This is a genomic window from Bernardetia aquimarina (assembly GCF_042180575.1).
Lineage (GTDB): Bacteria > Bacteroidota > Bacteroidia > Cytophagales > Bernardetiaceae > Bernardetia.
The window spans coordinates 4065158-4122828 of record NZ_CP170094.1 but is presented as its reverse complement, the minus strand read 5'-3'; the positions used below and the strand labels follow the sequence as shown (position 1 = coordinate 4122828).

General features: G+C 31.7%; 44 protein-coding genes (2 of these 44 running past the window's edge). 23 read left to right on the top strand and 21 right to left on the bottom strand.

Features of this window, described 5'->3' with window-relative positions; all coding sequences use genetic code 11:
• From thrA to cysC, 5 genes are all read right to left on the bottom strand, one after another.
• Nucleotides 1–864 carry the start of a bifunctional aspartate kinase/homoserine dehydrogenase I gene (gene thrA / locus ACE193_RS17620; RefSeq protein ID WP_375559538.1) on the bottom strand. Its footprint begins 1683 nt before the window's first position, so 864 of the gene's 2547 nt are visible here — the first part of the coding sequence; the start codon lies at nt 862–864; its stop codon lies off the left edge, out of view.
• A gap of 262 nt (nt 865–1126) precedes the next feature.
• On the bottom strand, nt 1127–1537 hold the full coding sequence (locus ACE193_RS17615; protein ID WP_375559537.1) for a response regulator: 411 nt from the start codon (nt 1535–1537) through the stop codon (nt 1127–1129).
• A 243-nt stretch (nt 1538–1780) separates the two neighbouring features.
• Nucleotides 1781–3280, bottom strand: a complete 1500-nt coding sequence (locus ACE193_RS17610; RefSeq protein WP_375559536.1) for an ATP-binding protein — start codon at nt 3278–3280, stop codon at nt 1781–1783.
• Between the two features lie 161 nt (nt 3281–3441).
• Nucleotides 3442–4101: a hypothetical protein gene (locus ACE193_RS17605; RefSeq protein WP_375559535.1), complete on the bottom strand. Its 660-nt coding sequence runs from the start codon at nt 4099–4101 to the stop codon at nt 3442–3444.
• Nucleotides 4102–4239: 138 nt separating this feature from the next.
• Complete coding sequence (gene cysC / locus ACE193_RS17600; RefSeq protein WP_375559534.1) at nt 4240–4806, bottom strand: adenylyl-sulfate kinase; 567 nt, start codon at nt 4804–4806, stop codon at nt 4240–4242.
• Between the two features lie 257 nt (nt 4807–5063).
• Between cysC and metF the strand changes: the two genes are divergently transcribed.
• From metF to ACE193_RS17580, 4 genes are all read left to right on the top strand, one after another.
• Nucleotides 5064–6020, top strand: a complete 957-nt coding sequence (gene metF, locus ACE193_RS17595) for a methylenetetrahydrofolate reductase [NAD(P)H] (protein ID WP_375559533.1) — start codon at nt 5064–5066, stop codon at nt 6018–6020.
• Between the two features lie 198 nt (nt 6021–6218).
• Entirely contained in the window at nt 6219–7952 is a 1734-nt protein-coding gene (locus tag ACE193_RS17590) for a hypothetical protein (protein ID WP_375559532.1), read from the top strand.
• Between the two features lie 230 nt (nt 7953–8182).
• The gene (locus ACE193_RS17585; protein WP_375558687.1) at nt 8183–8617 is read left to right on the top strand and encodes a hypothetical protein; all 435 of its coding nucleotides are present in this window, start codon (nt 8183–8185) and stop codon (nt 8615–8617) included.
• Nucleotides 8618–8637: 20 nt separating this feature from the next.
• The gene (locus tag ACE193_RS17580) at nt 8638–9222 is read left to right on the top strand and encodes an IS630 family transposase (RefSeq protein ID WP_375558686.1); all 585 of its coding nucleotides are present in this window, start codon (nt 8638–8640) and stop codon (nt 9220–9222) included.
• Nucleotides 9223–9328: 106 nt separating this feature from the next.
• Here ACE193_RS17580 and ACE193_RS17575 read toward each other — a convergent pair whose 3' ends face one another.
• From ACE193_RS17575 to ACE193_RS17565, 3 genes are all read right to left on the bottom strand, one after another.
• Nucleotides 9329–9745, bottom strand: a complete 417-nt coding sequence (locus tag ACE193_RS17575) for a type II toxin-antitoxin system VapC family toxin (protein WP_375559531.1) — start codon at nt 9743–9745, stop codon at nt 9329–9331.
• Complete coding sequence (locus ACE193_RS17570; RefSeq protein WP_375559530.1) at nt 9746–10489, bottom strand: hypothetical protein; 744 nt, start codon at nt 10487–10489, stop codon at nt 9746–9748.
• 279 nt (nt 10490–10768) lie between these two features.
• Complete coding sequence (locus ACE193_RS17565; RefSeq protein ID WP_375559529.1) at nt 10769–12931, bottom strand: dihydrofolate reductase; 2163 nt, start codon at nt 12929–12931, stop codon at nt 10769–10771.
• Nucleotides 12932–13161: 230 nt separating this feature from the next.
• Between ACE193_RS17565 and ACE193_RS17560 the strand changes: the two genes are divergently transcribed.
• Entirely contained in the window at nt 13162–14244 is a 1083-nt protein-coding gene (locus ACE193_RS17560) for a WD40/YVTN/BNR-like repeat-containing protein (RefSeq protein WP_375559528.1), read from the top strand.
• Between the two features lie 66 nt (nt 14245–14310).
• On the opposite strand, the gene ACE193_RS17555 is transcribed toward ACE193_RS17560, so the two are convergent.
• Nucleotides 14311–14736 carry a DUF3276 family protein gene (locus ACE193_RS17555; RefSeq protein ID WP_375559527.1) on the bottom strand — a complete coding sequence of 142 codons (426 nt, stop codon included), beginning with the start codon at nt 14734–14736 and terminating at the stop codon, nt 14311–14313.
• A 285-nt stretch (nt 14737–15021) separates the two neighbouring features.
• Between ACE193_RS17555 and ACE193_RS17550 the strand changes: the two genes are divergently transcribed.
• The 3 genes from ACE193_RS17550 to ACE193_RS17540 all read left to right on the top strand — a co-directional run bounded on the left by ACE193_RS17550 (nt 15022) and on the right by ACE193_RS17540 (nt 22395).
• Nucleotides 15022–15789: a DUF4290 domain-containing protein gene (locus tag ACE193_RS17550; RefSeq protein ID WP_375559526.1), complete on the top strand. Its 768-nt coding sequence runs from the start codon at nt 15022–15024 to the stop codon at nt 15787–15789.
• Nucleotides 15790–15985: 196 nt separating this feature from the next.
• Nucleotides 15986–18202 (top strand): peptidase domain-containing ABC transporter, encoded by a 2217-nt coding sequence (locus ACE193_RS17545; protein WP_375559525.1) that lies wholly within the window; start codon nt 15986–15988, stop codon nt 18200–18202.
• Nucleotides 18203–18522: 320 nt separating this feature from the next.
• Nucleotides 18523–22395, top strand: coding sequence for a two-component regulator propeller domain-containing protein (locus ACE193_RS17540; protein ID WP_375559524.1), 3873 nt, complete (start codon nt 18523–18525; stop codon nt 22393–22395).
• 348 nt (nt 22396–22743) lie between these two features.
• On the opposite strand, the gene ACE193_RS17535 is transcribed toward ACE193_RS17540, so the two are convergent.
• From ACE193_RS17535 to ACE193_RS17505, 7 genes are all read right to left on the bottom strand, one after another.
• Entirely contained in the window at nt 22744–25218 is a 2475-nt protein-coding gene (locus ACE193_RS17535) for a GumC family protein (RefSeq protein WP_375559523.1), read from the bottom strand.
• 264 nt (nt 25219–25482) lie between these two features.
• Nucleotides 25483–26103: an NADH:ubiquinone reductase (Na(+)-transporting) subunit E gene (nqrE, locus tag ACE193_RS17530; RefSeq protein ID WP_375559522.1), complete on the bottom strand. Its 621-nt coding sequence runs from the start codon at nt 26101–26103 to the stop codon at nt 25483–25485.
• A gap of 84 nt (nt 26104–26187) precedes the next feature.
• Entirely contained in the window at nt 26188–26877 is a 690-nt protein-coding gene (locus ACE193_RS17525) for an NADH:ubiquinone reductase (Na(+)-transporting) subunit D (protein ID WP_375559521.1), read from the bottom strand.
• 86 nt (nt 26878–26963) lie between these two features.
• Nucleotides 26964–27776 (bottom strand): NADH:ubiquinone reductase (Na(+)-transporting) subunit C, encoded by an 813-nt coding sequence (nqrC, locus tag ACE193_RS17520; protein ID WP_375559520.1) that lies wholly within the window; start codon nt 27774–27776, stop codon nt 26964–26966.
• A complete protein-coding gene (locus ACE193_RS17515; protein WP_375559519.1) occupies nt 27769–28983 on the bottom strand; it encodes an NADH:ubiquinone reductase (Na(+)-transporting) subunit B in 1215 nt (404 codons plus the stop codon). The genes nqrC and ACE193_RS17515 overlap by 8 nt, the downstream gene beginning before the upstream one ends.
• 126 nt (nt 28984–29109) lie before the next feature.
• Entirely contained in the window at nt 29110–30474 is a 1365-nt protein-coding gene (locus ACE193_RS17510) for a Na(+)-translocating NADH-quinone reductase subunit A (RefSeq protein ID WP_375559518.1), read from the bottom strand.
• Between the two features lie 310 nt (nt 30475–30784).
• A complete protein-coding gene (locus ACE193_RS17505) occupies nt 30785–31087 on the bottom strand; it encodes a hypothetical protein (RefSeq protein WP_375559517.1) in 303 nt (100 codons plus the stop codon).
• A 568-nt stretch (nt 31088–31655) separates the two neighbouring features.
• Between ACE193_RS17505 and ACE193_RS17500 the strand changes: the two genes are divergently transcribed.
• From ACE193_RS17500 to ACE193_RS17490, 3 genes are all read left to right on the top strand, one after another.
• Complete coding sequence (locus ACE193_RS17500) at nt 31656–32135, top strand: tetratricopeptide repeat protein (RefSeq protein ID WP_375559516.1); 480 nt, start codon at nt 31656–31658, stop codon at nt 32133–32135.
• Nucleotides 32136–32273: 138 nt separating this feature from the next.
• The gene (locus ACE193_RS17495; RefSeq protein WP_375559515.1) at nt 32274–32774 is read left to right on the top strand and encodes a flavodoxin family protein; all 501 of its coding nucleotides are present in this window, start codon (nt 32274–32276) and stop codon (nt 32772–32774) included.
• A gap of 309 nt (nt 32775–33083) precedes the next feature.
• Entirely contained in the window at nt 33084–33665 is a 582-nt protein-coding gene (locus ACE193_RS17490; protein ID WP_375559514.1) for an adenylate kinase, read from the top strand.
• 163 nt (nt 33666–33828) lie between these two features.
• On the opposite strand, the gene ACE193_RS17485 is transcribed toward ACE193_RS17490, so the two are convergent.
• Together ACE193_RS17485 and ACE193_RS17480 are read right to left on the bottom strand one after the other, a co-directional pair.
• Nucleotides 33829–34725: a hypothetical protein gene (locus ACE193_RS17485; protein ID WP_375559513.1), complete on the bottom strand. Its 897-nt coding sequence runs from the start codon at nt 34723–34725 to the stop codon at nt 33829–33831.
• A gap of 200 nt (nt 34726–34925) precedes the next feature.
• Nucleotides 34926–35870, bottom strand: a complete 945-nt coding sequence (locus ACE193_RS17480) for a helix-turn-helix domain-containing protein (RefSeq protein ID WP_375559512.1) — start codon at nt 35868–35870, stop codon at nt 34926–34928.
• Nucleotides 35871–36358: 488 nt separating this feature from the next.
• Between ACE193_RS17480 and ACE193_RS17475 the strand changes: the two genes are divergently transcribed.
• The 11 genes from ACE193_RS17475 to ACE193_RS17425 all read left to right on the top strand — a co-directional run bounded on the left by ACE193_RS17475 (nt 36359) and on the right by ACE193_RS17425 (nt 49834).
• The gene (locus ACE193_RS17475) at nt 36359–36685 is read left to right on the top strand and encodes a DUF3467 domain-containing protein (protein WP_375559511.1); all 327 of its coding nucleotides are present in this window, start codon (nt 36359–36361) and stop codon (nt 36683–36685) included.
• Between the two features lie 136 nt (nt 36686–36821).
• Entirely contained in the window at nt 36822–38222 is a 1401-nt protein-coding gene (locus tag ACE193_RS17470) for a hypothetical protein (protein WP_375559510.1), read from the top strand.
• A 29-nt stretch (nt 38223–38251) separates the two neighbouring features.
• Complete coding sequence (locus ACE193_RS17465; RefSeq protein ID WP_375559509.1) at nt 38252–38692, top strand: VOC family protein; 441 nt, start codon at nt 38252–38254, stop codon at nt 38690–38692.
• Nucleotides 38679–39221, top strand: a complete 543-nt coding sequence (locus ACE193_RS17460) for a dihydrofolate reductase family protein (protein WP_375559508.1) — start codon at nt 38679–38681, stop codon at nt 39219–39221. Before ACE193_RS17465 ends, ACE193_RS17460 begins: the two co-directional genes overlap by 14 nt.
• 138 nt (nt 39222–39359) lie before the next feature.
• Nucleotides 39360–39512 carry a ribosomal protein L7/L12 gene (locus ACE193_RS17455; RefSeq protein ID WP_375559507.1) on the top strand — a complete coding sequence of 51 codons (153 nt, stop codon included), beginning with the start codon at nt 39360–39362 and terminating at the stop codon, nt 39510–39512.
• Nucleotides 39513–39716: 204 nt separating this feature from the next.
• Nucleotides 39717–40301, top strand: a complete 585-nt coding sequence (ruvA, locus tag ACE193_RS17450; RefSeq protein WP_375559506.1) for a Holliday junction branch migration protein RuvA — start codon at nt 39717–39719, stop codon at nt 40299–40301.
• A gap of 153 nt (nt 40302–40454) precedes the next feature.
• Nucleotides 40455–41429, top strand: coding sequence for a LysM peptidoglycan-binding domain-containing protein (locus ACE193_RS17445; RefSeq protein ID WP_375559505.1), 975 nt, complete (start codon nt 40455–40457; stop codon nt 41427–41429).
• Between the two features lie 162 nt (nt 41430–41591).
• Nucleotides 41592–42935 (top strand): M16 family metallopeptidase, encoded by a 1344-nt coding sequence (locus ACE193_RS17440; protein WP_375559504.1) that lies wholly within the window; start codon nt 41592–41594, stop codon nt 42933–42935.
• A gap of 145 nt (nt 42936–43080) precedes the next feature.
• The gene (locus tag ACE193_RS17435; RefSeq protein WP_375559503.1) at nt 43081–45153 is read left to right on the top strand and encodes an insulinase family protein; all 2073 of its coding nucleotides are present in this window, start codon (nt 43081–43083) and stop codon (nt 45151–45153) included.
• 666 nt (nt 45154–45819) lie between these two features.
• Complete coding sequence (locus ACE193_RS17430; RefSeq protein ID WP_375559502.1) at nt 45820–48933, top strand: hypothetical protein; 3114 nt, start codon at nt 45820–45822, stop codon at nt 48931–48933.
• 187 nt (nt 48934–49120) lie between these two features.
• Complete coding sequence (locus ACE193_RS17425; protein WP_375559501.1) at nt 49121–49834, top strand: NgoBV family restriction endonuclease; 714 nt, start codon at nt 49121–49123, stop codon at nt 49832–49834.
• Here ACE193_RS17425 and dcm read toward each other — a convergent pair.
• Complete coding sequence (gene dcm, locus ACE193_RS17420) at nt 49824–51224, bottom strand: DNA (cytosine-5-)-methyltransferase (RefSeq protein ID WP_375559500.1); 1401 nt, start codon at nt 51222–51224, stop codon at nt 49824–49826. The genes ACE193_RS17425 and dcm overlap by 11 nt on opposite strands.
• Nucleotides 51225–51601: 377 nt before the next feature.
• Between dcm and ACE193_RS17415 the strand changes: the two genes are divergently transcribed.
• Nucleotides 51602–54277 (top strand): UvrD-helicase domain-containing protein, encoded by a 2676-nt coding sequence (locus ACE193_RS17415; RefSeq protein ID WP_375559499.1) that lies wholly within the window; start codon nt 51602–51604, stop codon nt 54275–54277.
• Between the two features lie 161 nt (nt 54278–54438).
• Here ACE193_RS17415 and ACE193_RS17410 read toward each other — a convergent pair whose 3' ends face one another.
• A complete protein-coding gene (locus ACE193_RS17410; RefSeq protein ID WP_375559498.1) occupies nt 54439–57453 on the bottom strand; it encodes a hypothetical protein in 3015 nt (1004 codons plus the stop codon).
• A gap of 170 nt (nt 57454–57623) precedes the next feature.
• Nucleotides 57624–57671, bottom strand: the 3' portion of a protein-coding gene (locus ACE193_RS17405; RefSeq protein ID WP_375559497.1) for a hypothetical protein. 1137 nt of this gene lie beyond the right edge of the window; the window shows 48 of its 1185 coding nt (coding positions 1138–1185); its start codon lies beyond the right edge, outside the window; the stop codon is at nt 57624–57626.

Genomic DNA, 57671 nt, shown 5'->3' with positions numbered 1-57671 from the left:
CATTACTGGCAAAATAGAAGGGGGATACAAAACTTTTGCACCAAAATACGCCATTTCAAAAGCCTCAGCATAACTCAATTTTTGTAAGGAATGCGTTGCCTGTACTTTTCTAGGGTTTGCCGTTTGCATTCCATTTACATCACTCCAAATTTCCAAACATGTAGCATCAACAGCATTTGCATAAATAGAAGCTGAAAAATCCGAACCTCCACGTCCTAAAGTAACAGTTTCGCCTTTTTGATTATGTGCTACAAAACCTGCAGCAATATAATTTTTATTTTTTATGTCATTGGTGGGGACACCAACAACGGCAGAGGATGAAGAACCAACAACAGCTAAAATATTTCTTGTCGTTTTTTCTAAATCTAAAATAGCATTTAGATAATCTTTTGATTCATAAGTATTTGTCGAAATCAACTTTTTACTGTCTAATAAATCAACTTGAATAGACTTTTTTGTATTTACAGAAAGGTATTTTTGTACAATGATAGAAGAAAGTCTTTCTCCAAAGCTCAAAATAGTTGCTCTTGTTCGGTCAGAGAGTTCTTTGAGTGTTCCTACACTTTCACAGATAGCTTCTAGCTGATTGCATTTTTGCTGAACTTCTACAAAAAGGTCTATTTGATGCGATTCTGAAACGAGCTGTTTGATAAATTCGAAATGAAAACTTCTAAACTCCTCTAACAAAATGGTATGTTTTGATTCTAAAGAAAGACTTGCAATTTGTTCTAATTTATTGGTAATTCCTGAAAAAGCAGAAACTACAACAATATAGTTTTCAGTTTTTGAAGAAAGAATAGTTGCTATTTTTTCAAGGTTGGATTTTGAGGAAACACTTGTTCCTCCAAATTTTAGGACGAGCATTTGAGATTTATTTGTGTCATTGATAAAAATACCAATAACGGCGAAAACAGTAGATTTTAAAAGAATGTCAAATTTACGATTTAATTTTTGATAGCATAATTCTATTAAAAAAATAGTCTCAAGGTTTTTGCAAAAGTCGTGAATAAGCCAAATTTTATTTTAGATTTTAAATCTACTTCAACAAAAAAAGTTTGCCAAACAGTTTTTGATATAAAAACTGGATTAACAAACTCATTCAAACTAAAAATAATACCTCAAAAAATTAGGACATCATTTCTACTGATTTATAAATTTTGTCGATAAGGTCTTTTTTATCCCAAGGTTTAGATAAGAAAAACTGCATATTTCCTTCTTTAAATGCGTGTTGGATGGCTTCATCTTCTGCCTGTCCAGAAAGCATTATTTTTCCTACTTTAGGAAATTGTTTGTGTATCTCTACCAAGAGTTCGTCGCCTTTCATTTCAGGCATCAACCAATCTGTAATAACAACTAATGTATTAATACTTCTTTCTGTCAGAAAATCAAGTATTTCTAATGCTTCATCCCCACTTTCTGCTGTTTCGATAATAAAATCATCATTAAATTCTTGCATTAATTGTATTTTGAGACTTCCTAAAATAATATGATCGTCATCTACACAGAGTATTGCTTTTGTTTTTTTTGCTTTTGCCATAAAATAAAATAATTTTGGGTGGTTTAGTATAGTTACTTATAAGATATTTTTCAAAGATAGTTAAACTGCTTATTTATCTTGCAAAAATTAAATTACATAGTGGTAAAATTATATATTTTGCAGTAATTGGTAATATCACAAAAACAATAATTGCTTGATTAGTTAGCAGTTATATAGAAATATTACTAAAATAGTTCTATTTTGCTGATATATTTTAAGATAAAAAAAACATTTTGAATTTGTTTAAATTGGTAATTCAACAAAAAAGGTAGTTCCTTTATTTAGTTCTGTTTCAAACCAAATTTTACCCTTGTGTTTTTCTACAATTTTTTTTGTAATATCTAAACCCAAACCACTTCCTTCTCCTTCTCTTTTAGTTGTAAAAAAAGCATCAAAAACTTTATCTTGTATATCTATTGGAATGCCATCCCCTGTATCTGTTACGGAAATAAAAACTTTTTGGTTGTCAAGCCTTGTCGTGATGCTCAAATCCCCTTTGTTTTTCATAACCTGTATAGCGTTATAAATAAGGTTTGTCCATACTTGTATCAGTTCATCTGGATAACCTAAAAAGTCAGGAATTTTTTCAAAATGAAGTTGTAAGTCTATTCCATTTTTAAATTGATTTTCATAAAGAGTAAGTGTATTTTCAATACTATCATTAATATTTACGATTGCTTTCTCTCCTGTTTGACTTTGACGGGAAAAGTTTTTGAGTGCAAAAATAATCTTAGATGCCTTATCAGTAGCTAATTTTATTGTTTTGTTGTTTTTAGCAATTCTAGAAAGTTGGTGAGCCACCTTAAAAGTATAACAAGGGTCTTCTGTTTCTAATAAAGGTTCATATAATTCTGGATTATTATAAATTTCTAATTCTACTATAAAACTGGCTATTGTATCTGTATTATCAACTTGTAGTTTTTCAAGTTTCTCTATCAAATTATATTTTATTACTCTTTTTTCCCTAGAAGAAAAGTTATTTTTGGCACTTACTGAATATTCTATCAATTTATTAAAGACAAGTGATTTTTCAGTAGATAATCCCTGTAAAAATGCTGCAAGACGAGGCAAAATTTCGTCCATCGTAATGACTGAATTATCAGCCAAAGAACGAATTGCTCCCAAAGGAGTATTTATTTCATGTGCTACATTGGCAGCAAGCTGTCCTAAAGTAGCCATTTTTTCTGTTTCTATAAGTTGTCTTTGAGCAGTTTGTACTTTACGCATTTCATCTTGTAAATCTCTGAACTTCAAACGAAGTTCTAACTGTGTCATTACTTGATTGCCCAAGGTTTTGAGTGCAAATTTTTGTGCTTCGGTTAGTTTTTTGGGTTTATTATCGATGACACAAAGTGTTCCTAGATTGAGTCCCTCTGGATTTTTGAGAGGCATTCCAGCATAAAAACGAATATTCAAACCATCTTTGTCTGCTACAAGAGGATTATCATGAAAACGCTCATCTTCAAGGGCATTTTCTACTTCAAAGACATCATCTTGAAGAATAGCATGAGCGCAAAAAGCCATATCTCTATGTGTTTCAAGAGCATCTAAGCCTACTTTTGCTTTAAACCATTGGCGTTCAGAATCAATTAAAGAAACCAAAGAAATTTCAGATTCACAGATTTGAGAAGCTAATTTTACCAAATCATCAAATTCTTTTTCGGATTCTGTATCCATTATTTCATAGTTCAACAAAGCTTTTAAGCGTTCGTTTTCATTAGTGGGTAAAGGTGCTGAAATCATAAGTTAAAAAAATAATTATACAGAATAATTTGGTCTCAAAACAACAAAAAGACCAACTTTTGTTTAGAAAAATTGGTTTTTATTTTATGTAGTTAATTTTTTTTGATTATACAGGTTTGTAAAAAAATATCGAATGCTTTTATTTAGTTGTTAATGCTTTTTTAAGATTCATCTGACAAACTTTCTGAGCTTTCTTCACTTTCATCTTCCTCTATTTCATTCTCATCAATTGGGTCATCCTCCAACTCACTATCTTGAAGTTCATTAGCCAAAATAGCCCCTACACCTACTGCCGTAGCTATTGCAGCAGCATCTTCTATATCACTTCCTTCATCATCATATTCTGTATCATCTTCATCATCATCGTAGTCGTCATCATAATCATCATCAAAAAAATCTTCATCATCAAACTCATCTCCACCAACAGACTTTGAGCGTTTGTACATTTTTCTTACCCTTTCAATATCTCCTTTTATCTTCAAAGAATCAGCAACACCAAGTTGAAGGTCAATTTCTATTTGTTCGATAAAATCCATCTCTTCTTCAGTAACAATATTATCTTCCATTACCCTATCAATGAGATTTTGTAATACTTGGATTTTGATGCTGTTTAGTTCTGCATCAGACATTCCTAATCTAGATTGTAATGCTCTCACATCAGACATTTCATCGGTGGTAATAATACCATCATCACAGGCTTCTAAAATAGCTACAAAAAGCTGTTGTCTTGCTTGAATAGCTCTACCTGAGTCTGGACTTGGGGCAGCCGAGCCACTAAAAAGTTGTTGAAATTTATTAATAAGATTTTTAAGCAAACTCATAATTACACTATTTTTTATACAAAAATTGAAAGTAGAAATTCAATAAAAATTATTTTTGAACCTTATCACAAAGTAACATTTTTTTTTAAATTTTCTAGTATTCCTTTGGTTTTTATTAAAGTTATAAAGTATTTATTGCTATAAAAAGTCTTTTTCTTCTAATTTATCTAAAATAAGTGCTATACATTCTTGAATTGTAATTTGGCTACTATCGATAATTAAATCTATTTCGTTAGACAATGGTTTCTCAAAAGGGCTACTAATTCCTGTAAATTCTTTTATTTCTCCTGTCCTTGCTTTTTTGTAAAGTCCTTTCACATCTCTTTTTTCGCAAGTTTCTAAAGGACAATCAATAAATACTTTGAATAAATTAGTAGTAAGGTCATTATTCTTTTGAAAAATATCGGTAAGCAGTTTTTGATTTTGATGAGTAGGTGTAATAAAAGAAGCCAACACCACAAAACCCGTTTCGTAGAAAAGTTTGGCTACCTCAGCCGAACGACGAATATTTTCATTTCTATCTTCTAATGAAAAACCTAGATTGTTATTAAGTCCGTTTCGAAGCAAATCACCATCCAATTTTTTGATTAAAGTAGAAGGGTAGTTGTGTTTTAATTTTTCAAAAAGGGCATCTGAAAGTGTTGTTTTGCCAGAGCCTGAAAGACCTATAAACCAAATTACGAAAGGACGAAGAGATTGAGACATGAGAATTGGGATATCCAAAAGTTAGAATATGAGAATAATAAAGAATATTTTTTCAAACTTTCTGTTTATACACTTTCTTAAAAAAAGAATCATGAATTCTGTTACATCAAATTTAATTAAATAAGTTGTAAATCGTATATTTGTAGTCCATTAAAAATATAGCAAACGCATTTTAATTATACCAAACATAAATTTATAAGATTTTTATATTCTTTTGATTTATATTCTCTATCGTCTTACTCTAAAATAGAACAGCATTGAAAGTCATTGAACATTTAAACACAAATAAAGGTAAAACTCTTTTTTCATTCGAACTTATACCACCACTAAAAGGCGAAAGCATTCAATCTATTTTTGATGCTATGAATCCTTTAATGGAATTTAAACCTCCTTTTGTTGATGTTACTTATCACAGAGAAGAATATGTGTATAAAATACGTGGTGGGGGATTATTAGAACGAAAAGTAACTCGCAAACGCCCTGGAACAGTAGGTATTTGTGCTGCTATCATGAATCGCTATCAAGTAGATGCAGTTCCTCATATTATTTGTGGAGGGTTTTCAAAGGAAGAAACTGAAAACGCACTGATAGATTTATCTTTTTTAGGAATTGAAAATGTGCTTGCACTTCGTGGGGATGCTGTTAAATCAGAAGGTTCTTTTATTCCAGAAAAAGATGGACATAATTATGCTGTTGATTTGATTGGTCAGATTGTAGATATGAATAAGGGAAATTATATTGATGATGATTTGCATCATCCCATTCCAACTAACTTTTGTATTGGTGTCGCAGGTTATCCAGAAAAGCATTTTGAAGCTCCTAATCTAAATAGTGATATGAATGCTTTAAAAGCAAAAGTAGATGCAGGTGCAGAATATATTGTTACACAAATGTTTTTTGATAATTCAAAGTATTTTGAGTTTGTAGAAAAATGTAAAGAGTTTGGAATCAATGTTCCTATTATTCCAGGACTCAAACCTTTTACCACTCAAAAACAACTTAGTGTTTTGCCTCGTATTTTTCATATTGATATTCCAGATGATTTGGTAATGGCTGTTTCAGCTTGTAAGGATAATAAGGCTGTTGTACAAGTAGGAATAGAATGGGCTGTCCAACAATCAAAAGAATTGATGGAAAAAGGTGTTCCATGTCTTCATTATTATACAATGGGACGTTCGGGAGCAACTGAAAAAATTGCAGCACAGTTATTTTAAAAACCTACTATTGGACAAATTCATTTTTTGTTATAATTTTTTTCAAAATAACCTTTCTAAAAAAGATAAATATTTTTTTTAGAAAGGTTATTTTGTATATTGAAGCCGTATTCTTTTTAAGAAAATATTTATATATTTATTTGCTTTTTCAAAAAGCTGTTATACCTTTTAATATACACACAATCAAGAAAATTTATTATGACAAATTTATCATCTTCACAAAGTACATGTACTGACCCTATCAGTGAATCGCAATATCCACAATTAAAACCTTTTTCAGGTTCTCAGCCTACACTTCCTTCCTATTGGAAATGTACGGCAGTACTTCATCCTTTTAGTCCAGTACAAAGCAATAGTACACCTACTGACAAGGATAGTCCTTTTTTTGAGATTTGTACTGCTTCTATATCTTATGCAGAAGGAGTGGGACTAAATGCTCTATTAGTTGGAAGTTCAGGTAGAAAATGGTGGTATAAAGTTACTCCAACTGGAACATTGGTTTCCACTGATGGGGTAAATTTCTCTCCTGTAAACCTTGGTTGGTCTATACCAACAACCAACTGGTTTGGAAATAAGAGTTCCCAAGCTGAATGTGCAGGTACAAGCTATTTGAATTGGATGGAAGCACAAGAGGTAGATTGGTGGAAAATTCCAGTTGGAGACAGTACTCCTCCTCCTGCGACTTGGATGTGGTTCAATCATGATACTACTCTACCTGTTCGTCTCATGTTTGGACAAGGTCCTATTGCTCCTACTATGGGAAGTACAGACCAGTTGGCTTTATTTCAAATGTTTTCTTTTACTTACTTTCCAAGCTTTGAAGGGCTTTCTAGTAATCCTTTGAATGAGCCTTTACAAGCTCCTGACATCACAGGTTTTAAGTTTGGTAATCCAAATAACTATCAGATTTTTGAATGGAATACAAATTTTGGAATGACTGTGTTTATGACACCAGTAAATGAATTATTCAATCCATTACCTACTAGAGTATTATATGAATGGAAATCAGATAGTGAGTATAAAGTAACATCAGACCGTAGCCAAAGTACCTTGATGAAATATACCTATAATCCTACTAATCCATTTACCTCACAAATAGCACTTCTGACAGGAAGAGCACCTAGTGGAGTAACCCCTCCTAGAAACAGTGGAACAGGATTTTTAACTGATTATGAAGGAGATATAGCTGTACATAATATAGGTTTTAGTAATTTTCCTTTTGCACAAGAAGATCCTGGATGGGCACAAATACCTGAGGTAGAGGGAACAATTCAAGCTACTGTAACCAATAACCCTGTACTTTCCCCTAATAATACAACAACCATTATATCTGTATTATTTCCACCTTCAGGTTCAAATTATCCAGATTCTACTTATTTATGGACATGGTATAGTCCTCTGAATGCTTCGGGTTCGAGTAGTCGTCCTGTTACCTTTATGCAATCACAGTCGGGAGTAGGATTAGGAACAAGTTTAGCTTTAGCAGATTACTTTGATTATGAAGAATACACTAGCCCTATTGATCCTTGTAACTTTGATGTCCCTCCTTTTATCAGTATATTAGCCAATAAAAAATGGCAAACTACAGGAGTAAAACTTGATGCAGAAACACAAGCGCATATTTCCTATGTAAATGGATTATGGACTGCCAATCCGAATGATAATGGTGGAAAATTATACAATGCTGAAGGAAATCCTTACTATATAAATGCTAAAGAAGGTTATACAATGCCTAATGAAAATGAAGGTGCGCTTATTGGAAGAGTAGGTGATACTATTTTTTTAGTAGGAATGGGAGCAACTACACCAAAAGGAGCTAGTGGAATATTAGCACTCTGTATTAATGATGATTTGCATGGTCAATATGGACCTGGTTTTACAGACAATGAAGGTTTTATTAATGTTCAAGTAACTATTGAACCTAATGAGTAAATAATTTGAATATCTAGTTCTAAAGTGTTACAGGTTTTTAGATAAATTATATATAAATCAGACAGCTTCAAAACTGTCTGATTTTTCTTTCTATGAGTGTTTGTATGAATATACTTTAAGTGAAGAATTGAATTATCCTAAATACTGGTTTGAGACAAGTTAAGTAGTTATATGCTACAATTTTGTTAGATTTGATTTTTTATTTCAAAAAACACAATTTTATATTTCTGATGCGTTTTATAGCTCCCCTAAGTATTTTTCAAGAACAGGAACTTCGTCGTTATTTATCTAGTAGTGATGTAAAACTCTTACCAAGAGAACGTAAACGATTTAGTTCAATTTGTTTGAGTTCCAAACATAAGTTTACTATTAAGGAGCTTTCAGCACAATTTGATGTGAGTGAAAATAGTATAAAAAGTTGGTTTGATAGGTACGAATCAATGGGCTGTTTGGGGCTTTTAGATAAAAACATGGCTCATTCTCAAAGTAGTTTAGCTACTGAAAATGCAGAAATTATTTTAGAAGCTGTAAAACAAACACCTCAAAATTTAAAAAGAACCGTTGTTTTATTGAAAAAAGAACATCAAATTGAAACTAATCCTTCTATTCTAAAACGTTTTCTTAAAAAAAAAAGTGGAGTTGGAGACGAATACAAAAATCGCTAAAATCTCAACGAGATGAGTGGATGCACGACTTTTTTAAGAAAGAGCTTGACTGGTGGTTAAAAGAAGAAGAAAAGGGAGAGGTAGAAGTGTGGTTTAGTGATGAGAGTAGTTTTCATCTAAATCCTAATAGTATGTATGGTTGGCAAGAAAAGACTTTGGAGACGCTTAAAAAAGTATTTTTACCTGCCAACCGTGCTAGAGGAGCAAATATCTTAGGATTTATGCGAACTAATAATGAAAGCGAATTTTATGAATTCTATCAATCTATGGATGCAGATACGTTTATTGCTTGTGTAAATAATTTTATTGAAAAACGAGCAAAAGGGCAGAAAATACTCTTGATTTTAGATAGAGCGACCTCTCACAGCAATCATAAAGTAGATAAAGCAATAAAAAAGTGGAAAGAAAAAAATGTATTTATTCAATTCCTTCCTTCTTATTGTTCAGACTTAAATTATATTGAAATGTTGTGGAAACATATTAAGCATTATTGGTTAGATATAGCAGCTTGGACAAATGTGAAAACGCTCCAAAAGGCTGTTTTAGATATATTAGCTCAGTTTGGAAAAGAAAAAGAATATACTATAAATTTTGCACCCTCTTAATTAAAATAGCATTATTAATAAGAGAAAATCAAAAATAACAAAATTGTTATGAGTAACTACTTAATTACAACTCTAATAAAATAGTAAGTTATTGCCATCATACCATTTACTTTGTCCAGTTTTCCATTTTTAGTTCTTCTATTCTATCAAAATGTTTTTCATTATTTGTAATCAAAACAAGGTTTTCTACAATAGCCGTCGCAGCAATCAAAATATCATTGTGAGCAATTAGATTTCCTTCACTTCTCAGTCTTGTATAAATCTGTGATGCCTTTTGTGCAATAGATTTGCTGATTGGTAAAATTGTGTGTTGATTCAAAAACAACTCAATTTCGGTTGTTCGTTCTTTTGTATCTCCAAAATAAAGTCCATTCAAAAGCTCATAATAAGTAATACTGCTAATCATGAACTTGTGATGTTCTTTTAAATAATCATTTACTTTTTGGCTTGCTTTTATTTCATTTTCTTTCTCGTTTCTAAGAAAAAAAGAAAGTATATCGGTATCTAATAAAATAGGTTTCATTTATTTATTCAAATAACCCTCCGTAGTATAAATTGCCTTAATAATTATATTTGTATTTTCTTTTATTACAAATTCACTCAACCCAACGTGTGATTTGTTTTTAGGATTCCAATCATACGTATATCCCAGTTGTGTCCAAGGGTACTTTTCATCTATTTGGCATTGATAATAACGACTAACTCTATTCTCGTTTATCCAACTCATATACGAAGTATCTGTATTTTCAGGGAAACACAAATCACATTTATTATCTGTAATTTCACTATCAGGACAAGGACGAAATAAATCTTGAGGCTTTACCCAAAACTCAATAAAGTAACTATAGATTGCATTTGGAGGCAATCCTAGTAGTTGTTTGAGGCGTAAATTTACATCTTTAGCTTTTTCTTTTTGCATTCTTTGAGCCAACTCTGGTGCTGTTGTTACCCATATTGGATAGCTTCCAGTATTATAATGAGCAGAATCTAAGTATTTTTCATAGTATGAAATATTTTGTTTCCAAGTAACCATTAAGATATAATCTTCCCCATTGATTCTTTTTCGTATCAAATTAGTATTCTCAGGCGTAATAGAAACCAAATTAGGATAAACTTTTTGAGGAGAAGGCGACATAGAACTTTCTATGGATTTTTGATACAATGCAAATTCTTTACTATAACTCTCTTTTGTATCAACTTTTTTTACCGACTGACAAGCTCCCAAAAATAGAAATGCAATAAAAAAGAGTAGCTTAAAATTTTTCATAGTAAAACAATTAAGTGTGAATAGATAGCAATCTAATTAGAAAAATAATAAGTTCAAAACTAAAAATATAGATTAATCGCATCTAATTTAGACCTTTTTTGATTTCAAGCTGCGTAGCTTTTGATAGAAGAGAAACTATTTTTCTACCAATATTACGCTACTCTGTGGCTAAAAGTTCATTGAACTAAATGCAAAAAGCCTATTCAGAGTAATCTAAATAGGCTTTTTGGGTTTATAAAATACAAATTGCTTCTTATTCTGAAGAATAATCTACATTTATTATGGTTTCAAAAAGCTATAGTTTTCACTAAAGTTCATCATTTGTTCAGCAAAAGAAGTTGCATAACGAATCTTTACATCTTTGATTTCTTCTCCATCCATAACAGGCTCAAGAACAGGCTGCAAAAACCCAGAATAAGGTGCAATATCAAACTGTGCATAACGCTCTTTTACTTCTTTGAGCATTTCTGCATCTACTTTCACACCATAACCTTCTACTAATTTTTCGGCTGCTGCATAATCGCCTTCTGACTTCAAACGCTGAATTTCTCTCAAAAGCTCTCCAAAAATAACACGTAATTTGTCATAATCATTGACTAAGAAATACGTCTTTCCGTCGATTACTTTTTTCTCAATTACATTTTCAGCTTGTCCTTTTTCGAATGCCCATTTTGCAACTAACTGACGATTACGCATGTGGTCTTCTTCAATGTCAGCACCTTCATCAAGACGACGAAGTTGTAACATCATTCCATTCATAATATAAGAATCATACTCTGCTTTTCCAGCTTCTACGGAAGGCAAAAGACCTAATTCTACTAATTTTGGGTCTAAAAGATAATACAAAGCCACCAAATCAGCACGAGCTTCTTCCAAAGTAGAAGAGTAGTTTTTGAGTGTTTCTTTTGGTGTTCCTACTCCTTTATTGATTTGTCCAGAAGCGTGTCCGATTACTTCGTGAAGTGCTGTGTGCATTTTTCCACCTACATCTCCATATTCTTTCTGACGATTTTGAAGTTCTTCGGTTGGATAAAATTCGGCAGTCGTTTTTCCTCCTGATGCATGATTATACGCATCTTCAATATTTCCCAAAGAAACTGACTTCGAACCATACTGTTTTCTAATCCAGTTTGCATTCGGAAGATTGATTCCGATAGGTGTAGAAGGTGCAGCATCGCCAGCTTCATTGACAACTGTAATAATTCTATATGTAACACCTTTTACTTCTTTCTTTTTGTGTTCGTCCATTATAGAAGAATTATCTTCAAAATACTGTGCATTTTCTGATAAAACAGCCATACGTTTTGAGGCTTCTTTATCATCCATAAAAATTACAGATTCGTAATTGGCACGATAACCAAGTGGGTCACCATAGACTTCTATAAATCCATTAATAAAATCAATATTTGTGTCTGTTGTTCCTACCCAAGCAATCGACATTTCATCAAAAGTCTTCAAATCGCCTGTTTTGTAATACTGAACAAGCAAATCAATGACTTTTTTCTGTCCTGCTGATTCTGCAGCTGTTGAAGCTTTTTCTAACCAATAGACCATTTTTTCTAACGCTGCTGCATATTGTCCACGCTTTTCAGCATTTCCAATACCATATTTATATTCATAAATACCGTCTTTTTGAAGTCCTACAAGTGCATCATCTGGAGCTTCTCCTTTTATGAGTTGAGAATTTAGACCATACGAAATAGGTGTTTCATCATTCGGATTAGCAAAACTTTTATAGAAATTTTCTACTTCTTTTTGAGAAAGGTTTTCATAAAAATTAGCTGTCGAAGTTTTGACTAAATCTTGTCCTTTTGTTTTGTTTACTTTCTTTCCATCAACATTTGCATCAAAGATAATAGGCTTTAGCATAGCTAAAAATGCTGTTACATCTTGTCCTTCTGCCATTGAAAAACTAGTTTGGTCAGAATTAGTAACTAAATTTTCAAAAAATTCATAAGAAAATTCAGGCATTAATTTCTTTTCTGAATAATGATGATGGATTCCATTAGAAAACCAAACTCGTTTCAAATAGGTTTCGAATTGTTGCCATTCTTCGCCAGATTTATCTCCATTGTAGGTTTTATAGATATTTTCTAGTGTCTTTCTGACTAAAATATTGTGTTTGTAGTTTTGGTCGTAGGTAATATCACGTCCACTACGCCCTGCTTCTGACAAGTAATAAAGAAGTTTCTTTTGAGAAAGAGGAAGCTCATCAAATCCTTTTACTTCGTAACGCAAGATGCGTAAATCTGCAAAACGCTCACCATCATAAGGAGGAATTTCTTCTTTTTCGGTAGTTGTAGCCACCGAATCAGTTTTTACTGCTGTTGTTGTATCTGTTGTTTTTTTGTCTCCACAAGCAGGCAAAAACACTACGCCTGTACAAAAGGCTGCCAAAAGTCCGTAATAAGTAACTTTTGATTTTAATTGAATTAAATTCATTTTCTAAAAGGGTTAGTTTAAGCTTCGCTGAGGGCTAAAGCTGTTGTGTATTCATTTATTAAGCTAAATGAGTTTTTAAATTTGAGGTAAGTTAGTATTTTTCTGTATTTTATTAAAATGATTGATGGTTGAGAATACTTCAAAATACTTTAATTCAAAATTTCTGTTTGCAACAAAAAATATTTAGATTTACTAATCTTGATAAGTTTATACATTACTTTATTTCAATTATGAACACAAAAACTACTATTTTATTACTATTAAATTTCTTGTTTTTTGGATTAATTTCTCTAACTTCTTGTGAAAAAGAAGAAGAAATAAAAAAGACAGAATTAGGAGAAGCTGTAAGTGAAATCAAACCAAATGAAGAAGAGGAACAAGACCCAACAGAGTGTGAACGTATCGATTATACCACAGAAATTATTACTTCAAATTGGGAAATACAACAAAATTTGTATAACAAAGAAGGAACTGACATAGATTTTTTTGATGAAGATTTTGGAGTAGTTGCTAGTAAAGAAAATGCTTTAGTTACTACTGATGGAGGTAAGAGTTGGGTATCTAGACCTACTTCCATGACACATACAAACAACGTTCAAACGCTAGGAAAGAATAAATTTTGTATTGCTGGTAACGGACTTTATGAAAGCAGTAATGGAGGAATGAGTTTTTCAGTATTTGGAGATGAGAGTAATGCGAACACACGCTCTTTTTTTGGTCTATATATTTTTGACACTGCTCATTTTATGGCATATCATAGAAGTGTAGAGGTTACACGTAATGGAGGAAAAGATTGGATAAGACATGATTCTCTTTTTCAAAGCAAGGTGCAGTTTTTTGGTAATGAATTGGGCTATGCTGCTGGTGGTTATGTAAGTGGAGGAACTACAGAAGGTTTTTTTTCTGAAGGATATGTTCACAAAACATTAAATGGTGGAGATACGTGGAAGCTATTAAACTTGAAGGTAGAAAGAATAACAGCTATGTATTTTACCGACGAAAATACAGGAATTGTAGCAGAAAATATAGGTATTTTACATAAAACCACTGATGGAGGAAATACTTGGAATGTTTTAAGTCAAGATTTGTGTGGTTATTATGCTTGGGATATGATCTTTACTGATGATAATAAAGGTTATATAGCCTCTTCTTATGGAATAATCTTTAAAACAGAAGACGGAGGACAAACTTGGAAAGTGGATTACTACTCTGGTCACAATTCTTCTGGCTATGAAAGAGACTTTACAGCATTAGCCAAAACACCAAATAATACAGTTTATGTTACAGGACATGCAACCATGAAACGTAAATAATTACAAACAAAATAGACAAAAAAAACGCTTTATTCTATTGCAAAATAAAGCGTTTTCAAATTTACTTTAATCCCACTTCAAATGACTTCTGACTTCTTCATCTTCTAAAGGATTTTTTTTAGGAGATTCATCTGTTTGATTGTCAAATCCATCTTCATATTCTCTGTCAAACTGCGTAAAATCATAGTTTGGCATCAAATCGCTCTTTACGTGTTCGATGACTTCGGTCAGTCCTGTCAAAATTTTATTAAAATCTTCTTTGTATAAAAAGACTTTGTGCTTTTCGAAAAAATGACTTCCATTATTACGAAATACTTTTTTGCTCTCCGTTAGTGTAATATAATAATCTTCTTCCCAACGAGTAGGTTTTACATCTATGAAATAGGTACGTTTTCCTGCACGTACTTTTTTCGAAAAAATAGTTTCGTTATGATAATTAGGTTTAGAATAATCGTTTTTTCTTTCTTGCTCGTCGTCAAAATACTCGCTCATTTTTATTTATTTTTAGAGGGTTATAAAACTCGTATTAGTTTAAATGTTAATTCAATTTTTGAAGTAAAAATTTCCTTTAGAACTCCAAATATATCAAAAACTATTTCTTTTTGAAAAATCAAAGCCTGAAAAATGATACTTTAATTGTTTAGTAATTGATTTTTCAAGTAAAGATTTATTATATTTACACCTAAATTTTACAATAAATAGAATAGCATTTTGAAGTTTTTGTAGAATTTTCCCAACTAGCAAACAGCATAAAGAACATATAAAATACGATTAAAATTGGAACAAATAGAAAATTCAGACGGTACACAAAGTTCAATCAAACTAAAAAATTTAGATTATAATACGCAACGAGACGACCTTGTTTTGAGGGAATATGGAAGAAATATGCAAAATATGGTTCGCCATCTCAAAACGATTGAAGATATTGAAGAGCGTACTCGTGCAGCCGAAACACTCATCAATTTGATGAAGCAACTCAACCCAAGTGTTAGAGAAAACAGTGATAATGTACACCGTATTTGGGATCATTTATATATCATGGCTGATGGAGAAATTGAATTTAACAATGAATTTTTGCCACAGACAGAAGAAGAACGCACCAAAAAGCCTGACCATATTGGTTATACAGAAACTCCTGTCAAATACCGTCATTATGGTAGAAATGTCGAATTAGTAATTGCAAAAGCAGCCGAATTAGAAGACGAACAAGAAATTATTGATGCTGTTGCTGATATTGGAAAACTAATGAAGTCTTTTTATCTGACTTGGAATAGAGATAGTGTAGAAGATGAAGTGATTTTGAAAGACATAAAACGCCTTTCGGGTGGAAAAATAGATATTGATATAGAAATAATTAAAGAAGAAAACCTTTTCGAACTTGGTAGCGCACCAAGACAACGTCCTCAAAGACAAAGTTCTAGCACTAATAATCGCTCTCGTTCGAATCGTTCTAATTCTCCACGTTCTTCTACCAACAATGCAAGCAATAGAAGAAGAACACAAGGCACAAAGAAAAATAGAAGAAATAAAAAGAGACGAAAATAAAACTCTTCAAAAAAATAAAAATCACTATCAAACCTTTGGTTCAAGTAGTGATTTTATTTTAAAAAAGTTAAAAGTAAAGCTATTAAAAAAGTTAGTAAACCTTTTTCAACTTTATTAGTTAGTAGTTTTGTCAAAAAGTAGCAAATATATAGTTTAGGCTTTAGCTTACGAGAAGTTCAAAAAGAAATTATCACTTATGCAATACGAAATCGCCCGCAATATTGTTTTTCAGATTATAAAGCGTTGGAAACCAGATGAAGCTCATTACAAATTTTCTCCTGTTGCGACCTCAGAAGGTATTTTTAGCAGAAGAGAAATGCGTCAATGGGTTGGGCATTTGCAAGATGTAGGGCGTGAGGCACACTTACACTTTATCGAAAAAGAAATCTCTAGGGACGAATTAGATGAAGTTCTTTCCGTTACTACACTGCCTTTGGTTCTTTTTCAGTCTATTGAAGGAAGTGCCAATCCTGTTTTGGCATGGCATGGAAAAAGAGATACCATCCATACCATGCAAGAAGAGGGCGAAAACTGGAAAGAAAACGATATTGTTGACCACAATGAACTCATCAGTACACTAGCTTGTAAAGCAGATTTATATGGTGATAGTGAACTTTGTCAGCCCAATACTATTTACTGTCTTGTTCCAATGCTCATTGACCCTATCGCTACTCCAGACGATGTAAAAGACATAGAACGCACTCCTTCACAACGTTTGTGGCATTTGCTTTTGACTGAAAAGCGTGATATTTCTTATACCTATATCTATGCAATGATTGTTGGTTTGCTTAGTCTTACCTTACCTCTAGGTGTACAAGCAATTATTGGGCTTATTTCAGGTGGACTTATCATTAATTCCATTGTTGTTTTGATTGCTTTTGTGGTAGCAGGTACACTTATCAGTGGAATTATGCAGATTATGCAAATGAGTATTGTAGAAACACTCCAACAACGACTTTTTACTCGTGCTGCTTTTGAATTTGCCTATCGAATTCCTCGTATTCGTTTAGAATCTATCCTAACACAGTATGCGCCAGAGCTTGCCAACCGATTTTTTGATATTCTGACCCTTCAAAAAGGACTCGCAAAACTACTTACAAGTGTCATTACAGCACTATTACAAGTTCTTTTTGGCTTGATGCTTTTAGCCTTTTATCACCCATTTTTTGTATTTTTTGGTTTGTTTTTGGTGGCAGTCTTAGGTTTGATATTTTATTTTACAGGAAAAATAGGTTTAGATACAAGTTTGCACGAATCAAAGTATAAATATAAAGTAGCTTATTGGTTGGAAGAACTAGGTAGAAATCAAAGTGTATTCAAAATTGCAGGAAATACACTTCTTCCTCTAAAAAAGATGCAAAAACTACTTACAGGATATTTGTACAAACGAAAATCACATTTTCGTATTTTAGTCATTCAATATTCAGCCTTTGTAGCCTTCAAAACAATTATTACAGGTGGTGTTTTGATTTTGGGAAGTCTTTTAGTTATTGAAAGAAATATTACTCTAGGTCAATTTGTGGCCTCTGAAATCGTTATTATTTCGGTTATTACAGCCGTAGAAAAAATGATTCTGAACTTAGATGTAATTTATGATACACTAACAGCAGTAGAAAAAATAGGTAATGTAACTGACTTAAAACTAGAAAGAACGAATACTTTTGATAACTTTAATAGACAAGGGTTTCATATTAGAGTACACGGAGTTTCTTATACTTATCAAGGCAACAGTACTCCAACACTAAAAAACATTGATTTGGAAATAAAACCCCAAGAATATGTCGGAATTATTGGAAATGAAGGAGCAGGTAAATCAACACTCATGAAAATAATTACAGGACTTTATGATGAATATAAAGGACACATTACTTTTAATGGGTTTACATTACGAGATTTGAATATCAAAAACCTACAAGATTATATTGGAGACAACCTTTCTCATGAAGATGTTTTTGAAGGAACTCTCTTAGAAAACATTACTGTTGGAAGAGAAGGTTTTAATATGGAATATCTAAATCATGTTTTGGAAATAGTAGAACTAATAGAAGATATTCAATCTCTTAAAGATGGCTTACAGACACAAATGTTGCCTTCTGGTCAAGGATTTTCTTCTACTTTTCAAAAGAAAGTTGTTTTTGCAAGAAGTATGCTTACTCATCCAAATTTAATTGTTTTTGATGATTTTTTCTATAATTTAGAGGGTAGTTATAAGCGCAGAGTATTGGATAAAATATTACATAAAAATAAGTATCCATGGTCTATTTTTGCAGCTAGTCATGATCCTATTTTATTAGAAAAAATGGATAAAATTTATTTAATGAAAGACGGAACAATCATTAAACAAGGTACTTTTAAAGAACTTTTGAAAGATGAATATTTTGATGATTTGATTGCTGGAGTATTTGAAAACTAGATTTATTTTTATTATATAAAACAGAAAATATACTAGCCTACAAACTACTATCGTTCATTGTATTGGTAACACTAAATACAAGATTATAAAATAATTAACATTTTAAATACTAGAATAATTTGATTTTTTATTGTATTTTTGAATCTTACTGAAAATGTTTACTTATTTTCAGTAGGAGTTATGCAAATTCATAACACAAAGAATTATCACAAACAACAAAATAATAGTAATTTATTATCTATCGCCAGTACTAAATGCAATACAGAATACTAAATAACTTTTTTAGAGGTTTATTTTTATGTGCAATACTCTTACTTTTTATGGTAGGCAGTATTGATGTTGCATTTGCTCAAGATGATGAAAAGTTACTGCTTCCTAAATTAAGAGTAGAGCAACTTGCCATCGAACAAGGTTTATCTCAAAATACTGTAAATACTATGATACAAGATAGTGAAGGGTATTTGTGGATAGGTACTGATGATGGTCTAAATAGATATAATGCTTATGATGTTACTATCTTTCGTCACAACAGAGAAGATTCACTTTCTATTGTTGATAATCAAATAAATGCTATCTATGAAGATACAAATCATAATATATGGATAGGTACAATAGCAGGAGTTTCTATTTTTGACAGAAAAACACAAACTTTTAAATCTTTTTATAAAAAAGAAGGTAAAAAGAATACTCTAGTTAACAATAATGTCAAAGCTATTGCAGAAGATAAAGAAGGTTTTATTTGGCTAGGAACAGAAAACGGTTTAAGTAAATATGACTATAATAATAATTCATTTGAAAATTATGTAGTTACAGAAGCTGACTCAACAACTCTTGGAGAAAATCACATAGTATCATTAGCAGTAGATAATAGTAATAATTTATGGATAGGAACAACTAGGAAAGGGGTAAATAAATGGAATAGCACTCGTGATGAGAAAAAACTATACCGATATAATCCATCAGATACTACTACATTGTGGGGTTATGGAGGACAAGATATACAAGTAGATAAAGAAGGTAAGGTTTGGATAGCTTCATTAGGAGGCTTCAACCGTTATAATCCTGAAATAGATGGATTTGATCGTTTTCGTTATCAAGGACGTTCTTATGCTCTTGAATCTATAACAGAAGCAAATGATGGTAGCTTATGGGGAGCTGGTTCAGATTATATCTATAAATTAACCCCCCAAACAAAAGAAGTCATCAGATATAGAACTTCTTTTGATGGTTTGGGCGCAATGCCTGCTATTGTCAGAACCAAAGAAAATATAATATGGGTCGCTTCTCGTAATTTAGGAGCTATCAAATATGACCCACTTACAAGTCAATTTAATTATTATTATAATGAAATAGGAAATCAGAACTCTCTTCCTCATAGAAATATATGGTCTGTTCTAAAAGATCGAGAAGGCATTGTATGGGTAGGTACAGATGAAGGACTTTCTCGTATTGATAGAACTGGAGTTATTCCAAACTATTATCATATTTCAAGAGGAGAAAATACTTATGATTTAAGACAAAGAAGTGTTGGAGATTTATTAGAAACACAGAGTGGGGAGCTTTGGGCAGTTACTACTGCTGATATATCACGTATGATAAGTTTTTCTGAAAAAGAGGGTGCCAAATTTGTTACTTTAGTTTCAGACTTAGAAGATTCTACAACCATTCAAGGTAAAGCAATAAGTACATTTCAAGATAAACAAGGAACTATTTGGATAGGAACTTTTAATGGGTTATATAAAATGAACCCATCAAATAGACACAAGTTTGGTTATGAAGGACAAAAATTTCTTATTGATATTGCTATCTGGACAATGTATGAAGATAGAAGTGGTATTCTTTGGTTAGGAACAAATCAAGGATTAATTAAAGTAATTAGAGATGAAAATAATACTCCAATAGATTATAAGTATTACAAGCATGACCCTGAAAATTTAAAATCTATTAGTCATAATACAAGCAGAACTCTTGCAGAAGATTCTAAAGGGAATTTTTGGGTAGGAACTACAAATGGTCTAAACTTAATGAATCGTGAAACAGGAGAGTTTGAACACTGGGGAGAACGCAATCCATTAGCTAACTATGCTATTTATGGAATTTTGGTAGATGAAAAAGATAATCTTTGGATAAGCACAAACTTTGGAATTATGCGTCTTTTAGGAGACGATAGTATTGATGACTCCAAGCGAATGACTAACTACAATCCAAAAGATGGTTTGCAGAGTAGTGAATTTAATTCGGGTGCATTTTTTAAGGCAGAAGATGGAGAAATGTTTTTTGGAGGTATTCAAGGGCTAAATTCTTTCTATCCACAAGATATAAGACCTAGTATTTATGTTCCTCCTGTTGTAATGACAGACTTCAAGATTCTTAACCGTTCGGTAGGCATTCAAAGTTTGGGTAATCCTGAATCACCATTAACAGTTGATATTTCTCAAACCAAAGAAATGACTCTTACTTATGAAGATAGGGTAATCACTTTTGAATTTGCATCTATTAATTATAGAAGACCTGAAAAAACAAATTATTCATATCTTTTAGAAGGCTTTGATAAAGAATGGAATGAAGTAGGAAATCGTCGTTTTGCTACTTATAGTAATCTTCCTGCAGGAGACTATACATTTAGAGTAAAGGCTTCTAATAGTGATGGAATAGAAAATAATGAAGAAATAGTTATAAAAATAAAAGTTCTTCCTCCTTGGTGGAAATCCTGGTGGTTCTTGACTATTGCAACATTTTCAGTATTAGGTTTATCAGTTGCTTTTTATACAAATAGAATGAATGCTGTTAAACGTCAAAATGACAAACTAGAACGTTTAGTAGGAGAAAGAACAGCAGAAATAGGACAACAAAATGTACTACTAGAAAATCAAAAAACAGAAATTGAACGCTCATACAGTAATATTCGTGTTCTTAGTGAAATAGGACAAAAAATAACATCTATCCTTGACTTGGATGCAGTTATTAGTGCTGTTTATGAATATGTAAATGAACTTACTGATGCAACAGCTTTTGGTATTGGAATCTATAATGCTGAAAAAGAACGAATAGATTTTAGAGGGTTTATAGAAAATGGTCAGCGTATTTCAGATAGCTTTGATAATATTACTGATGAAAACAAACTTTCTGTAGTTTGTCTTACTCGCAATGAAGATATTATCATCAATGATTTTGCAAAGGATCATGCTCAGTACATTAACGAAGTTTCTTTGGATAGAGTAGGAGATAGTTATCAATCTATTATCTATTTACCTTTATTATTGGAAGGGAAAATTGTAGGTGTTTTGACAGTTCAAAGTCATCAAACAAATGCCTATTCAAGAAATGATCTTACTATTTTGCGAACTTTAGCATCTTATATTTCTATTGCCTTAGATAATGCTCGTACTTATACACAGTTAGAAGGAGCAAACGAAGTTATCAAAACAAAGAATCAATCTATTATGGATAGTATTCGTTATGGAGAAACAATTCAACATGCTATACTTCCAGACCCTCAAGATTTTATTAGAAATTTTGAAGACCATTTTATTATCTTCAAACCTCAAGCTGTAGTTTCAGGAGATTTTTATTGGTCTATTCGCACAGGAAATAAAACTTTTGTTGCTGTGGTAGATTGTACAGGACATGGTGTACCAGGAGCTTTTATGTCAATGATAGGAAATACAATCTTAAATGAGATTGTTACATTACAAAATATAACAGAACCAGCACAAATTTTAGAAAACTTAAATCAAGGTATTTGGGAAGCTCTCCATCAAGAAGATTATCAAAACTTAGATGGAATGGATCTTTGTTTATGTGTAATAGAGGATGCTGATGAGTTAAATATGCGTGTGGTAAACTTTGCAGGAGCAAAAAGACCTTTGTTTATTCTCAAAAATGACAAATTAATAGAAGTAAAAGGAAGTAGAAAATCTATTGGAGGAAGACAAAAAACAGATGCAGAATACGAACAACGTCAGCTTTTGTTACACCCTGGAGATATTCTCTACTTGACAACAGATGGTTATGTTGATCAAAATGATTTTGAGCGTATAAAATATGGAACACTTCGTTTCAAAAAAGTTTTAGCATCTTTTACAGGAATGTCTTTACACGATCAAAAAGAAGTATTATTAGAAGAAATGAGAAATCACATGGGAGAAGAAGAACAACGTGATGATATAACTCTTATTGGTCTGAAAATGTAATATTGCTCAACAAGTTACAAATTGCTATTGCAAATGTGCTGACTATAAACAGCTTAATTTAAAAAGATTTCATCTGAATTAATTCTTATTTCTAAGCTCCCTAAGCAGACTTTTCTTATAAAAAAGACTACTCCTTTACTATATTTTATTGACTCTTCGATACAATTCAGCTAAAATACAAACACTCTGTATTCAGTTCTGAGGAACTAACTTCTAGCTTTTCAGACTGAAATACGATATTTTGCTAAAAACTTGGAAGAGCCATAGTTTTTCTAAGAAAGAAAAACTCAAGGTAATCTCCAAAAATAAATAACTAATTTGTGTGCTTGGATTCTAAACAGTAACACGTTACTTTGATGATTTTTTCACCTTATTAGCAATTCTTTTCCACCAAGGTAAATCAGCATCATTCACCTCATAATAGCCATATCCTCCATAAGAACCATATCCATACACACCAACTGCTTGCGTTTTAACATCATTGAAAAGGATACCTACATTTTTGAGCATTTGATCATTATAAATACGTTCTAACCCTTTCAGTTTTTCTATTGGAGTTCTATCTTGACGTACAATATACACTGTTGCATCAGCATATTTACCCAAAATGAGAGCATCACTAACTAATCCTAAAGGAGGGGTATCTATTATAATATAATCATATTGTTTTTTTAATTCATCTATCAGTTCGTCCATGGTAGTTCCCATCAAAAGCTCTGCTGGATTTGGAGGAACTGCACCTGAATGAATTACATCCAAATTCTCTACTGAAGTAGGTTGAATAACCTCATCTAAATTCTTACTTCCTATCAAGTAAGTACTTAAACCATCTTTTTTATACTCATCATTTGGCATGGGTATATACATTTGAGGCTTTCTCATATCAGCTACAATAAGAACAGTACTTTTTCCTGTGGAAGCTAAAGAAATAGATATATTTGCAGAACAAAATGATTTTCCTTCTCCTGATATAGAGGAACTAATCATAAGAGTACTTGTTTTCTCTACACGTCCTATCAGAAATAATAAATTGGAGCGTATAGAACGAAATGCCTCTGCAAGTGCTGATTTAGGTTGCTCATGCACTAAAGGAGTATTTTTCCCCTGTTTTCTTTTTTTAGAGTGCATTACTACTCCTAATATAGGAACACTAGAAATACTTTTTACTTCATCTAAGGTTTCTATTGTATTTCTAAAATAATTTCTAAGATAAATCAAGCCAATAGGAGTTATTAATCCTAATAATAATGCAATCAAATAATTTTGGTTTGCGTTGGGAGATATAGCTCCATAATTAAATGGTGGTTCTAATATTTGACTTTCTTCCCTAGCAGCAGCCTGTGCTATACTAGCTTCCATACGTTTGTTTAGTAGTAAAATATAAATCTCTTCATTAATAGTATAAAGACGATTTATATTGACTAATTTACGTTCTGCACTCGGTAAAGAGTTCATTTGATTATTAAGTGTATTAATACGACTTTTTATGTCTTCAGCAGCTATTCTATCATTTAACTTTGTATTATTTAGATGTTCTAATAAAGATTCTCTAACTTTATCTATTTCTATATTTTTTTCTAATAAAAATGGATTTTTACTACTTCCTTTTTCTAAAAAGACTTCCCTTTGTATTTGCAAATCCACTAATCTCCCTATTAATGTATTAGCAATACCATCTTCTACCCCAACTGCTGAAGGAGTTGTAATTCCTTTATAATTGTCATTTTCTTTAATATAAGTTATCAAATAATCAAGATACTTACCTTTCATTTGTAACTTTCTATTCTCCTCTTCTAAAGCAGTATATTGCTCTAAATTGCGACCTATTGCATCTTCTCCTACTATAAATTTATTATTAGATTTAAAGTTTTGTATTTTATCTTCTATTAAGAATAAAGAATCTCTAATCTGAGATAATTGTTCATCAATAAAATTAATAGTACGAACAGCCTCTAAATTTTTATCTTCTAATCCATAGGCAATATATTCCTCCATTGCGGTAATAATAAAATCTTTTGCTCGTTCAGGTACAGAAGAAATTAAATTTAATCGAATTAAGGAAGCATCCTCCTCAGCATATCCAGATAAGCGTGCTAAAAAATCACGAGCTAAGGAAGAAGGATTTGTAAAATGAAACCCATAAACAGTTCCTTTTATTAAGTTTTTATTCAATACCTTAAAAGAAGTACTACTTTCAGATATAGTTTCTCCAAATTTGTAAGAGCGAGCATTATCCCATTCTTCTTGAGAGTTTATAAGGAGAAAAGTTTTCTCATCTTGAAATTTAACTTTATAATTTGGAAGTTCTACTAGATTACTATCAGCATCAATATTTATAATTACTTCAAAAGGTGCATTTTGAACAGGATAAATCTCAGTTGTACGAATATTACCTTCTTGATAGTAATAGACACGCATATCCATTTTCTCACAAACTCTTTTTATAAATGGATAAGAACGTATAAACTTTATTTCAGCAGACAAACGCTTACTACCTCCAAACATATCTTGTGAATAGAGTAAGTTTGCAGGAGAAGCTCCTTTTCGATTATCCTTTAATTGGAGTGATGCCCCTACTGTATAAATAGGAGTTGCATAATATGTTTTCCACCAAGCAACGGCAAATGCAATACCAATACAAAAAACAATAAAAAACTTATTTTTCCAAAGAGTATATATTATTTTCTTAGGATTAAAAGCATCATTATCAGTGTTTGAAAGTATAGACTGGGAGTTTTGTCTATGTGGTGTAGACTGCCCATTAAACTGTTTACTTGCATTACTATCTGACGAAATAGTAATGACATCTTGTTGAATATCCAATTTATAAAGAAATTTACTTTAATCGTATAATTAGTTGCTCACTTTTTATTACAGATTCTTACCTATGAGCATTTTAACTACAAAAATACAAATTTTTGATAAAAGCCTCTCTATAATATAAATAAATATTTTATAAAAATATAGTTGAGCATTTACTAAAAAGTAATTTTGTATATAAAAAAGACTCCTTTCTTTACGTAATAAAAGAAAGGAGTCTTTTTTTATTTTGAATGCTAAGTATATTAAGTTAGCTTTTGAAGTGTTTTACAGTGTAATTCCCATAAAAGACATAAAAGCAAGTCCCATAAGTCCTGTAATGATAAATGTAATACCAAGACCACGCAAAGGCGCAGGAACATTTGAATATCTCATTTTCTCACGAATAGCAGCTAATGCAATAATTGCAATCCACCAACCTACACCAGAACCGATACCATATACAACAGATTGAGCAAAATCGTATTCTTTCTGAACCATAAAGAGTGAGCCACCCAAAATAGCACAGTTTACAGCAATAAGTGGTAAGAAAATACCTAATGCACCATACAGAGCAGGAGAAAAACGTTCAATTACCATTTCTACAAGCTGTACTATAGAAGCAATTACGGCAATAAAGGTAATGAATTGTAAGAAACTCAAATCTACTTTTGCAAATTCTTCACCTAATCCAGGAATACGAGCTAATGCTCCTTCTGCAAGCAAATATTTTTGAATCAAATAGTTGGCAGGACAAGTAACACCCAAAACGAAAACTACTGCAAGACCAAGTCCCATTGCTGTCGATACTTTTTTAGAAACGGCTAGATACGAACACATTCCCAAAAAGTAAGCAAAGACCATGTTTTCGATAAAAACCGAACGAATAAATATATTGATTAAATCCATTTTTAGTAATTGATGAATTGTTGGTTTAGATAAAAAACACAACAACGACAAGATTTTATTTTATAAAAAATTTAAAGCAATAAATTAATGGTCTTCTACATAACCATTGAAATAGCGTTGTACCCAAATGATAATACCGATAACGATAAATGCACCAACTGGATTAGTCATAAGTCCATTGTTAGGGATAGTTACTCCTAATGCTTCATTCAAAGGAGCTATAATTGGAATATCTAGTAATGTTCCAGAACCGAAAAGCTCTCTAAAAAAGGCAACTACTAAAATAACCCAAGCATAACCTAAGCCACTTCCTAAGCCGTCAAGAGCAGAATCATACGGTTTGTTACCCATTGCAAAGGCTTCCAAACGTCCCATAATAATACAGTTTGTAATGATAAGTCCTACATAAACCCCAACAATTTTGGCTAGGTCATAAAAATAGGCTTTCAGAACTTGATCCACCAAAATTACAAGCATTGCCACAATAGCAAGCTGTGCAATAATACGGATACGCCCTGGAATTACATTACGTAAAAGTGATACAATAACGTTTGAACCAATTACGACAATCATTACAGCAGTAGCCATAACAAGAGTAGGAGCAATTTTGGCAGTAACGGCAAGAGCCGAACAAATACCCAAAACTTGTACTGTAATTGGATTAGAATCGTCTAATGGATCTGCTACCAAACGACGACGGCGTTTTGAGAATAAATCTTCCGACTTTTTCTTGACTACGGTAGCCTCCATAGATTTAGCTGTTTCTGTTGCCATAGAATTTTATAGTTGCAATTTATTGAAAAATTTTCCAATAAATTTTATAGTGTTTTATATTAAGCCTAAATTTTCTGTTTTCTGTTCTATTTTACTAGAGCTATATTTTCTAAAGAAGTAGAATTAGATGAGGTAGTTTTTTTTACTTTCTGCATATAATTTTCATATAAAGTAAAATAATTTTTCAACATGTCATTCACTCCACGTCCTGTGATAGTTGCTCCTGACATGCCATCTACTTTATATTTAGGTAAAGAACCTGGTTCTACATTTCCTTCGCCTTTAATCATTTCGATACCTAGTTCGCCTTCGTCATTGTAAATAGTTTTACCTGCATAACGGCTTTCGATATCATCATCAGCGATACGTGCGCCTAGTCCAGGAGTTTCTCCTTTGTGGTCAAAGACAGCACCTTTTACAGTTTTCATATCTGGCTCAAGAGCAATATAGCCCCAAATATTATCCCAAAGACCATTTCCATAAACAGGCAAGATATAAGCAGTTACTTTTCCTGCGTCATCTTTAAATTTAAAAACAGGAAGAATTTTTTCGGCTTTATCCTTTTTCTTAAATTCTTTACGGATACTTACTTTTTCAGGGACGATTTGTTCGCCATCTTGATTCATTTTTTTCTCATCGCCATTTACATCTACTGCAATGGATTCGATATGTTTGGCGTAATAGGTATTTACTTCTTGAGCTGTTGGAGCTTCCTTCTTAGATTTACTAATATCTGTAAGTGGAACAATAGCACTCAAAATTTGTTTTTGAGTATCTAATTCTACGGCTTGTTTTTGTGAATCTTTTAAAAACTCTTTAGCGAAGCCGAGTGTTGCAGCAATAACGACAATCATTATTACAGCAAAGGTTACGATATATGCGTTGGATTCTTTAGACATGGATTCTTTTTAATCTACGGTTTTTATTAGCATTAATTACATAAAAATCTATCAGAGGAGCAAAGACATTCATAAGAAGAATGGCAAGCATAATTCCTTCTGGATAAGCAGGGTTAAATACACGGATAAGAACAGTAAGAAGTCCTATAAAAAATCCATATATCCATTTACCTCTTTCAGTTTGTGCAGCCGATACTGGGTCAGTTGCCATAAAGACAATTCCAAATGCAAAACCACCCATAATCAAGTGATAATGAGGCATCATTTGCATAAAAGGAGTAGAACCAGCAGCATTAAAGATAAGCCCCATCACTAAAGCTCCAACTACACCACTTACCATAATTTTCCAACTAGCTACACCAGCAACAATAAGAATAATTGCTCCCAAAAGAGCCATCAAAGCAGATGTTTCTCCAATAGACCCTGGAATTATGCCGATAAGCATATTATTAAAACTAAATAAACTTTCTGCGCCTGCCCAAGAGCTTGTAGCTGACTGCAAAGCTGCATCAACACTTGTTCCAACTGGGGCTTCTGCTGCAATAGATAATGCTGTTGCACCTGTATAACCATCAACTGCATTTTTTGCTCCTCCATCTCCTAAATATGTCCAAACTGTACCAGAAATATCAGTAGGATAAGCAAAATAAAGAAAAGCACGAGCTGTAAGGGCTACATTCAAAATATTCATTCCTGTTCCTCCAAAGGCTTCTTTTGCAATCACAACTGCAAAAACAGTAGCTAAAGCAACTTGCCAAAGAGGAATATCAGGTGGCATAACGAGTGGAATAAGCATTCCTGTTACTAAAAATCCTTCATTGATGGGGTGTTTTCGAATTATTCCAAAAATAACTTCTACAATACCACCAGCCGTATAAGCAACAATAACAATAGGCAATACTTGAATAGCACCCACCATTATAATTTCTAAAAGAGTTGCGTCAGTATTTCCTGTTGCTAAGAAATGTTGATAACCTACATTCCAAATACCAAACAACAAAGCAGGAACCATAGCGATAACTACTGTCATCATCATACGTTTCAAGTCAATGGCATCACGAATATGTGCACCCTTTGCAGGAGTTGTGGTAGGAGGAGTAAAGGCAAACGATTCACCAGCTTCAAAAAGGTAATAAAACTTTTCAAGTTTTCCTCCTTTTTCAAACATTGGTTTTTGTTTTTCTAAAATATCATGTAAGAACTTCATACTTACGAATTTATAAGGTATATATGAACCAAATTAGTTGTTTATTTTTAATTGGTTTGAACATTATTTTTAGTAGAAAAATAATTCAAACTCTATTTATCAGAACAATTATGAGCTTGCTAGATTTTAGCCCTCACGTAAAAGTTCAATGCCTTGACGGACAATATTTTGAATACGATGCTTAGAAACATCTACAAACTCACAAAGAGCAACATCCTCTTCAATGACTTCATAAATACCTAAACTCTCCATTCCATCATAATCTTCTGCCATAATAGATTTTACAAGTTGTAGAGGAAGAATATCCATCGGAACTACTTGTTCCATTACACCTGTTTCTACAAAAGCTCTTTCTTCTCCATTCAAACTTGTATCAATGACACGTTCTTTTTTAGGATTGAGGAAAGATAAAAGACCCAAAGCACGGTGGAAACTCAAACGAGAAGTAGGAGCTAACCAACCATCACTCAAGAAAAAGCGAGGTTTGTCTCCTTCTGGAAGAACAGTAACTACATTATCATAAAACCCAACATAGTTGTCTTTTTCGATCGCTGTTCCTGTCAAAATATTTCCAGAAATTACTCTTACGTGATCTTGTTTTAGGTTATTCTTCAAAAACTTGCCTACACTAGCACCAATATAAGTTTCATAATATTGTGGAGTAGTTACTTCTGAACCTACAACAGCAATTTTTTTAGAAGCATCATAACGACCTTCTAAAAACAACTTTCCTATCTGAATCACTCCGTAAGGGTGGATTGTCCAAACCACTTCACCTCTATTGATAGGTTCAATGTGATGAATCTGAACGCCTACATTTCCTGCTGGGTGAGGTCCTGAAATAGTGTGTTGTTCTACATTACGTACATTTTGGAAAATAGCCGAAACCTCAGCCTTTCCATTTGTAGTAAGATGAACAGGAACATCAACCATTTTCTTTAGTGCATCAATACCTGCTTGAAAATACTGTCCATCATTTTTGTAGAGGAAGTCATAGTCAGGTGCTAAAGGATTTGAATCAAAAGCTGAAATAAAAATTGCACGAGGAGTTTCATCAGGATTAGCAACAACTCCATAAGGACGTTGAATAATGTTTATCCAAGCACCACTTTTTAAAAGTGATTCTTTTACTTCTTCTCCTTTCAGATTTGCCATATCAGATACGCTGTACTTCGTAAAGTTTTCGTATTCGATTTGCTTGTCTGCCAAAATTTTGATTTCTAGGAGTTTTCGTTTGTCTCCACGCTTTACCTCTACCACTTCACCACTTACAGGTGAGGTATAAAGAGCCTTTTCTAATTTTTTATCAAAGAAAAGAGGTGTTCCAGCTTTTACTACGTCGCCTTCACGTACTACTACTTTTGGGCGATGCATACCTACAAAATCGGTAGGTTTTATGGCAAATGTTTCGGATTGATCAGCAGTTCCTATTTGTAAGGCAGCTTTGCCTACGAGGTTGATGTCGAATCCTTTACTAGTTTTTATGTTCATTGTGCTTGGCTGTAGCTAATGATTCTTATATTTCTAATTTTAGGCAAACTGAATAGTAGTTTGCAGAATATCTTTGAAGTAGTCAAGAAAATAATTGAGGGCAAAATTAAAAAATATATCAAGACTTTACACATATAAATTCAATTATATTCGATAAAAGTAAAGATAATTTTAAAAAATGCCATATTTTTTCAGAAATAGTTCCCTAAAATCACTAAAAATCAAATTAGAATTCGATAAAAAGCTATTTTTGACTTACAAATCAATGTAAAAGAAATTTGTTTTGAGAAATCTTAAAAAGGTTGTGGTTTTACATTTTGTATGTGTGCTTAACCATTTTTACATTCAACAAGATTTGCAAACTGAAGTTATGTTTATTGATTCCTTGAAATTTTTTATTTGTTACTGCGAAATTGTATCCATAAATAAATCTAAAAAAATACGTTCCAACTCCTATTTCTGGTCTAATCCGAAGCGTACTTTCATTGAAATTTGTATAATGAATTGCATTTAAACCCATATTCATTCCTACGATTCCTCCAAAGTATATCCCTGTTTTCAATCCCCAAATAAAATCATTTGACAATTTGAGTTCGTTTGATATTCCATACATCAACATATTTCCATGGATTCCAAAAGATTCAATTCTTGTTACTCCAATTCCAATTTCAGCAAAATGATTTTTTTGTAATTGATAACCTGTAATTAGAGATATGTCTTTTTAGATATAAAAGCGACGATTTATATTGTTGTTTTTTAGGGAGTCTGACTGTGCAAAACTAGCAGAAAAAGACAAACAATAAATTAAAAGAGGTGCTATTAAAGATAATAGTTTTTTCATGGTGCTACTTAAACTTGCTTCAGTTATGAAATAATTTCTACGAGGAGATGTTTTTTAATTTAGAATTCCATAAAGCTCACATTTTTTTGAAACTCATTATAAGTACATTCTGAAGTTTTACTGTTCAACCATCTACCTTAAAGCAAAAAGATGGATTGCAGGTTCTTAAATTAGATCAATCAAAATTTATTTGCTTTTATTGCACTTTTTATATAAATTTTTTAACTTTTCAAACAAAGACAACTTTTTGGTTAAAAATTTGGTTTAAATAAATAAAATAGACATGTAATTCTGTTAAAATTAAAATTATAAAAATATTCCACTAAAATATCAACCAATTATGAAACAAGACAATAAAATACTTGACCGACTTTTTACCCAGCTACAAACGGCACGTTCGACGGCACGTATAGAAGCCATTCTAACACAAATTTGGAATATTTGGCTCAATACAGGGAATATAGAAATGAATACTTTAGTTAGATTAGGAACTGAGAGCCTGTCAAAAGGAGATTATAATGACGCTATCAATGTTTTTACACAAGTAGTCGATAAAAACCCAAGTTTTGCTGAAGGCTGGAACAAGCGAGCAACAGCTTTTTATTTACGAGGCAACTATAAAGCTGCTATTGATGATATTCATCAGACATTGAGTTTGGAAAATCGTCATTTTGGAGCTTTAGCAGGACTTGCTACCATCTACTCTGAAATTGGTGATGAACATGGTGTACTTAATACACTTGAAAAACTCTATCAAATCCACCCTTTTCAGCCAAAACTAAAAGATCAAATTGAAGAGCTTCGCTCAAGGTTAAATTAAAAATTGTGTGTAAGTCTCAAAACAAATAATATATATGTTCCTTTATTACTAGTCTTGCAGTTATAAAATTTTATAACTGCTTTTTTTTGTCGTATTTTTCGAAAAATTATTACTAATCAATCGTTATCGTATAAAATAATGGAAGTTCTTATCATTCAAGGAAGTGCAAGAAAAAATGGCAATACAAATAAAATTGCAAATTACATTCAAGAAAAAACAGACTGTGATTTTATAGACTTAAAAAATTATACTATTTCAAATTATGATTATGATTCACGCAACAAAAATGATGATTTTTTGCCTTTGATGAGAGAAATAGTAGAATATGATTTGATTATTTTTGCCACTCCTATTTACTGGTATTCTATGTCAGGAATTATGAAAACTTTTTTTGATAGAATTACGGATTGTTTGAAAATAGACAAAGATACAGGACGAAAACTAAGAGGTAAATCAATGGCAATGGTAAGTTGTGGTTCGGACGAAGAAATAAAAGACGGATTCGAAATGCCATTTAGAGAGAGTGCAAATTACTTAGGCATGACCTATAAAGGCAGTGTACATACGTGGTCAGACGGTGAAATTTCAGAAGAAGTAACCAAAAAATTAGATATATTTATAGATAAAATAACTAAATAGAATAAATAAAGTAGGTTTTATGCTAATTTCAGATACAATATTTGGATTTAACGCACTTGCTTCTTACATTTAGTTTCTTAAATCTAACTTAATGTTGATTTACTCGTTCAATTACGCTCAATGGATGTTATCCTGTTTTTAGGAAAATTTTATCTTTTTTTCTTGAATAATATTGAATGGATAGCATTTTGTTTTTAAAAGATAGCTCAATTTCATCATTAATAGCTATTCCAATGCTATATTTGAGTTTTGTAAATGAATAATTTTATAAAAAATACACTATAAAACACCTTATAAAATAGTCAAACTATGCTAAATTTAGTTTTATTCGGCCCTCCTGGTGCAGGAAAAGGAACACAGAGCCAACATCTTGTAGAGCATTATAATTTGATACATATTTCTACTGGCGATTTGCTACGTGCAGAGCGAAAAGCAGGAACACCACTCGGAAAAAAAGCCGAAGAGTATATGACAAAAGGAAATTTAGTTCCTGATGAAGTGGTAATTGGAATGATAGAAAACAAACTCAAAGAAAATAAAGGTGCAAAAGGAATTATTTTTGATGGCTTTCCTCGCACAACAAACCAAGCAGAAGCATTAGATACTCTTCTCAACTCTCATAATGAAAGTATTGACGCTGTTCTTTCTCTTCATGTAGATGAAGAAGAATTAGTAACACGTCTTTTGGAAAGAGGAAAAACTTCTGGTAGAGTAGATGACCAAAAAGAAGAACTTATTCGAAATCGTGTACAAGTTTATCGTAACGAAACAGAAGTAGTCGCAGATTATTACAAAAAACAAGACAAACTTCATGTCATTGAAGGAGTTGGAGAAATTAGTGAAATAACGGCTGCTATTCGTGGTGCTGTTGAACAAGTAAAAGCTAGTTAATTTTTTGGTGGTTTTAAACTAAAACACTTTCAAAGACACTTTTTCATTCCAATAAAAAAAAGGTATCCAAATTTTATAAAATAGTTTATAAAACTTAGATGCCTTTTTTAGCAACCTAGAAATAATTATGACAGTATATTTGTCTTTGTATTACTTCTACAACTTAAAAGAAACTTGTTTTAGAAAGGATAGCTAAATATTTAGTTTCCCAAAATTTCTCAGAATTAGTAATTTCTAAATATACATTTCCACCTCTTTCTTCAATTCTGAACGAACCAGAAGGACGAGAAGGTAATAATTTTACTTTTTTGGCCTTCACATCACTTGCACTTCCAATTACAATCGAATTTACAGTACGAATATCGATAGCTGTAAACTTACTTTTTGCACGTCCGTCAGGCTCAAATCCTTTTTTATCATTGATGATAATATCCTTGTCTTTGAGTTCTTTTTCTGTACCTACTACATAATATGCTGTATTTGCTACTGTACGAGTATCTTCCAATACTACATTTGTAGAGTCCAGTTCATCAATTTTTCCAGAATAACGAGACTTCCAACCTTCTACTTCACCTTCTAGGTCAGCAATTCGTCCTCTCATTTGTGTGATTTCAGCTTCTTTGTCTTCCAAAGAACGTTTCAACATAGCAACGGTATTGGCAAGTGCTGAATTTTGTTGCCCTGACTCTTTTAGTTTACGTTCCAATTCAGCTACTTTAGCACGGTTGGCTTGCATCTGACGCTCAATTTGTTGCATGCCTTGATCGATACTCATACCTGTTGTGGCAGCATCTGCCCCACCACGCATATCTGAAGTCAGTTTACGTATTTTGTCTTCTACTTGGCGCATAGAATCCAAACGAACATAAATAACATTCATTTCTTGCTGCAAGTCAGCTTGATATAAACTATCTTTTTCTCTAGCACGACGTAGGTCTTCTACTTCCATAGCTAGTTTTTTCTCATTTTCACTAGGTCCTTTATCACACGAAGAGATAAAAAGAACACTAAAAAAGAGTGTAGCACAAAGTACTACATTATTAACATTTGATTTAAACATAATTCAAAGTTTTTTAGGGTTGATAATTGTTCTATCTTAAAGAAACAATAAAAAAAATTCCAAACAAAATTAACATAAAATTAGATTAAAAAAATTTTTCATAACCTATTTTTTTGATAGCTTGGAAAAATAAATACAAAAAACAAAACCAAATGAAATTTCATTTGGTTTTGATTAATTCATTAAAATTGCGTTTGTTTTTATAAGGCTTCTTGTTCTTGCTCTTGTTGTTGTACATTTAGGAGAGAGTCACGTTTACGCATCTTCCCAGCAGGAATACCAAACATCATTTTGAAACGACGGCAAAAGTAAGCTGTATCTTTATAACCAACCTCAACACCAATGCTACGAACACTCTTTTTAGAAGTACGAAGCAGTTCGACAGCTTTATCCATACGTTGATATTCGATATAATCTTGTGGATTGATTCCTGTCAAAAGTTTGAAATATTGCCCTACATAATCTTCTGAAACATTGGCAATACTAGCCAAAACTTTATTTGAAAGGTCTGTATCTAAATTTTCTCTGATATAGGTAAATAAATGAATAAGACGAGGATCTTTGAAATAAGTACTGTTTGTAGCTAATTTTTCTACAAACAAACGCTCTTCCAAAACAAAACGAATCATTTCTACGACTAATTTCTCTGTATTCAAGACAAGCATTCTTGAGCTACCAATTTTTTCTTTTGCTTCCTCTTCTACAATTTCTTGAATAAGGTCATTGATTTTTTTTGCATTCTTGAGAACAAAAGGAGGCAAATCTAGTGAAGTAAAGAAACTAACCGAACCAAAAACACGAGCATCTAAAACAACTTGAGAAAAAAGAGCTTCTCCGTCTTGGTCGTGATAGGTTTGAAGATGAACAGCATTTTTTTGAAGAAGGTCATCAGGAGAAATAATATCATATTTTTCGGCTTCTCCAAATGTTATTGTCGTATAATTACCTGCTGGTAAAAAGAGCGTTTCGCCTTCTTTTACTAATTCGTTTTTAGCACCAAAACGCATAATTCCTTTATGAAGAAAGATAAGTGAGTTATCAATATCATAAAAATGCTTGATACGCATTGGAATAGTAGCAACGGTTTGTTTGGCTCGCACAAATCGAATACTAAGCGATTCGATAATCTTATTGTAATCTTCCATAAATTAAGTAGATATTTCGTAAATGTTAGTCCATTAAATTAAAGAAACTAAGCTATAATGGGAATAATAAAAGGTATTTATGATTAACTATTTTTTGATTGAATTTATAAAAAAGCTATGATATAATGATATAATTTGAAGTAATTTTAATCTAATTCAGTAACTAAAAATAGTACTTTACTTTCTAAAAATAGGAATAAATCAGTAGCTTTCAAAATTTCATACTGCAATATAGTATAATTTTTCTAAAAATAATCAAATTTCAAGACTAAAAATTGGATTTTTCTGTGAGTATGTACGTTGTTTAATTATTTTTCTTGTTTTTCGACAAAACTATCTAATTCTCCTATTTATGACTAAGTTTCTTAGAGCCTTTTGATTTAGGTAGATTTAGTAGTATTTTTATCAAAAAATTTATGTGGAACTATTTTTATTTTATCGCATGATAGAATTTAGATACATCAACTAACCTTATATTTTATAAAACTATGGACAACCCATCAAACAAAAACAACCAAGAACAACAAATAAATATAGAATTAACAGAAGAAATGGCAGAGGGAACGTATGCTAATTTGGTTATGATAGCACATTCTCAAAGTGAATTTTTCTTAGATTTTGTAAGACTTGTACCAGGTGCGCCAAAAGCAAAAGTTCAGTCAAGAATTATCCTTACTCCTGACCATGCAAAACGCTTATTGCACGTTCTGAAAGATAGTGTTGATAAATTTGAGGCAAGTGTTGGCAAAATTTCAGTTCAAGAAGAAGCTAATCAATTTCCCTTAAACTTTGGGGGAACAGTAGGAGAAGCATAAAACAAAGTAAGAAGTATGAAGTCAGAAATACTAAAGTAAGAAGTCAGATTTTAGTAGTTAAAAGTAACTATAACTGCTTAATTTTGATTTTCTAATTCCCATTTCCCATTTTCTAAACCCTATTTTCCAATAAACTGTGCTTCAATTTTTTCGTACTTACGACCCTTTTCGTCTTCTGACGGTACTGCTTTTATTGCTTGGGCTTCGCTTGCCTCTACTTTTGAATATCTTTTTCGCTGATATTCCACTTCTGAGTCCTATTTTAGATTTTATGTTGGTCGGTGAGCGTGTAGCTGAAGGAAATAGTATTTATAAAGAAGTTTTTGCAGGCATTGCACCTTTTTCAGCTTGGTTTTATGCAAGTTTGGATGTGCTTTTTGGGCGTTCTGTGTTTGGGTATGCTCTCATCGGAACAGCACTTTTATTTCTACAAGCAATTATCTTCAATACACTGCTTGTACGAAGGGATTTTTTATTGGATAGGGGTTACGTTCCTGCTATGCTGTATGTCTTTTTTGGTTCGATTAGTTTTGATTATTTCAATGTTTCGCCTGTGCTTTTATCGCTTACTTTTTTGCTTTTGGTACTGCGTGAAATATTTACTCTTACTGAAAATACAGCCGACCAAACTCTTTTTACGATTGGTTTTTATTTGGGAATAGCTACTCTTTTTCACTTGCCTTCTAGCATTTTTCTATTTTGGGTAAGTGTTGGGTTGGGAGTTTTTCGTTCTACTTCATTTCGTCAGCATTTACTTGTTTTATTTGGTTTTGCCTTTCCTATTCTATTATTGGCTTTATATTTCTTTTGGAATGATAGTTTGATTGATTTTATAGTACAGTATATTAGTTCGATTTCATTTGCTCCAAAGTTTTATCTTTCTATTCAAGATTTTGTTATCATTTTGGCTTTTCCAACATTGTTTTTAGTGTTAGCTATTTTGAATATGTTCTCTGGTCGTAGTCTTACCAATTATCAGTCGTATTGTCGTCAGATGATGATTTTTTGGCTAATTGCTTCTGTGTTTAGTTTATTGCTTTGCAAATACTGGCTTCCTTTTCAGTTTGCTTTTTTCTTGCCTCCGATTGCTTTTTTTGGAACATATTATTTGTTTTCAATTCAAAGGAGATGGATTTCAGAGCTTCTTTTTTTGTCTATCTTGAGTGGAATTGGTCTTCAGCTTTGGGCTACTCGTACTACTATTTTTTACCCATTAGATTATTCAGAAGCTATTATTAAAAAATCTTCGGATTTTGATTTGAAAAATGAAAAAATATGGGTTTTTGGAGAAAACCACAGTTATTACCTTGATAATAAACCTGTTACGCCCTACTTAGATTGGAAACTAACACAAAAACGAATTGAGGAATTAAATGATTATCAAGCACTTTTATTATTTTATAATCAAATCGAAAAAGAAAAACCTCAATTTATTATCGATAACGAAAAACAACTCCCACCTCTTTTTGAGCGTATTCCATTATTATCTCAAAAATATTCTACCAAAGATTCTTTGATTTATGAATTGAAAAAATAAATTTGAATTTTAAACTCTACAATTTAAAAATGGATTCACAAAAATTTGAAATTGATTTTTTAGACCATGTAGCCATTCGTGTAAAGGATATAGAAGCCTCTGCTGACTGGTATAACAAAGTATTGGGCTTGAAGAAATGTCAATTAAAAGAATGGGGTAATTTCCCTGTTTTTATGTTGACTAATAAATTTGGCATAGCTCTATTTCCTGCCAATACAAAAGATGTTGTACTAGATTCTCAATCAAAAAATATTAAAATAGACCATTTTGCATTTAATGTAACTCATGAAAATTTTGAAAGAGCCAAAGTTAGATACCAAGAATTAGGTTTAGAGTTTACAGTTCAAGACCATCATTATTTTCATTCTATTTATACGAAAGATATTGATGGACATACCGTTGAACTAACAACGCTTGTTGTAAATACTAAAGAATTTTATCACAAACTCACAAATAATGAAAACCTCTAGAAAAGTAATTTTATTCATAAGTATGAGTCTTGATGGTTTTATTGCCACAAAAGAAGATGATATTTCTTGGCTTTCAATGGTAGAAAAAGAAGGTGAAGATTATGGTTATGATGAACTACAAAGTAAAGTAGATACATATATTGTTGGAAGCAATACTTACCAAACCATTCTTAAACTAACAAATGGCATATTTCCACAAGCAGAAATGTATGATTGTTATGTCATCACAAGACAAGAAATAACTAATGAAGGAAGAATTACATTTTATAATGGAGATATTGAAAAGTTAATTCAAAAACTCAAAAAAGAAGATGGAAAAGATATTTATTGTGATGGTGGAGGACAAATTGTAAAATTACTACAAGAAAAAAATCTGATTGATGAATATGTCATTTCGATAATACCAATACTTTTGGGAGATGGAAAAAGACTTTTTATTGGTGATATTGAAAAAAGAATTAGTTTAAAGCTAGAAGAAGCTAAAAGTTTTGATACTGGATTGGTGCAAATAAGATACAGGAAAAAATAATTTTTGTTATTTATTTAATAGATAGAATAATATCTTCTTCTATTATTTTTATTTTAGCAGGGAAAATGCCTGATGCACTTTCCCTACTAATCATATCGTTTGTAAAATTATAAAAGTTCATTATTAAACGTCTAACAAATGTCACAACTCACCCCCAAACTAGAAATAGAAATAATCAACCTCATCAAACAAAACAGAATAATAGAAGCTGTAAAACGTGTAAAGGAAATTACGGGTTTAAGTTTAAAAGATTCAAAAGAATATGTTGATAGCATAAAAAACAAATTATAAAAACTCAAAAAACTCCCACCAAACGATAACAATCCATTAGTGTAATACCATTGAGTTTGTGAGTTTTTTCTAAAAAATTCTACTTTTTATTTATAAGAAACTCCTTTTTTGCCTATCTTTGATTATAAAATTAGAAGTTAGAAAAGAATACTAGCATTTTTCATTCTTTCATAATTTATCACTCATCATTCATAATTCTGATTCATGTTTGCCTATCTCAACGGAAAAATAACGAAAAGAGAACCTTCCTTAGCTGTTTTGGATATTAATGGCGTGGGTTACGAACTCAAAATCTCACTTCAAACTTATTCTATCATCCAAGAAGGACAACCTTGTAAACTCTTTACTTATTTGAGTGTAACTCAAGATTCGCAAGAGCTTTTTGGATTTGCGACAGAAAGTGAGAAAAAAATGTTTTTACAGCTTATTAGTGTTTCGGGTGTGGGACGAAATACAGCTTTAGTAATGCTTTCGGCAATGAATGTTTCCGAACTTGCAAACGCAATTATTAATAATCAAACTTCTGTTATTCAAAAAATAAAAGGAATTGGCAAGAAAACCTCTGAACGTTTGGTTTTAGATTTGAGAGATAAATTAGCAAAAGAAGGATTCCAATTAGAAGACGAAAATGGAATGAGTAGCGCACTCAAAGAACAAGCATCAAATGCACTTACCAGTTTAGGATTATCAAAATTAGTAGCTGACCGAACTATAAATGCTATTTTGAAAAAATACGGCACAGATCTTTCTTTAGAAGAATTGATAACATATAGTTTGCAAGAAGGATAATTTTTCAGTTATCAGCAACCAGTTGTAATTCCTTGTATTTGTATTTCTCTTCAATCTCTTTCTACTCTGTGGTTCAAAAATTGCATTTTTATTCTCAGTGTTCAAAACTGTATTTCCATTCTCCAATCTCTAAAACCCAACCTCTAGAAATTAATGAAATTTTTTATCCTATTTATTACTTTTTTTCTTATTCATTTTTCATCCAATGCTTTCTCTTCTTTTATATCAAAAAAAGATTCCATTGGCTTAGAGCGAAAAGGAAACCATCTATATATCAAACACAAAGTAACGATTGGAGAAGATATTTATAAAATTGCTAGAAAATATGGCGTAAATAAAGAAACATTGATTACACTCAATCCAATTGCTCGTTATCCATTAAAAGTAGGTCAAATTATATATATTCCACACACTCAAACGACATACAGAATCTCACAACTCAAAGGCTATAAAGTTCGTCCAAACGAAACTCTTTTTTCTATTGCTGCAAAGTTTCAAACCGACGTAAAAACACTCAAAGAACTCAATGAGCTTTACTCTGCTCAAATCCAAACAGGACAAGAACTTTTGATTCCCTATCCAAGTAATCATCAAGATTTATATGCCATTCCTGCCAATGCGTATAGTGCAGCTAAAGACCCAAATAAAAAAAATGAGACTCAACATAAATATCACACAGTAGTAAATGGAGAAACTCTTTATTCTATTTCTCAAAAGTATAAAGTAAGTGTCGATAGTTTGAAAAAAATGAATGATAATCCTTCTGGACAAATAAAGGCAGGACAAAAAATAATTGTAGGAAAAGGTGAGAAAACAGAAGAGGTTTTGATTGTTGCCAGTGCTTCAAGTAATCAAGCAAAAAAAGGAAAAGCTCATTCAGAATCAGGAGTTTGTCATGTTACACTTGACACTGATAGACTAATAGGCTTACACCGAACAGTTCCGAAAGGAACATTAATCAAGGTACATAATGAAAGTACAGGACGTAGCGTAACAGTTGAAATTAGAGGTAAAATTAAGAATCTTGATAGAAATAAAAATGTTGTTATCATTATTAGCCATGAGGCTGGACGACGATTAGGTACAATGAGTAAAGAACTGCCTGTTTATTTAGATTGGTCAGAATAAATATACCTTAACCTTCTTATCAGAAAAAGATTTCTATAAAATTTGTGTAATTTTGAGCAGTAGAAAACAACCTATGAGTCGTTTCTACTGTTTTTTATGCCTACCCTTACTTTTCCATCAAATAATACATAGCAAATAGTTTAACAAATCATATTTTTATAAATGAAAAAATCCTTATTATCTAGTTTAGTCTTACTTATATTATTCTTCGGAAGTTTCATTCCAAGTAATAAGAATGATATAAAAGACGGTTCTAAAATTGAGTTTACGGAGTTTACACTCAAAAATGGCTTACACGTAATTTTACATGAAGACCATTCTGTTCCACTTGTGGCTGTTACGGTTCTTTATCATGTGGGTTCGAAAAATGAAGAACCTAATCGCACAGGTTTTGCTCACTTTTTCGAACATTTACTTTTTGAAGGTTCTAAAAATATCAAGCGTGGAGAATTTGATGATTATATCGAAAACTCGGGTGGAATGAATAACGCAAATACCACTTATGACCGTACTTTTTATTATGAAGTAATGCCTTCTAATCAATTAGAATTAGCTCTTTGGTTGGAATCTGAACGTATGTTACATGCACGAGTAGATAGTACAGGAATCGAAACACAAAGGCAAGTTGTAAAAGAAGAACGTCGTCAGCGTATCGATAATCGTCCTTATGGCTCTCTTTTAGAAGAAACATTAAAAAGAGTTTATACTAAGCATCCTTATAAATCTTCTGTAATTGGTTCGATGGAACATTTAGATGCTGCCGAAGAAATTGATTACAAAAGTTTTTATGAGAAATATTATGTTCCAAATAATGCCGTAGTGAGTATTGCTGGAGATATTGATATTAAAACAGCGACAGCATTAGTAGAAAAGTATTTTGAAGGAATTCCGAAAGGAAAAAAAGTTATCCAACCTCAAATTGTTGAACCTCCTCAAGTGGAAGAAGTGCGTGATACTGTTTATGATAACATTCAACTTCCTGCCGTGATTCAAGCATTTAAAGTTCCTGCTCGTGGACAAAGTGATTATTATGCTACCAAAATGTTATTTACACTCCTTTCTGATGGCGAAAGCTCAAGACTTTCAAAATCTGTAAAAGATGAACAACAAAAAGCTGTTTTTGTAGGAGCTTTTCCTTTAGACTTAGAACAAAACCCAAGTGTTGCTCTTGCTTTTGGAATTGCCTCAATGGGAGTAAATCCATTAGATTTGGAAGCTGCTATGGATGGGGAATACGAAAAAGTAAAAAATGAATTGATTGAAGAAAGAGAATTGCAAAAACTCAAAAATCAATTCGAAGCAAATTTTTATACTCAAAATAGCACTATTGCAGGAATTACTGAAACATTGGCTGATAATCACGTTTATGGAGGAAATGCAAATCTTATCAATACCGAAATTGAAAATTATATGAAGGTAACAAGAGAAGAAATACAAGAAGCTGCCAAAAAATATTTAGTTAAAGAAAACAGAGTTACACTTCATTATTTACCCAAAACAAAGTAAGAAGTATGAATGCAGAAGTAAGAAATAATACAATTATATTAAAAGTATATTCTGTGTTTCCTCCGTGTTCTCTTTAAACTCTGTGTTTAATAAAATAAAATATAGCCGTTGTTGGTGTCCTCACCAATAACATAAATATAAAAAAATGAAAAATAAATTTATTCTAAGTATTGCTCTCCTAATGGCATTCTTATTTACTCAATGTACACCTGTTCCTTCGGGTTCTACTGGAAAATTAGACCGAAGTAAAGCTCCAAAAGCTGCTCCAGCTCGCAAAGTAGAAATTACAAAATCTAAATCATTTACATTAGATAATGGTTTGCAAGTATTTGTCGTCGAAAATCATAAACTTCCACAGATTTCTTATTCTTTAGTTGTCGATTATGACCCAATTATGGAAGGAAAGCGTGTCGGAATGCTCAACATGTTTGGTTCTATGCTTCGTCGTGGGACAGAAACACGCAGCAAAGAAAAGTTAGATGAAGAAATTGATTTTATGGGAGCAAACCTAATTACCTATTCAAGAGGAATTTATGCTTCTTCTTTAAAACGCCATTCAGATAACTTACTTTCTATATTTTCTGATGTTCTTTATAATCCTTCTTTTTCTGATGAAGAATTGACAAAAGTAAAAAATGAAGCCTTATCAAATCTTCAATCTTTACCTTCTAGTCCAGAACAAATTGCAAGTAATGTAGTGGCAAAAGTAAACTATGGAAATAATCATCCTTACGGAGAAGTAGAAACAGAAACTACATTGAATGCCGTCAAAAATGAAGATTTAACAGACTTTCATCAAACCTATTTTCGTCCAAATGTTTCTTATTTAGCTATTGTAGGTGATATTACATTGGAAGAAGCCAAACAACAAGCTGAAAAATATTTTGCTAAATGGGAGAAAAAAGAAGTTCCTACCACAAAATTTGACTCACCAAAAGCAGCCGAAAAACCACAAGTAGCTATTTCGAATCGTGCTGGAGCAGTTCAAACAGTTATTAATATTACTTATCCTGTTTTTTATCCATTAGATAACGAAGACTATGTAGCTGCAAAACTAATGAATGGTATTTTGGGAAATAGTGGTTTTGGTGCAAGACTTATTCAAAACCTTCGTGAAGATAAAGCCTATACGTATGGAGCATATTCTTCATTAAGCCCTGATGAACTTTCTTCTTCTTTTAGAATGTCAGCAAGTGTCAGAAATGACGTTACAGATAGCGCAGTTGTTCAATTTCTTTATGAATTGAAACGTATAAAAGACGAACCTGTTTCTCAAAAAGAATTAGATAGAGTAAAAGCAAGTGCTATTGGTTCTTTTGTTCGTTCTTTAGAAAGTCCTCAAACAGTAGCTAATTTTGCCATTGATATTGCTAGATATGATTTATCGTCTGACTTTTATAGTAATTATATTCAAAAAATAAATGCTGTAACAGTAGAAGATATTCAAAATGCAGCTAAAAAGTATATCAAACCAGAAAATATTACGATTGTAGCTGTAGGTGACCAAAGTATTCTTATAGAAAAACTTGCTCCTTTCGGAAATATTCAAATCTATGATGCCTTTGGAGAAATGGCAGCACAAGCCGACCAACGTATTTTGATAGGCATGACTGCTGACAAAGTAATCCAAAATTACTTAGATAAAATTGGAGGTAAAAAATGGAATGAGGTTACTTCAATGGAAAAAGAACAAACAATGAGTATTGCAGGAATGCAAATGGAACAAAAAATTTATGTTCAAAATCAACAAAAGGTTGCTTTGGAAGTTGCTAAAATGGGAATGAAACAAATTTATAATGGAAAAAAAGCCTATTTAGTAATGCAAGGAAATACACAAGAACTTCCAGCAGAACAAACAAATAGCATCAAAGAACAAACTTTTATCAATCCTTATGCTCAATATGACAAATCAAATGGCTATACCATTGAGTTAGTAGGAGCGCAAGTAGTGGAAGACAAATCTGTATTTGAAGTCAAAATTACACACAAAGATTATGGAGAGCGTTTACAATATTTTGACCCAAAAACAGGATTATTGATTAAAGAAGTTTCGGCAGAAGGTGAAATGATGATAAAAGACTATCGTAAAGTAGGAAGTACAAATCTCTTAGTGCCTTACAAAATGGAAGGAAACTCTCCACAAGGTGCATATAAAATTGAAGTAAAAGAGGTAAAGTTTAATCCTACTCTTGATGCTAAAATATTCATGGTAGAATAGGTTTTTATCTAATAACCCTACAAGAAAAGTTCTAGGAGAGTAGTTTTGAACTACTCTTTTAGAGCTTTATTTTTTTGAAATACTTATTGTACTCTGTGTTTTAGCACTTTTTAGATAGTTCAAAACATTTCGACGAATGCTATTCAAAGGGAACAATAATTGTAACACATATCTGAATGTGTTTAGAAAGAACACCCAAACTCATAAAGAAACTTTAGACAAGTATTTTTATTAAAGTCTACTTTAGAAACAAAAAATTCCTAATAAAATCCTATCTTTACTTAGCAATAGCAAAAATAGCAATCCCACAAACTTAATTTACTTTGTAGATTATAGAGTTAGGTTTTGATAATTTATTCAAACTCTGTTCGTTTGTTGTGTGGTATTTTTTATTTTTTTCTGTATTTTCAAGATACTATTCAATATGCTATTCAATAGAATCGTTAATTAGTAAAAAATGAATCCGAAAAAAGAGATTCATTTTATTATACAGTCTTTATTATTTTTACAATTAAACTGGATAGATTATTCATTTCCTTATTTTAATCTAAATTGTATCTAATTTTTGATATTATTTTTTGCAATTCCTGTCTATCTGAATAATCTGTACTACTGAATTTATAAATAAGTTAAAATAGTAATTAAAATATAATTTGATTATATATTATGCGTAACATACAAGTTTTACTCCTTTCGTTTTTTATTTTTATTGGTCTTACCCTCGTCAGTCATTCTTCGTATGCACAACTTCTACAAGGTATTGTTACGGTAAATAATGGAGCATCTATTAGCAATGACCCAGAAGGACGAGTTATTTTGAAAATTTTTGCTAAAGGAGCAAGTGAAATGCGTGTTAGTAATAATGCCAGTTTTATTGGCGCACGTTGGGAAGCCTTTGAAGGACAAAAAAGTTGGCGTTTAGATGCTCGTGAAGATGGAATCAAGACAGTCTATGTACAATTTAGAGATGGTTCGGGTTCTCTCGTTTCAGACCCAACTGTTGCACAATTAGAACTTGACCGTAGTCCTCCTACCAATCCATCTATTAATATTAATTCGGGAGCAGAATATACAAATGCTAGAGATAGAAAAGTATATTTGCAGTTATATTGCGATGAAGCCTACGAAATGCAGATTAGTAATAGAAGTGATTTTCAAGATGCTCCTCGTTGGTATCCTTACAAAGAAACAATACAAGGATGGCCTCTTACAGGAGGAGAAGGTACTAAGCATGTGTATGCTCGTTATAGAGATTATGCAGGAAATATTTCTGCAAGTGCAATTGATACCATTATCGTTGATCAAACTCCTCCCAAAGGCAAGTTTGAAATAAACGATGGTGCTAAGTTTACTACGTCTCGTAATGTAAAATTACAATTCAATGCTGAGGGAGCAAGTGATATATCTATTCAATCGCTAGGAACATGGGTTCCTTATCAAAAAGAAATGGACCTTGAGTTACCTGCCGAACAAGGTCCTCAAGTAGTAGCTGTAAAATTTAGAGATAAAATGGGTAATCAATCCAAACCTGCTTTTGCACGCATTATTTTAGATTTAGAAGCTCCTTCTATGCCTAGAATATTAGTCAATGGAGGAAATCGTTATACAAAAAGTCATAATGTAAATATTCGTCTTTCTGCCATTGGTGCATCTGAGATGATGGTAAGTAATGACCCTAATTTGCATGGTGCAGAATGGCAACCCTATCGTTATCTACTTCCTAGTTGGACATTTGATGTAATAGATGGTGAAAAAATAGTATATGTGAAGTTTAGAGATGAAGCTGGCAATGAAACGGATATAAAATCAGATAAAATTATCCTTGACCAAGGGCAACCAACAGGAGGAAAAATCAAAATTGTTTCGAAAGAAGGTATAAAAGGAATAACTAACAATAAAGAAGGATTAGTAAATCTTGAGCTTTCTGTAGAAGGAGATGATGCTCGTTATATGATGGTTAGTAACACTGAAAACTTCTTTGAAGGGCGTTGGGAAATTTATAGGAATAAAGTAGAAGATTGGAAACTTGCAGTAGGAGATGGAGAAAAAGCAGTCTATGTAAAATTTAGAGATAGAGCAGGAAATGTTTCTACACCTGTTTCTGATAGAGTAATTTTAGACCTTACACCTCCTATTGATACACGTATAGCCGTTGAAAAAAACTCAAAATATGTACAAAGCACTTCGGTGGCTGTTAATTTATTTGCTCGTGGAGCAAGTGAAGTCATGTTGGGTAAATCAGAACAGTTTACAGGAGGAACTTGGCAAAAATATGCAGAAGAAATAAAAGGATGGCAGCTAGAAGGAGAAGACGGAAAAAAAGTAGTCTATGCTCAATTTAAAGATGAAGCTGGAAATATAACTCCTCCCATTAGCACAGAAATTATTTTGGATAGAGTAGCTCCTCAAAACCCACAAATCAGAATCAATAAAGGAGATAGTGTTACCAATAATCCTAATAAGGTTGTTTTACTACAAGCAAAAGCTGATGGAGCTATAATGATGCAAATAGGAATGGATGCAGCCTTTAGTGGTAGCCGTTGGATTAATTATCAAGCAGGAAAAAATGTTCCCTTTGCATTACCAGGGGATGATGGAATGAAAGAAATTTTTGCTCGTTTTAAGGATGAAGCAGGAAATATCTCGGAAGTTGTTTCTCAAAAAATTCTTCTTGACCGTACTCCTCCTATTGTTGGAGAAGTAAAAATCAATGAAGGAGATAATGGAACAAATATACAAACAGTAGATCTTATATTAAATGCACAAGGAGCAACACACATGATGTTATCCAATCGTATTGATTTTCCAGATGCTCAATGGGAATCTTACAATACCTCTAAAAAGTTTACCTTAGTAGGAGAAGACGGAATCAAATTTGTTTTTGTGCGTTATAGAGATGGAGTAGGTAATATTTCAGAAATTGCTTATGACAGAATTGGTCTTGACCGTACAGCACCAACAGGAGGAGAAATTAAAATTAATAAAGGTGCAAAATATACAACCAATATCAATAAATATGTAACACTTCAACTGCGTGCAAAAGGAGCAAATGAAATGCGTATTGGTAAAAGTGAATCTATGGATAGTGCGTCTTGGCAACCTTTCAAACCTATTATAATGAATCATATTTTAGCAGGAGAAGATGGCGAAAATAAAGTATGGGTACAATTTGGAGATAAATCTGGTAATCAGACCGAGCCAATTAGTGCAAGTATTATTTTAGATAGACAAGCACCATTTGGCGAAGAAATTATCATTAATGGAAGTGAGCCTTACACCAACAAACACCAAGTCAAACTAGATATAATGGCAGAAGAGGCTTCACACATGATGATTAGTAATATGAGAGGATTTCCACCTCCTGCACGTTGGGAGGAATACAAAACATCTACTAATTGGACAATATCAGGGGCAGATGGTTATAAAACGGTCTATATAAAGTTTAGAGATGAGGCAGGTAATCAATCTTTTGTGGCTAGTTCTCAAATTTTATTAGATACTCAACCACCACAACCTGGAATTATTAGAATCGAAGGAGGAGAAACTCGTGTCAAAGACAATCAAGTAACACTTCTTTTCAATGCTCGTCAAGCCAATTATATAATGGTTTCGAATTCAGCAAAATTTGATGATGGAGCATATTGGCAAGAATATACAGATAAATTAGATTGGGTACTCACTGGTGGCGAAGGCTACAAAAGAGTATATGCTAAGTTTAAAGACACAAGTGAAAACGAAACAGGAATTATCTTTGCTGAAATAACAGTAGAAGGTTTTTAGAAAATAAAATGCCTAGTTTGTATTTTCATAACTAATATTTACCCTACAAAAAGGACTGTTTTTTTATTAATTCAGTCCTTTTTTCTGTTTGTAATATTTGTTTTTTATGTATATTTGAAAACGCTATTCGTTCTTTTTTTTGAATTGGTGGTGTTTTTTGTCTAATTACAAAACTATAAATATCTAAATGAGTGGATTTCAAAATGAGAATGATATAATGGAAAGAAAAAGAATTACAGCATCAGAAATTTATGATTTATTGCTCAATCAATTTAAAATAAAAGAACAGATTGGAAGTATTGAGATAAAATTAGGAGGAATTTCTGCAAAATATAATGGGAAAGATGCGATAGGCGATCTTTTACAAGAATGGTTGCGTGAGTGGCTTGTATTGAATAATTTTTATTTTAGACAAGCTAAAAATACACAAGCGTTTCCAGATTTTTTACTTTCAGAGAGCGACAATTCAGATTTTTTAGAATTAAAAACTTTTCATGCAGGAGCTAGTCCAGCTTTTGACATTGCTAATTTTGATAGTTATTGTACTTCACTTTTATTGATTCCAGAACGCATAGAAGCTGATTATTTAATTTTTAGTTATAAAATGGTAGATTCAGTTTTGAGTATAGATAATATTTGGCTCAAAAAGGTTTGGGAAATAACAAGTCCTTCAGGAAAAGACCCTATAAAAATGCAAGTAAAACGAGGTCAAATTTATAATATTCGTCCTTGCACTTGGTATTCTAGTCGTTTGAAAAATTTACCTTTTCAAGACAAAAAAGAGTTTGTCAATGCTCTTGCTGAAACCTTTAAATTTTATCCTCAATGTGATAAGTACAAAGAAAATTGGTTAGAAAAAGTATCTACAAGCTATTTTGCAAATACAGGATTTAAACTTTAATCCTATCTTTATTAAAATCAGATAATTTTTCTGAAACTTCGTTTTTACTTTGTAAACTATCCAAAATACGTTCAGAAACAGCTTTAACAACAGAAACAACAACTGTATTTCCTAATAAATCAAAAGCTAATGTTTTTTTCAATGGAATTTCATAATTTTCAGGATAACCAAACATTCTTAATCCTTCTCTAATCGTCAATTTTCGTATTCCTTTTCCATCAACAACAGCAATTTTTATCATATCTGTTGCTACTAAAGTAGGTGCAATTTCTAAAGGATTCAAAATTTTATTGACCTCAAAACTTAGCTTCCCTGTTACAATATTATATCCTTTCTGTTTTGTTTCATCATAAACACGAGAAGAAATAATTCCATTTTCTGTAACTTCCTTAACTAGCTTTTTTGGATATTCAAATTTCAAATATCCTTTTTCTACCAAATCATCTAGCATTTCTTCAAGCTGCTCACTATTATTTTCTTGCTTGTTCGTATTAAACAACTCAAGTTTGGAAGTAAGATAAAAAGATTCTATTTGCTGCAAAGTAAGAGGCATTCCGTCCATCCAATCAATTCCAATTTCGGCAGCCCATTGTTTTCTTCTGCGTTCTTTAAATAAGCGATTCAATAAATTGATTTGTTCTTTTGTACATTCTCCTTTCAAACCAATATCCCAACTATGAATATTATTTTCGCCTCCTCGTTTGTCTTTTATAGATTTTCCATATAATTCTTCAACTTTAAAGTGAGAAAGTAATTTTTTGGTAAAATCTGTTTCTAATAAAGGTTTATTTGTTTCTAAAATATCATTTAAAATAGCGTGTTTTTCTTCAAAATTATCTAAAGAAATTTGACAATTCTTTGTACCCACTATAAAAATTCGTTTTCTTGATTGTGGAACTCCAAAATTAAGACTATCCAAAACTTTCCACGACACTTGATAACCTAATTCTTCTAATTTGTATAAAATGGTTTTTAATGTTCTGCCTATTTCATCATGTTTGTTTTCTAAATCGTGCTTTACCAAACCTTCTACATTTTCCAAAATAAATCCTTGTGGTTTGTGATACTCTAAAATCCGTTCAATTTCAAAAAATAACGTCCCTCTAGTATCAGCAAAACCCTGACGTTTTCCACTAGAACTAAAAGGCTGACAAGGAAAACCTGCAAACAAAAAATCAAAAGAAGGAATATCCTCATTTTTTACATTAAAAATATCGCCTACAAAATTCTCTTCATTTTCATAATGATGATTGTGTTTTAAAGTTTGGATAGCGTAAGGCTTTATTTCAGAAGTCAAAACACATTCTGTTTTTATTCCTTTTTCCCTACAAGCTTCTTCGAAACCCAAACGAATTCCTCCTAATCCTGCAAATAAATCTATAAATTTCATGCAAATAATTTTAACTGTTCTACTTTTTCTATTAGTTCTGTTTTTGTAGTGTCTTTTTGTTCTACAATTTTTCTGTTGTTGCTAACTTCAAGAGGTTGTTTATTGATTCCTTTCAAAAAATGTTCAATACAAAGAGGTTATTTTAATGCGTTTGGCTACACAAATTTACTAAATTTTTGATAAAAAATTAGCTTTTTGTTGGTTTTATTAGCAAGAAATAGCTAAAGCAATAATTTTAATTTTTACTGCTTCTTTTTGTATATTGTAAACACTATTAGTTCTTTTTTGAATTGGTGGTGTTTTTGTGATTATTCAAATACGAATTGAGTTCAATTCAATAGGGCAATCAAGTTATTATTAACTAACAGTAAAATTGTATGAAAGGTCTAGAAAGTTTCGTGCTAATAGCTTCACTTATTTTTATTTCTTTAATAGTTCTATGGGTTTACTATAAGAATAAAGAAGCTGAACGAAAAAAGAAAGAACTTGAAGAGGCTAGAATTGAACTAGAAAGAAAGAACCTTTTCGATTATTTTGAAAGTAAAATTGATAAAATTAAAAATGCAAATATAGAATTTTCAAAACATATAAATTTTGAAACTGGTTATTTTGCAAATTATCAATTAACAGTTTGGCAAGATAAACAAAGGTCTTTACTGAGTGAAATAAAAGGAAAACGTTTTGAGGATATTAAGCTCTCAACAGAAAATGTAAAATCAATAGAAACATTCATAAATTATTTTACTAACTCTAATAAATTACGAGACAATTTCAATAGAGATTTTGTAAAACAAGAATTAAATAATTATAGCGAATTTTTTGATGATATAGAAGGTAGGAAACTTGATATTCAGCAAAGAACGTCAGTTGTAACAGATGAAGATAATAATATAGTTATAGCTGGTGCAGGTTCTGGTAAAACAACTACTATTGTAGGCAAAGTGAACTATGTTATTAATCGTTACAAAGTTAATCCAGATGAGATATTATTGATTTCTTATACTAAGAAGTCAGCGAGTGATCTTTCGGATAGAATTAATAATGAAGAAGTAGAGGTAAAAACATTTCACAAATTTGGTAAAGATATTATAGTACAAGCAGAGAGTAAACAGCCAAGTATATTTGAAGAACAGCAATTTAGATTACTACTTGAAAAATATTTTAATGATTTAATAAAAGATACAAACTATCTTGAAAAATTAACAAATTATTTTGTCAATTTTTTAAAACCTATAAAACTTCAATCTGACTTTGCTAACAAAGGAGAATACATTCAGTATATAAAAGACCAGAATTTTAAAAGTTACAAAGCAAAAGCAATTTGGTCTAATGGTAAAAAAACATTTAGAATGGAAGCTGTAAAAAGTATTGAAGAATGTAAAATTGCTAATTTCCTTCTGTTCAACGGTATTGATTATGAATATGAATTTCCTTACGAATATGACACAGCAAACAAGTCATATAGACAGTATAAACCAGATTTTACAGTAAAGCAGGATAATAAAAAGATTTATATTGAACATTTTGGTATTTCAAGAGATGGAAGTGTTCCAAATTGGTTTACTGGCGATGATTATCTCTCAGCAACTGAAAAATATCAAGAGGGCATGGAATGGAAAAGAGAACTTCATGAAGAAAAGGGAACTATATTAATTGAAAGTTACAGTTATGAAATGAATGAAGGCACTTTATTTGATAATCTCGCAAAAAATCTTTCTGATGTAGGAGTAATTTTTAAACCTAAATCTCCAGAAGAGATTTGGGAAATTATTTCTCAAAATGCAGATAATGAAGTAAAAAATCTTATCGCTCTGTTTGGAACTTTCATAACACTTATGAAGTCTAATAATTATTATATTACTGATGTGAGAAACAAAAATAATAGAGATAAGGATAATTTAATTAGGCAAAGAAATTCATTGTTTATTGAAATCATAACACCAATATTTGAACGATATGAGGATCATCTGAAAGAAAGAAACGAAATTGATTTTAGTGATATGATTAATAAGGCTTCTGAACATATAATAAATGGCACTTACGATAAAAAATTTAGTTATATAATAATTGATGAATTTCAAGATATTTCTATAGGAAGATACCAACTTATAAAAGCTCTTAAAGAAAAAAATCCTTCTTGTAAAGTGTTTTGTGTAGGAGATGATTGGCAGTCAATTTATCGCTTTAGTGGTAGTGATATTTCTTTGTTTAAAGAGTTTGAAAACTATTTTGGTTATACAGTAAAATCAAAGATTGAAACAACGTACCGTTTTCGTGAACCATTAATATCGTTTTCAAGCAATTTTATACAAAAAAATCCAAATCAAGCTCAAAAAGAACTCAAAGGTTTATTAAATCAAGGAAATACTGAATACAACATTCGTTATTCTACTACCAGCAATCAAGATGATACAATAGTACTGAAAAATATATTTGATGACCTATTAATGTTGGATGAGAATATAGGAGAAAAGGAAATTATTATTCTTGGAAGATATAGATTTGATATAGATAGAATTAAAAATGAAAAAAATATTTTTCAGATTGATAAGAATGATTCAACTATTTCTTACACGACAAAAATTTTTGAAGGAAAGAATAAAAATATTCAAGCTAAATTCATGACAGTTCATAAAGCGAAAGGACTGGAAGGAGATATAGTTATTGTACTAAATTGTAATTCAGGTAAGTATGGTTTTCCTTCTGAAATGTCAGATGATTTGGTTTTGAATCTTTTATTAAGTGAAGCAGACCAATTCGAAAATGGAGAAGAAAGACGTTTATTCTATGTCGCTATGACTAGAGCAAAAGAGAAAATTTATTTTGTTGCAGATAGCTCTTTTAAGTCAAAATTTATTTCAGAGTTAGAAGTTGAAAGTGGCAAATCTTCGGAACGTAAATGTCCAGAGTGTATAACAGCGGATGTTTTACTAAGACGTTCAACTGTTGCCTCAAATGGAAATACTCGTAATTTTTATGGTTGTTCTAATTATTTGTATGGTTGTGAATATAACAATGTAGAATGGATAAATGATGTAGAAACCTTTGAATAAATTACTAAAATAAATGATTCTCTTCCACTTGTTCGTAGTATGATGCTAAGAACAGAAATAAAAGTATAACGTGTAAAGAAAAAGCTATATTCTTTACATGTTACGCTTTTATGTAAAAAAATTGAGGATTGTTTTACATAAGCAAATAGTTATCTCAAAACCTACCTCCCAAAAACCAATTTCTGACATTCTTTATCCAATGTTCTGTAAAGCGTAAAAAGGCTTGTTTGTTCTGAATAAAAAAGCGCAATCGTTGTGTTACTTTGTATTGGTTTTCCTCCTACCATTGTTCCGTTGGTGTAATAGAGATAGGTTTTTTGGGCGTGCATATCCGTAACGGCAATGACTTCTATACTTGCACCAAAATTGAAATATTGAATTAGTTTTGTGCCGTCATTATCATAGGTTTTAGAAAATAATAGTTCTTCTTCCGAAGAATAAAGCGTTAGTTTTTTGCTGTCTTGTCGTGCAATGACAAAATTTTGTTCACGCTGTTTGTCGGCTGCTAATGTAAAAATTGCGCCTTGTTCTCCTTTTTCAAAGAACTTTCTATCTATTATTTTTCCCTCCAAATTAAAACGAATGAGTTCGCCTGCTTCAGTAAGCATACTTATTTCTGTTGTAGAAAGGGTATTTCCATAATCAACATGAAAATCATTTGTAATATCAGAATTGAAATTGAGTGGGAAATTAGAATAACTTTGAGAGTTTCGTTTCAGTAAATTGACAATTCCGTTTTGTTCAATCGCAATCATCGCATCTCTACTTCCTGCACGAACGTGTTCCAAAGGTGCAGAAAGAGCCATTCCTACCTTGCGAGGCTGCCAACCGGGGAGACTTTTTCCTGTTTTGTCGTACAAATAAACATTTCCTGTACTTGTAGCTACTCCAATTCTATAATTTTTTGAGTTATCGTAATCAATCACAGAAAGATGTGTAATAAATGTGTTTTCTGGAAACCAAATTGGAAAACCTGAAACTGCTCTTCCCAAACGGTCAATCAAATAAACCTTTGTAGGAGTGGCAATTAGATATTGTAATTTTCCATTTTTATAGGCATCAATTTGATAAACTTGTGGGCGCATTGTTCCATTGAGATAATAATTCCAAAGTATTTTTCCTTCTTTCGAAATTAAATACAACATATCTTTATCATCTTGGACTAATACTTCCTGACTTCTATCCAAATGATTTCTGACCAAATAAGGAGGACTTTCTAATTTGTTTTTAAAAACTGTTTTGGCTTCTTCTTTTTTGCTTTGAGCGACCAATTCAGCCGTTTTTTGTTGTTGAAAAATAAGAGAACTTGCAAAACGTTTTTCTTCTCCTTCTGCTTGCCACGCCAAAAATTCTACTTTCAAAAGATCGTATTTATAGGCTTCAAACGTCTTTTGCCATTCAGGAGAAACATTTGTCATGAGCCAGTTCCAAGAACGAGGCAAATCTACAATTACGCTCACTGTCGAACGAGTTCCAATTTGCTCAAAAAACTGTCTTTGTCGTACCAATTTCCCCCAAACACGTTCATTTTTATAATCATCAATCAGCGTTTGAATGGCTTGAAAACTACTTCCAATCACAATATATTTACTTTCCAAAACGGTAAAATAAGACTGAGAAAAACCACTAAAACCTTCTCCAAACATTTTTAGAGGAAAATCAGCTACTTCAATTCGTGTAATCGGTAACTCTTCATAAATCTCTGTCAGAGGTTTGGTTTCTGATTCTGCTGAGTCTTCACTTTTTACTTCTACACGAGAATTTTCGGCAAGTTGAGTAAGTAAAGCAATCGCTTTTTGTTCGTATTTTTCAGTTTGTCCGTCTTCTGATTTTATTTTTAAGAAGGCTAGTTTTTCTGGACTTTTTCTATTTTCTGGCATTTCTAAAACAGCCACAGCAATTTCATTTCCTATATTATCCAAAAAACGAGTAGGCGAAAAACTGTAATAATCTATAAGTGATTCTCTTTGTTCTATCTGTTTGGGCAAATATTCCTTTCTATATTCGTCTAAATCACTAAAATATTTTTGAGGTTCTGAAAAACCAATTCGATACAAAAGAGCCGTTTCTTGAGGGATAAATTGTTGTAAATCAATAAAATCAATCGCTTTTTGATTTTCTAAAATGGATAAATAATCTCTTTCTGCGCCTTCTTCTTGGGTAAGAAGATAGCCATTTAATAAAAGTAAATGCTCTTTCAAAGAAACATCTAGCATAGCAGATTTTGCCCAGTTTTCGAAAGTAGCAAGCAAAGCCGTATTTTCTTCTCCTGTAAAAAGTGAAAACAGTTTTGGAATCTGTGAAGCCGAAACATACAAATTTGCATCATCATCTTCTATTTTTGTAAGTTTTAAAAGGTCTTGATTTTCTTTGAAAAAGGGTGTTCCCTCATTATTTGCTATTTTACGAACAGCATCTTCTACCAAAAAAGGCGTATAACTTCCTATAAAAAAATTTTTATAAATGACATAAGTAAAGATTACACTTTCAGTTTCGTTTTTTCTATTTGAGTTTTTTCTTGCTTCTATATTTCCATTTTCGTCTGTTTTTTCATATTCATATTTCAATTCGTGAACTGTAATATCATTGTACAAACGCTCTGAATGCGTAAAAGGAATGTCTTTTTTTAATTTTTTGGTCAGACTATTTATAATTCTTGACTGTAAAGACATCGGAACAAAAAACATAATATCAGCACTTGTACGAGAAGTTTGGTGCAGCGAAACATATATTTTTCGTCCTTTTAGATAATTCATAATATCTAAAGAATCTCTACCAATCGAATCCAAAACAGTCTTACGAGAATGATAGGCTTGTAAATAAGGCAAGTTTTTGAAAGGCTGCCAAAAAGGAAGCGAATCAATTTTTTCTCTCATGCGCTGTGCTTCTGTTGTTTCCAAAACCAAAATAGCATCATTAGGCACAAGTTCCCACACAGAAGCCTCTCTATTATTGTCCCAAATAACAAAAGCAACTGCAAAAACAAGTAAAACCCCTAAAATACCAGCAATTCCGACGGTATATTTTTCTTTTTGAGAACGGCTTTTCCATTGATTTTCTAACCACACACGAAAGCGTAAAAAACGCATTTTCCATCTTGTCATTTTTAGATTTCCTTTATTTTTCTTATCTGTTTTTCCTAAACTTTCTATTTTGTTTATTTTGATAGAATACATACAAAAATGCTTATAGTTATTCAGAAAGACAAGAAAAACTAAATTTTGTTTTGTGATTTTCAATAAAATACTTTTGAAAATGAAAAAACCGAAATTCAATAGGTTTGAATTTCGGTTTTTGATGGTAGAAACTATTTCAAGACTTGATGTTAGTTACGAATTAGGTTTGATTATTCACTAAAAAACTCACTCATCATAGAAAAATCAAATGGAGAAGG

What these genes read in the sequence shown, in the direction of transcription:
- ACE193_RS17575 (WP_375559531.1), bottom strand. Translation starts at nt 9,745, where the DNA reads ATGAAACCTATTTTATTAGATACCGATATACTTTCTTTTTTTCTTAGA.
- ACE193_RS17590 (WP_375559532.1), top strand. Translation starts at nt 6,219, where the DNA reads ATGACAAATTTATCATCTTCACAAAGTACATGTACTGACCCTATCAGT.
- ACE193_RS17445 (WP_375559505.1), top strand. Translation starts at nt 40,455, where the DNA reads ATGAAATTTTTTATCCTATTTATTACTTTTTTTCTTATTCATTTTTCA.
- ACE193_RS17565 (WP_375559529.1), bottom strand. Translation starts at nt 12,931, where the DNA reads ATGAATTTAATTCAATTAAAATCAAAAGTTACTTATTACGGACTTTTG.
- ACE193_RS17425 (WP_375559501.1), top strand. Translation starts at nt 49,121, where the DNA reads ATGAGTGGATTTCAAAATGAGAATGATATAATGGAAAGAAAAAGAATT.
- ACE193_RS17560 (WP_375559528.1), top strand. Translation starts at nt 13,162, where the DNA reads ATGAACACAAAAACTACTATTTTATTACTATTAAATTTCTTGTTTTTT.
- ACE193_RS17515 (WP_375559519.1), bottom strand. Translation starts at nt 28,983, where the DNA reads ATGAAGTTCTTACATGATATTTTAGAAAAACAAAAACCAATGTTTGAA.
- ACE193_RS17580 (WP_375558686.1), top strand. Translation starts at nt 8,638, where the DNA reads ATGCACGACTTTTTTAAGAAAGAGCTTGACTGGTGGTTAAAAGAAGAA.
- ACE193_RS17415 (WP_375559499.1), top strand. Translation starts at nt 51,602, where the DNA reads ATGAAAGGTCTAGAAAGTTTCGTGCTAATAGCTTCACTTATTTTTATT.
- ACE193_RS17540 (WP_375559524.1), top strand. Translation starts at nt 18,523, where the DNA reads ATGGTAGGCAGTATTGATGTTGCATTTGCTCAAGATGATGAAAAGTTA.
- ACE193_RS17475 (WP_375559511.1), top strand. Translation starts at nt 36,359, where the DNA reads ATGGACAACCCATCAAACAAAAACAACCAAGAACAACAAATAAATATA.
- ruvA (WP_375559506.1), top strand. Translation starts at nt 39,717, where the DNA reads ATGTTTGCCTATCTCAACGGAAAAATAACGAAAAGAGAACCTTCCTTA.
- dcm (WP_375559500.1), bottom strand. Translation starts at nt 51,224, where the DNA reads ATGAAATTTATAGATTTATTTGCAGGATTAGGAGGAATTCGTTTGGGT.
- ACE193_RS17505 (WP_375559517.1), bottom strand. Translation starts at nt 31,087, where the DNA reads ATGTATGGAATATCAAACGAACTCAAATTGTCAAATGATTTTATTTGG.
- cysC (WP_375559534.1), bottom strand. Translation starts at nt 4,806, where the DNA reads ATGTCTCAATCTCTTCGTCCTTTCGTAATTTGGTTTATAGGTCTTTCA.
- ACE193_RS17615 (WP_375559537.1), bottom strand. Translation starts at nt 1,537, where the DNA reads ATGGCAAAAGCAAAAAAAACAAAAGCAATACTCTGTGTAGATGACGAT.
- ACE193_RS17480 (WP_375559512.1), bottom strand. Translation starts at nt 35,870, where the DNA reads ATGGAAGATTACAATAAGATTATCGAATCGCTTAGTATTCGATTTGTG.
- nqrC (WP_375559520.1), bottom strand. Translation starts at nt 27,776, where the DNA reads ATGTCTAAAGAATCCAACGCATATATCGTAACCTTTGCTGTAATAATG.
- ACE193_RS17465 (WP_375559509.1), top strand. Translation starts at nt 38,252, where the DNA reads ATGGATTCACAAAAATTTGAAATTGATTTTTTAGACCATGTAGCCATT.
- ACE193_RS17525 (WP_375559521.1), bottom strand. Translation starts at nt 26,877, where the DNA reads ATGGCAACAGAAACAGCTAAATCTATGGAGGCTACCGTAGTCAAGAAA.
- ACE193_RS17510 (WP_375559518.1), bottom strand. Translation starts at nt 30,474, where the DNA reads ATGAACATAAAAACTAGTAAAGGATTCGACATCAACCTCGTAGGCAAA.
- ACE193_RS17460 (WP_375559508.1), top strand. Translation starts at nt 38,679, where the DNA reads ATGAAAACCTCTAGAAAAGTAATTTTATTCATAAGTATGAGTCTTGAT.
- ACE193_RS17570 (WP_375559530.1), bottom strand. Translation starts at nt 10,489, where the DNA reads ATGAAAAATTTTAAGCTACTCTTTTTTATTGCATTTCTATTTTTGGGA.
- ACE193_RS17435 (WP_375559503.1), top strand. Translation starts at nt 43,081, where the DNA reads ATGAAAAATAAATTTATTCTAAGTATTGCTCTCCTAATGGCATTCTTA.
- ACE193_RS17495 (WP_375559515.1), top strand. Translation starts at nt 32,274, where the DNA reads ATGGAAGTTCTTATCATTCAAGGAAGTGCAAGAAAAAATGGCAATACA.
- ACE193_RS17610 (WP_375559536.1), bottom strand. Translation starts at nt 3,280, where the DNA reads ATGATTTCAGCACCTTTACCCACTAATGAAAACGAACGCTTAAAAGCT.
- ACE193_RS17440 (WP_375559504.1), top strand. Translation starts at nt 41,592, where the DNA reads ATGAAAAAATCCTTATTATCTAGTTTAGTCTTACTTATATTATTCTTC.
- ACE193_RS17485 (WP_375559513.1), bottom strand. Translation starts at nt 34,725, where the DNA reads ATGTTTAAATCAAATGTTAATAATGTAGTACTTTGTGCTACACTCTTT.
- ACE193_RS17455 (WP_375559507.1), top strand. Translation starts at nt 39,360, where the DNA reads ATGTCACAACTCACCCCCAAACTAGAAATAGAAATAATCAACCTCATC.
- ACE193_RS17410 (WP_375559498.1), bottom strand. Translation starts at nt 57,453, where the DNA reads ATGTATTCTATCAAAATAAACAAAATAGAAAGTTTAGGAAAAACAGAT.
- ACE193_RS17490 (WP_375559514.1), top strand. Translation starts at nt 33,084, where the DNA reads ATGCTAAATTTAGTTTTATTCGGCCCTCCTGGTGCAGGAAAAGGAACA.
- ACE193_RS17430 (WP_375559502.1), top strand. Translation starts at nt 45,820, where the DNA reads ATGCGTAACATACAAGTTTTACTCCTTTCGTTTTTTATTTTTATTGGT.
- ACE193_RS17545 (WP_375559525.1), top strand. Translation starts at nt 15,986, where the DNA reads ATGCAATACGAAATCGCCCGCAATATTGTTTTTCAGATTATAAAGCGT.
- ACE193_RS17605 (WP_375559535.1), bottom strand. Translation starts at nt 4,101, where the DNA reads ATGAGTTTGCTTAAAAATCTTATTAATAAATTTCAACAACTTTTTAGT.
- ACE193_RS17555 (WP_375559527.1), bottom strand. Translation starts at nt 14,736, where the DNA reads ATGAGCGAGTATTTTGACGACGAGCAAGAAAGAAAAAACGATTATTCT.
- ACE193_RS17500 (WP_375559516.1), top strand. Translation starts at nt 31,656, where the DNA reads ATGAAACAAGACAATAAAATACTTGACCGACTTTTTACCCAGCTACAA.
- nqrE (WP_375559522.1), bottom strand. Translation starts at nt 26,103, where the DNA reads ATGGATTTAATCAATATATTTATTCGTTCGGTTTTTATCGAAAACATG.
- ACE193_RS17585 (WP_375558687.1), top strand. Translation starts at nt 8,183, where the DNA reads ATGCGTTTTATAGCTCCCCTAAGTATTTTTCAAGAACAGGAACTTCGT.